46 protein-coding genes, 1 tRNA gene and 1 pseudogene (1 of these 48 running past the window's edge) are annotated in these 57,671 nt (G+C 70.6%); 17 read left to right on the top strand and 31 right to left on the bottom strand.

Annotated elements, in window-relative coordinates:
- The 4 genes and pseudogenes from IF188_RS05345 to IF188_RS05360 all read right to left on the bottom strand — a co-directional run.
- Window positions 1–216, bottom strand: a pseudogene (locus IF188_RS05345) (FHA domain-containing protein FhaB/FipA); the annotation flags it as partial.
- Window positions 213–977, bottom strand: coding sequence for an FhaA domain-containing protein (locus tag IF188_RS05350; protein ID WP_191170768.1), 765 nt, complete (start codon window positions 975–977; stop codon window positions 213–215). The pseudogene IF188_RS05345 and the gene IF188_RS05350, both read right to left, overlap by 4 nt.
- A gap of 148 nt (window positions 978–1,125) precedes the next feature.
- Entirely contained in the window at window positions 1,126–3,279 is a 2,154-nt protein-coding gene (locus IF188_RS05355) for an alpha/beta hydrolase-fold protein (RefSeq protein ID WP_191170769.1), read from the bottom strand.
- Window positions 3,276–4,607 (bottom strand): alpha/beta fold hydrolase, encoded by a 1,332-nt coding sequence (locus IF188_RS05360; RefSeq protein ID WP_191170770.1) that lies wholly within the window; start codon window positions 4,605–4,607, stop codon window positions 3,276–3,278. The genes IF188_RS05355 and IF188_RS05360 overlap by 4 nt, the downstream gene beginning before the upstream one ends.
- Window positions 4,608–4,853: 246 nt before the next feature.
- Between IF188_RS05360 and IF188_RS05365 the strand changes: the two genes are divergently transcribed.
- Window positions 4,854–4,937 (top strand) — tRNA-Leu (locus IF188_RS05365).
- 352 nt (window positions 4,938–5,289) lie between these two features.
- Window positions 5,290–5,673 (top strand): pyridoxamine 5'-phosphate oxidase family protein, encoded by a 384-nt coding sequence (locus IF188_RS05370; protein ID WP_191170771.1) that lies wholly within the window; start codon window positions 5,290–5,292, stop codon window positions 5,671–5,673.
- Window positions 5,674–5,771: 98 nt separating this feature from the next.
- Here the strand turns inward: IF188_RS05370 and IF188_RS05375 are convergent, their stop codons facing one another.
- Both IF188_RS05375 and IF188_RS05380 read right to left on the bottom strand, forming a co-directional pair.
- On the bottom strand, window positions 5,772–6,263 hold the full coding sequence (locus tag IF188_RS05375) for a GNAT family N-acetyltransferase (protein ID WP_191170772.1): 492 nt from the start codon (window positions 6,261–6,263) through the stop codon (window positions 5,772–5,774).
- A gap of 58 nt (window positions 6,264–6,321) precedes the next feature.
- Window positions 6,322–6,954: a GntR family transcriptional regulator gene (locus IF188_RS05380; RefSeq protein ID WP_191170773.1), complete on the bottom strand. Its 633-nt coding sequence runs from the start codon at window positions 6,952–6,954 to the stop codon at window positions 6,322–6,324.
- 327 nt (window positions 6,955–7,281) lie between these two features.
- Here IF188_RS05380 and IF188_RS05385 point away from each other — a divergent pair, with 327 nt between their 5' ends.
- Window positions 7,282–7,488: a cold-shock protein gene (locus tag IF188_RS05385; RefSeq protein WP_191170774.1), complete on the top strand. Its 207-nt coding sequence runs from the start codon at window positions 7,282–7,284 to the stop codon at window positions 7,486–7,488.
- Between the two features lie 97 nt (window positions 7,489–7,585).
- Here the strand turns inward: IF188_RS05385 and IF188_RS05390 are convergent, their stop codons facing one another.
- Entirely contained in the window at window positions 7,586–9,664 is a 2,079-nt protein-coding gene (locus tag IF188_RS05390; RefSeq protein ID WP_191170775.1) for a DUF2156 domain-containing protein, read from the bottom strand.
- Between the two features lie 82 nt (window positions 9,665–9,746).
- Between IF188_RS05390 and IF188_RS05395 the strand changes: the two genes are divergently transcribed.
- Both IF188_RS05395 and IF188_RS05400 read left to right on the top strand, forming a co-directional pair.
- Window positions 9,747–11,570: an SLC13 family permease gene (locus tag IF188_RS05395; protein WP_318152793.1), complete on the top strand. Its 1,824-nt coding sequence runs from the start codon at window positions 9,747–9,749 to the stop codon at window positions 11,568–11,570.
- Window positions 11,571–11,662: 92 nt separating this feature from the next.
- Entirely contained in the window at window positions 11,663–12,811 is a 1,149-nt protein-coding gene (locus IF188_RS05400) for a S1C family serine protease (RefSeq protein ID WP_191170776.1), read from the top strand.
- A gap of 16 nt (window positions 12,812–12,827) precedes the next feature.
- On the opposite strand, the gene IF188_RS05405 is transcribed toward IF188_RS05400, so the two are convergent.
- The 7 genes from IF188_RS05405 to IF188_RS05435 form a co-directional block, all read right to left on the bottom strand.
- Window positions 12,828–14,099, bottom strand: a complete 1,272-nt coding sequence (locus IF188_RS05405) for a hypothetical protein (RefSeq protein ID WP_191170777.1) — start codon at window positions 14,097–14,099, stop codon at window positions 12,828–12,830.
- The gene (locus tag IF188_RS05410; RefSeq protein WP_191170778.1) at window positions 14,092–14,796 is read right to left on the bottom strand and encodes an HAD hydrolase-like protein; all 705 of its coding nucleotides are present in this window, start codon (window positions 14,794–14,796) and stop codon (window positions 14,092–14,094) included. The genes IF188_RS05405 and IF188_RS05410 overlap by 8 nt, the downstream gene beginning before the upstream one ends.
- Before the next feature lie 192 nt (window positions 14,797–14,988).
- Window positions 14,989–15,684, bottom strand: a complete 696-nt coding sequence (nucS, locus tag IF188_RS05415; RefSeq protein ID WP_191170779.1) for an endonuclease NucS — start codon at window positions 15,682–15,684, stop codon at window positions 14,989–14,991.
- 46 nt (window positions 15,685–15,730) lie between these two features.
- The gene (locus IF188_RS05420; protein ID WP_191170780.1) at window positions 15,731–16,867 is read right to left on the bottom strand and encodes a hypothetical protein; all 1,137 of its coding nucleotides are present in this window, start codon (window positions 16,865–16,867) and stop codon (window positions 15,731–15,733) included.
- Window positions 16,868–16,943: 76 nt separating this feature from the next.
- Window positions 16,944–17,600, bottom strand: a complete 657-nt coding sequence (locus IF188_RS05425; RefSeq protein ID WP_191170781.1) for a response regulator — start codon at window positions 17,598–17,600, stop codon at window positions 16,944–16,946.
- Window positions 17,597–18,805, bottom strand: a complete 1,209-nt coding sequence (locus IF188_RS05430) for a sensor histidine kinase (RefSeq protein ID WP_191170782.1) — start codon at window positions 18,803–18,805, stop codon at window positions 17,597–17,599. The genes IF188_RS05425 and IF188_RS05430 overlap by 4 nt, the downstream gene beginning before the upstream one ends.
- Window positions 18,806–19,004: 199 nt before the next feature.
- On the bottom strand, window positions 19,005–20,228 hold the full coding sequence (locus tag IF188_RS05435; RefSeq protein WP_191170783.1) for an MFS transporter: 1,224 nt from the start codon (window positions 20,226–20,228) through the stop codon (window positions 19,005–19,007).
- A gap of 60 nt (window positions 20,229–20,288) precedes the next feature.
- Here IF188_RS05435 and IF188_RS05440 point away from each other — a divergent pair, with 60 nt between their 5' ends.
- Window positions 20,289–21,368 (top strand): LacI family DNA-binding transcriptional regulator, encoded by a 1,080-nt coding sequence (locus IF188_RS05440; RefSeq protein WP_224751519.1) that lies wholly within the window; start codon window positions 20,289–20,291, stop codon window positions 21,366–21,368.
- 160 nt (window positions 21,369–21,528) lie between these two features.
- Here the strand turns inward: IF188_RS05440 and IF188_RS05445 are convergent, their stop codons facing one another.
- Window positions 21,529–23,085, bottom strand: a complete 1,557-nt coding sequence (locus IF188_RS05445) for a hypothetical protein (RefSeq protein WP_318152794.1) — start codon at window positions 23,083–23,085, stop codon at window positions 21,529–21,531.
- Between the two features lie 296 nt (window positions 23,086–23,381).
- Here IF188_RS05445 and IF188_RS05450 point away from each other — a divergent pair, with 296 nt between their 5' ends.
- Genes IF188_RS05450 through mnhG form a run of 6 tightly spaced genes read left to right on the top strand, consistent with a single transcriptional unit; the run spans window position 23,382 to window position 29,786 of the window.
- Entirely contained in the window at window positions 23,382–26,333 is a 2,952-nt protein-coding gene (locus IF188_RS05450; protein ID WP_191170785.1) for a Na+/H+ antiporter subunit A, read from the top strand.
- Window positions 26,330–26,962, top strand: coding sequence for a Na(+)/H(+) antiporter subunit C (locus tag IF188_RS05455; RefSeq protein ID WP_318152795.1), 633 nt, complete (start codon window positions 26,330–26,332; stop codon window positions 26,960–26,962). Before IF188_RS05450 ends, IF188_RS05455 begins: the two co-directional genes overlap by 4 nt.
- Window positions 26,959–28,548 carry a Na+/H+ antiporter subunit D gene (locus tag IF188_RS05460; RefSeq protein ID WP_191170786.1) on the top strand — a complete coding sequence of 530 codons (1,590 nt, stop codon included), beginning with the start codon at window positions 26,959–26,961 and terminating at the stop codon, window positions 28,546–28,548. The genes IF188_RS05455 and IF188_RS05460 overlap by 4 nt, the downstream gene beginning before the upstream one ends.
- 16 nt (window positions 28,549–28,564) lie before the next feature.
- Window positions 28,565–29,167, top strand: a complete 603-nt coding sequence (locus IF188_RS05465; protein WP_191170787.1) for a Na+/H+ antiporter subunit E — start codon at window positions 28,565–28,567, stop codon at window positions 29,165–29,167.
- Complete coding sequence (locus IF188_RS05470) at window positions 29,164–29,430, top strand: monovalent cation/H+ antiporter complex subunit F (RefSeq protein ID WP_191170788.1); 267 nt, start codon at window positions 29,164–29,166, stop codon at window positions 29,428–29,430. The genes IF188_RS05465 and IF188_RS05470 overlap by 4 nt, the downstream gene beginning before the upstream one ends.
- Window positions 29,430–29,786: a monovalent cation/H(+) antiporter subunit G gene (gene mnhG / locus IF188_RS05475; RefSeq protein ID WP_191170789.1), complete on the top strand. Its 357-nt coding sequence runs from the start codon at window positions 29,430–29,432 to the stop codon at window positions 29,784–29,786. The genes IF188_RS05470 and mnhG overlap by 1 nt, the downstream gene beginning before the upstream one ends.
- A gap of 12 nt (window positions 29,787–29,798) precedes the next feature.
- Here mnhG and IF188_RS05480 read toward each other — a convergent pair whose 3' ends face one another.
- Both IF188_RS05480 and IF188_RS05485 read right to left on the bottom strand, forming a co-directional pair.
- On the bottom strand, window positions 29,799–31,016 hold the full coding sequence (locus tag IF188_RS05480) for an RNA polymerase sigma factor (protein ID WP_191170790.1): 1,218 nt from the start codon (window positions 31,014–31,016) through the stop codon (window positions 29,799–29,801).
- A complete protein-coding gene (locus IF188_RS05485) occupies window positions 31,013–31,342 on the bottom strand; it encodes a YciI family protein (RefSeq protein WP_191170791.1) in 330 nt (109 codons plus the stop codon). Before IF188_RS05485 ends, IF188_RS05480 begins: the two co-directional genes overlap by 4 nt.
- Window positions 31,343–31,553: 211 nt before the next feature.
- Between IF188_RS05485 and arr the strand changes: the two genes are divergently transcribed.
- Window positions 31,554–31,964, top strand: coding sequence for an NAD(+)--rifampin ADP-ribosyltransferase (gene arr / locus IF188_RS05490; protein WP_191170792.1), 411 nt, complete (start codon window positions 31,554–31,556; stop codon window positions 31,962–31,964).
- Between the two features lie 53 nt (window positions 31,965–32,017).
- Here the strand turns inward: arr and IF188_RS05495 are convergent, their stop codons facing one another.
- From IF188_RS05495 to IF188_RS05510, 4 genes are all read right to left on the bottom strand, one after another.
- A complete protein-coding gene (locus IF188_RS05495) occupies window positions 32,018–32,347 on the bottom strand; it encodes a YciI family protein (RefSeq protein WP_191170793.1) in 330 nt (109 codons plus the stop codon).
- A 39-nt stretch (window positions 32,348–32,386) separates the two neighbouring features.
- Complete coding sequence (locus IF188_RS05500; RefSeq protein WP_191170794.1) at window positions 32,387–32,986, bottom strand: dihydrofolate reductase family protein; 600 nt, start codon at window positions 32,984–32,986, stop codon at window positions 32,387–32,389.
- Window positions 32,987–33,140: 154 nt separating this feature from the next.
- Window positions 33,141–33,428, bottom strand: a complete 288-nt coding sequence (locus IF188_RS05505; protein ID WP_191170795.1) for a DUF1905 domain-containing protein — start codon at window positions 33,426–33,428, stop codon at window positions 33,141–33,143.
- Between the two features lie 49 nt (window positions 33,429–33,477).
- Window positions 33,478–34,437, bottom strand: a complete 960-nt coding sequence (locus IF188_RS05510) for a LysR family transcriptional regulator (RefSeq protein WP_191170796.1) — start codon at window positions 34,435–34,437, stop codon at window positions 33,478–33,480.
- A gap of 76 nt (window positions 34,438–34,513) precedes the next feature.
- Between IF188_RS05510 and IF188_RS05515 the strand changes: the two genes are divergently transcribed.
- Both IF188_RS05515 and IF188_RS05520 read left to right on the top strand, forming a co-directional pair.
- Complete coding sequence (locus tag IF188_RS05515; protein WP_191170797.1) at window positions 34,514–36,247, top strand: L-aspartate oxidase; 1,734 nt, start codon at window positions 34,514–34,516, stop codon at window positions 36,245–36,247.
- A 75-nt stretch (window positions 36,248–36,322) separates the two neighbouring features.
- Window positions 36,323–36,763 carry a VOC family protein gene (locus IF188_RS05520; RefSeq protein WP_191170798.1) on the top strand — a complete coding sequence of 147 codons (441 nt, stop codon included), beginning with the start codon at window positions 36,323–36,325 and terminating at the stop codon, window positions 36,761–36,763.
- A gap of 180 nt (window positions 36,764–36,943) precedes the next feature.
- Here the strand turns inward: IF188_RS05520 and IF188_RS05525 are convergent, their stop codons facing one another.
- From IF188_RS05525 to IF188_RS05535, 3 genes are all read right to left on the bottom strand, one after another.
- Entirely contained in the window at window positions 36,944–37,342 is a 399-nt protein-coding gene (locus IF188_RS05525; protein WP_318152796.1) for a type II toxin-antitoxin system VapC family toxin, read from the bottom strand.
- 1 nt (window position 37,343) lies between these two features.
- Window positions 37,344–37,571 carry an AbrB/MazE/SpoVT family DNA-binding domain-containing protein gene (locus tag IF188_RS05530; RefSeq protein ID WP_191170800.1) on the bottom strand — a complete coding sequence of 76 codons (228 nt, stop codon included), beginning with the start codon at window positions 37,569–37,571 and terminating at the stop codon, window positions 37,344–37,346.
- A 227-nt stretch (window positions 37,572–37,798) separates the two neighbouring features.
- Window positions 37,799–40,462, bottom strand: a complete 2,664-nt coding sequence (locus IF188_RS05535) for a penicillin acylase family protein (protein WP_191170801.1) — start codon at window positions 40,460–40,462, stop codon at window positions 37,799–37,801.
- 235 nt (window positions 40,463–40,697) lie between these two features.
- On the opposite strand from IF188_RS05535, the gene IF188_RS05540 reads away from it, so the two are divergent.
- On the top strand, window positions 40,698–41,042 hold the full coding sequence (locus IF188_RS05540; RefSeq protein WP_191170802.1) for a hypothetical protein: 345 nt from the start codon (window positions 40,698–40,700) through the stop codon (window positions 41,040–41,042).
- 86 nt (window positions 41,043–41,128) lie between these two features.
- Here the strand turns inward: IF188_RS05540 and IF188_RS05545 are convergent, their stop codons facing one another.
- The 4 genes from IF188_RS05545 to argG form a co-directional block, all read right to left on the bottom strand.
- Window positions 41,129–42,982: a YhgE/Pip domain-containing protein gene (locus IF188_RS05545; RefSeq protein WP_191170803.1), complete on the bottom strand. Its 1,854-nt coding sequence runs from the start codon at window positions 42,980–42,982 to the stop codon at window positions 41,129–41,131.
- The gene (locus tag IF188_RS05550) at window positions 42,979–43,806 is read right to left on the bottom strand and encodes a hypothetical protein (RefSeq protein ID WP_318152797.1); all 828 of its coding nucleotides are present in this window, start codon (window positions 43,804–43,806) and stop codon (window positions 42,979–42,981) included. Before IF188_RS05550 ends, IF188_RS05545 begins: the two co-directional genes overlap by 4 nt.
- Window positions 43,803–44,441, bottom strand: a complete 639-nt coding sequence (locus IF188_RS05555) for a TetR/AcrR family transcriptional regulator (RefSeq protein WP_191170804.1) — start codon at window positions 44,439–44,441, stop codon at window positions 43,803–43,805. The genes IF188_RS05550 and IF188_RS05555 overlap by 4 nt, the downstream gene beginning before the upstream one ends.
- 164 nt (window positions 44,442–44,605) lie before the next feature.
- The gene (gene argG, locus IF188_RS05560) at window positions 44,606–46,048 is read right to left on the bottom strand and encodes an argininosuccinate synthase (protein WP_191170805.1); all 1,443 of its coding nucleotides are present in this window, start codon (window positions 46,046–46,048) and stop codon (window positions 44,606–44,608) included.
- Window positions 46,049–46,255: 207 nt separating this feature from the next.
- Between argG and IF188_RS05565 the strand changes: the two genes are divergently transcribed.
- Window positions 46,256–55,225, top strand: a complete 8,970-nt coding sequence (locus IF188_RS05565; protein WP_191170806.1) for a DUF5979 domain-containing protein — start codon at window positions 46,256–46,258, stop codon at window positions 55,223–55,225.
- An 81-nt stretch (window positions 55,226–55,306) separates the two neighbouring features.
- Here IF188_RS05565 and IF188_RS05570 read toward each other — a convergent pair whose 3' ends face one another.
- From IF188_RS05570 to IF188_RS05580, 3 genes are all read right to left on the bottom strand, one after another.
- Complete coding sequence (locus IF188_RS05570; RefSeq protein ID WP_191170807.1) at window positions 55,307–56,041, bottom strand: Pr6Pr family membrane protein; 735 nt, start codon at window positions 56,039–56,041, stop codon at window positions 55,307–55,309.
- A gap of 148 nt (window positions 56,042–56,189) precedes the next feature.
- On the bottom strand, window positions 56,190–56,921 hold the full coding sequence (locus tag IF188_RS05575; protein ID WP_224751520.1) for a Pr6Pr family membrane protein: 732 nt from the start codon (window positions 56,919–56,921) through the stop codon (window positions 56,190–56,192).
- A gap of 64 nt (window positions 56,922–56,985) precedes the next feature.
- Window positions 56,986–57,671, bottom strand: the 3' portion of a protein-coding gene (locus IF188_RS05580; RefSeq protein ID WP_191170808.1) for a hypothetical protein. Its footprint extends 133 nt past the window's final position; 686 of the gene's 819 nt are visible here — the last part of the coding sequence; its start codon lies beyond the right edge, outside the window; it ends in the stop codon at window positions 56,986–56,988.

Below are 57,671 nucleotides of genomic sequence, written 5' to 3' on the forward strand. Positions count from 1 at the left end.
CGCCGGGGTGACGGGCGCCGTCACCGCGGCGGCTGCGGCCGGGGCGGCGGCACCGGCGGGCGCGGCACCGGGCGCTGCGGCGGCCGCGGCGTCCGGCATCCTCCGCACCTTCACACCGAACAGGTCGGCCCTCAGCGAGTAGACCACCGAGAACACGAAAGCCCACATCAGCACGAGGAAGCCGATGCGCAGCAGCAGCAGCGTGAGCTCGCTCATGCCAGCGGTCCCCTCTCGCTCGGGTCGTAGGCGGCGCTGCCGAGGTCGAGTCGCCGCGTGGCGTCGTCGAGGGATGCCGGCGGCCGCGGCGGCGCGGCCTGCGCGACCACGCGGAACACGATGTCGGTGCGGCCGATGCGCACGGTCGAATCCGGCGGCAGGGCTGCCTCGGTGACCTTGCGGCCGTCGAGCATCGTGCCGTTCGTGGAACCCATGTCGCGCACCATGGCGCGTTCGCCGTCCCACAGGATCTCGACGTGCTTGCGGCTCGTGCCCGAATCGGCGACGGTGATGTCGGCGTCGCTGCCACGCCCGATGACGGTGCGCGACTTCGTGAGCGGGATGCGGCGACCCTCGACGTCGACGACGCCGCGCCAGGCGACGCGACCGCCTTGCGCCGTTGCCGACTCGACGCGCAGCGTGCCGGTGCCGAGCTGGTCGTCCCGGCGCAGCGCGATCGTGACCGGTCCGGCGAAGGAGTAACCCTGCGCCTTGGCGTGCTTGTGGACGAGCGTGTCGAGCTCGTTGGTGAGCGCGTCGCCCAGGGCGGACATGCGCTCGTCGTCGGCGGCCGACAGCCGCACCGTGAACGTGTTCGGCGCCAGGATGCGGTCGCGGCTGACCACGGCCGCCTTCTTGTCGAGTTCGCTGCGCAGGGCCGATGCGATCTCGACTGGCTGGATGCCGCTGCGGAAGGTCTTGGCGAACGCGCTGTTCACAGCGCGTTCGAGACCTTTCTCGAAGCTGTCAAGTAGTCCCACGGAGCTCCTCTTGAGGGGGGGTGCCGGTTGCTACATGCTAATTGCACACGCTGTGCCCGTCATGGATCGAAGAGACACAGTACGCGACGACGGTGGACGGACACGACGACGCCCGGCCCCGCGGCACGCGGGGCCGGGCGTCCGGACGTCAGCCGAGGACGATGTCGTGGGTGCCGGCCTGCAGCTCCACGTGCTGCATCGAACCGTCGCGATGCAGTCGCACCGTGGTCGGCCCGTCCGTGGTCACCCGCAGCTGCACCGTCGTGCCGTCGGCGAACCCGGCAGCCGTCAGATCGACGTCCGCCGACGCGACGTTGGCGAACTCGAGCGTGAGCTCGTCGTTCGCGGGGACCGCGGCCGTCTCTCGCCGCTCGAGGGTCCGGATCTCGGTCGGGTAGCCGTCGTACACGGCCTCGGCCGTGGTCGTCACCGGCTCGGTCGCGACCGTGTCGAGAGCCCCGGATCGGGCGGCCGCCCGACTCCAGCGCGCATCGGCGTCCCGGGGGACGAGGGCGTCCAGCCAGTACGCGCTGTCGGCCACGAGCCCGAGGTCGGGCCGATCCTCGCGCGGATCCCAGCGGAACGCGATCGTGCCCGGTGCCGTCTGCAGCCGCGCATCGCCGGCGTCCTGCGCGAACTCGCGCCACCCCAGCCAGCCGAAATCGCCGTGCGTGGCGCCCTCGTAGTAGTGCGCGCGGTGCGGCACGCCGGCCGCCTCCAGCGCTGCGACCCACGAGCGCGTGTTGCCCTCGGCGATGTCGGCGGTGCCGGCGTCGAGGAAGACCCTCATGTCGGCCAGGTTCTCGACGCGGGCGCTGTCGTCGGCGGCGTCACGGATGCCGGCGGCATTCCGGTACCCGGCGCCAGAGACGATGCCGACACCGGCGAAGACATCGGGATGATTCGTCGCCAGGCGCGTCGCGCCGACCCCGCCCATCGAGTGCCCCGCGATCGTCGTGCGCGTGCCGTCGATGGCGTACGCGTCCGCCACCCGGTTCCAGGCCTCCCACACATCCAGTTCCGCCTCGTTCACGTACCACGTGCCGTCACCACGGCCCAGCGGCGAGAGGCAGATCGATCCGCGGTCCTCGCAGACCGGACCGAACAGGTGATCCTCGTTCGCACCCCTGAAGCCGTTGTGGTTGTTCCCGCCGCCGTGCAACAGGATCGTCAGCGGCGCCGGTCGCTGCGGATGGTAGGTGGTCGGCACATAGACCAGGTACGGCTGAACCTGCCCGTACACCCGGGGTTCGGTCGTCGGCGGCTGCCCGGAGGGCTGCCGCGTGTCGGGATGCAGGCCGGGACCGAGGTCGACGGACGAGACGTACCAGCGCGTCGAGAAGCCTGTCGGCGACGGGTGCGGATCGACCGTTCCGCGTGCGAGCTCGCGCCAGTCCAGCTCGAGCGCGAACGGCGACATGTCGCCTGCGGCCAGCGCGGCGCTCTGGGCGCCGTTGTTCCAACCGGTGGCCCGCTGCGGGCCACCGGCTCTCATGCCCTCCTGCGTCGCGGTGCGGAACGCGGCGTTGTAGACGCGCATGTCGTCGCGTTCGGGTGCGGCGGCGAACCCGGTGCCCTCGGCGTCTGCGACGCCCGCGGCCAGCCGCACCGTGAAGACCCCGTTCACGCGCAAGGCCGAGCGGGGCACCTCGGCGACGAACGACTTCGCCTGTTCGTCGACGGTCACCAGGGCGCCGCGTGCAGACAGGTCGCTCCGGCTGCCGCGCGCGTCTTCGAGCCACACCCCGTCGGCCGAGACGATGAGGAACGCGTCGCTGCCCGGCGACTGCACCCCGGCGCCGCCCGGCCACGCCGACGTGCCGGTCCGCTCGTCTGCGTCGGTATCGAGCGCCCACACCGCGATCGGAAGGCCGGGATCGGCGAGGGTCGTCCAGTCCACCCGCCAGTACGAGCGGTCGCCGCGCACGCCGATGCCGGCGCGGAACACGTCCGCGCCGTTCGCGTGGGCGGCCTCGTCGGAATAGGTGAGCGTGCCGTCTCCGACGTCGTCGAACAGCCAGTCCGTCCACAGCAGGGCGCCGTGGTCGTACCGGCTCGTCCCCGAGGTGCGCGAGAAGGCCTCCGAGAAGGGCCAGGCTCCGGGCGCGGCGAGGGCGGGTTCGTCGAAGAACGCGGCGGGCGGTGCGGCGGCCGGGATCTCCGGCGGTGCGGCGGCGTTTGCGGATGCGGCGGCGTTCGCGGGTGCGGCGGTCAGTGCCGTGACCAGCAGACCCAGGCCGGCGACGGCCGCCGCAGTACGGAGCGATCCTCGACGCGCCGTCTGCCCCTCGCGCGCGATCATCGGTTGAACCGATCCGGGTGGAAGCCCAGGAACCGGGTGTCGCCGAGGTCGAGCGCCGCCGCCGCGCGGTTCATCTGCACGGCGTTCGCGCTGCCCCAGCGACCCGAGTCCAGACGGTCCAGCAGCAGCTGCGCCGCGGCGACCGTCTCGGCGGCGGTGAAGTTGCAGTGCCCTGCGGATGCGACGTACGTCTGCCGCAGCAGTGAGGCGTTGCCCGCCTGCGTCACACGCTCCTCGTACTCCTGCTGCTGCGCGACCGTCGAGATCTGGTCTCCGACGTTGTTGAGCGTCACGGTGGGAACGCTGATGCGGCCGGTGAACTGGTACGACGCGGCGAAGCGCTCGACGGCGTCGGCGTCGGCCTCGATCCGCTCGCCGGCGTTCACCGCGGCGAGGTCGTCGTCGAGCGAGAGCCCCGCGGCGTCATAGAGCGCCGACACGACACGACGCGACTCGGGTGAGGCCTTGTGCAGCTGTTCGGCGTAGTCGATCCCGGTGTTCCACGAGGGCATGCCGCCGAAGACGATCGTGCTCGTGCGGCGGCTGCTCATCGCCTGGCCGATGTAGGGCAGCGGGTCGCCGGCAAGCGCGCCGTACCACGCCGCCTGGTAGCCGTCGGCATCGTGCGGATCCGGGTCGGCGATCGCCTGAGACCAGGCGGGCAGCTGCCCGATCGCCGCGGCCAGTGCGATGCGGGCGTGACCTTCCGGCGTCTGCTGCGCCGCGGCGAGCCGGGTGAGCCACGCGCTGCGCGCGCCTTCGATGTCAGCGGGCACGTCCTCGACCGGCAGCACGCCCTCGGGGTCGAGCAGGCGCGAGAGCACGAAGACGGTGTCGAGCTTCTGATTCCACTGCGACACGGTCCCCGAGAGTCCGCCGCACGCGGCGAGCACGCCGTCGATGCGGTCGGGACGCAGCTCGCCCGTCGCGGCGGCGATCATCCCGCCCATCGAGCTGCCCATGGCGATCGCGCGGTCCGGCTCGCGCACGGCGGCGGTGAACGCGTCGAGCGCCTCGATCTGGTTGTCGACGGCCGCGTCGAGCTGCCATCCCGTGACGTTCCTCGTGGTGCCGCCGTACGCGTAGCCGCGATCTATCAGCGCCCGCTGCGCGGCGGAGGCCGAGCCGCCCGCGAAGTCCAGGTCGACGAAGACGGTGCCGTTCCAGTCGGCGGGCACCACGAACCGGTAGTTCGTCGAGTCCGACAGCCGGCCCTCGATGATCGTGTCGGCATGCTCGGCGGCGACGGCGGGACCGGCCGTCGCCACGAGTGCCACCGCTGCCGCGGCGGCGATGGCGGCACGGGTCTTGCGGTGCGAATCAGGCATCTGCAGTTCTCCCTCTTCCAACGTCGTTGTTGTGCGAGCCCGCGACCGGGCTCGGGAGGAAGCCTGCCGTTCCTGAAGCTGATTATCAACCAGATTGATAATTGCTTCTCACTCAACGGGAATACAAGGGTCACGAGACGCGGGATGGCCGCCCCTGCGGCCGAGAGAGGCGCTCGGTTCGGAGTACGCGTTCGTGCGTGATATCCTCGGGAAGTTGAGTTTCGCGGTTCCTCGGATCCGCGGCTCGCGCGAGTGGCGGAATAGGCAGACGCGCTGGCTTCAGGTGCCAGTGCCCGAAAGGGCGTGGGGGTTCAACTCCCCCCTCGCGCACAGAACGAAGGCCCCCGGATCACCGGGGGCCTTCGGCGTTCCCGGGCAGGGGCACCGCGGCTCGGGCCGTCGAGGCAGCGCGGGATGCGGCATCCCTCCCGCGCGACCGGGTGCGCCGCCTCGATGTACGGGGGTGGGCGGTCGACCTCCCGCCCCGCGGCTCGCGCTGTCGAATCCGGCATCCGCTGCCGGTCTTGTCGTGTGCACATCCCTCGCGCTGCAGATAACGGCATCCGCTGCTGAAAGTTCTGGGCGCGAATGCCGATTCCGACAGCGCGTGGATGATGGATGGATGCCGCAGGCCAGGCATGCACCGTGCCGACCGCCGGTACGCAGCGGGTAGCGTGAGAACGTGCGGGAGTTGACGGCGGCCGGTGGCGAGTTCGTCCGGGAGCGGCACCTCGGCACCCTCTCCACGATCGCCGGGCGGGGCGGCATCCATGCGGTGCCCGTCGGCTTCACGTTCCACGACGGGGTCGTCCGTGTCATCACGTCCCGTTCGTCGCAGAAGGTCCGCAACGTCATCGGCTCGCCGACCGCGACGATCAGCGCGGTGGACGGCGCGAGGTGGATCGCGTTCCAGGGGATGGCGTCCATTCACGACGATCCCGACGAGGTCGCGCGGGCCGTCGAGCTCTACACCGCGAGGTATCGCCGGCCCCGCGAGAACCCGCAGCGCGTGGCGATCCACCTCGTCCCGCGCCGGTTGATGGGAAGCGCGGGCCTCCTGACGTAGCCCCAGGGGACAGAGCCTCGATCCGCGGTCACGGCCGGCGCATCAGAGCGGACCCTCGACGCCGAGCCCCGGGCGCGTGGCCCGGGTGGATTCCGGAATCAGGCGCCGTCGAGCGACGGCGGCAGGGTGAAGACGATCTCTTCCACCTCGCGACCGAGGCCGGGGGCGAAGTCGACGTTGCGCGAGACCTCGGTGAAGCCGACCTTGCGCAGCACTGCGATCGACGCGGTGTTGTGGGCGGCCGCACGCGCGAACAGCGGGCGCACCGGCTCGTGCGCGATCAGCAGTCGCAGCGCGGCGGTGGCGACGCCGCGCCCCCACGCGTGCCGCGCGATCCAGTAGCTGACCTCACGGTCGCCGTCGACCGTGAACGCCGCAGCCGTGCCGGCGAAGCCGCCGTTCTCGGTCACGACCAGGCACAGCACGTCGTCGGCGGCGCGCTGGCGGGCGATCCAGGCGTCGAACGCCGCGCGGTCGTCGGGGTCCGATGCCGTGAACGCGGCCATCTCGACCGCCTCGCGATCGCGCATCATCTCGAAGACGGCGTCGAGGTCGTCGTCGTCGAACGGTCGCAGGTCGATGTGGTTCACGCGGAACACGCTAGCCGCGGCATCCGACGTCGCATAGGGCGGTCGAACGCCCCGCAGATCAGGGGAGCCCGTGGATGCTGCGCAGCAGCGCTTCGCCGCGATCGCCGTCGCGCGCGACGAAGGCCTCGCGGAACTGCTCGTAGGCGGCGGTGCGGCCGATCGGGCAGTCGAGGAACGGCTGCCAGCCCACCATGTCGCGGCGGATCGCGAACTCGTACTCGCGGACGAACTGCAGCAGCGCGAAGTTGCCGGCCGCGCGCGTGATCACGGCGAAGAAGGCGTGGCTGGCGTCGGCGAGGGCGACGGCGTCATCGGCGCGCGACGCGGCGATGACCTCGTCGAGTCGCTCCACGGCTTCGGCGATCTCTTCGTCGTCGGCACGCGCGGCCGCCATGCGCACCGCGAAGCCCATGTTGAAGGCGACGAGCTCGGCCGTGTCGCTCTGCCGGTTCGGGTGCGACACCCGCGTGTAGCGGTGCGGCGACACCTCGACGAGCCCGACGCGCTCCAGCCGCTGCAGCGCTTCGCGCACCGGCGTCCGCGAGACGCCGAGCCATTCGGCCAGCTCTTGATCGCGGACGCGCTCGCCGGGCGCGAGACGGCCGTCGAGGATCGCCTCGCCCAGGCGCGTGTACACCTCGCCTGATAGGACGGCACCGCGCGGGTCGAGCGGAACGAAGGGAGCAGTCATGGGTGGCACCAGTGTACGCCGGAGGATTCATCTGCATAGACCCTGATCCGCCGCGTGATTCCGCGGAAACGAACCCTCGCCTCGGCGTTGATATATCGGTACGATTGCCATGTCCACGCTACGGCGTGGCCTATCCGGGGGGATCCGTCGACGCCCGGGCTTCGAGCACCGCTCAGCCCGGGCGTACGATGGGCATACCCCAAACCCTCATCGTCGCGTGCAACGTTTGTGTCACCATCCGACGAGGGTCTCGCCGTGCGCCCGCGAGTTCACTACGTTGGATGCAATCGCCGCAATCGCGACGAGATCAACGAAGAACGGCAAGTAATGGCAACGCAGGGCACCGTCAAGTGGTTCAACTCCGAGAAGGGATTCGGCTTCATCGCTCCCGATGAAGGCGGCGCAGACGTCTTCGCGCACTACAGCGCCATCGAGGCGAGCGGCTACCGCTCGCTCGAAGAGAACCAGCGCGTCGAGTTCGAGATCGCCCAGGGCCCCAAGGGCCTGCAGGCTGAGAACATCCGCCCGCTCTGAGTCGAGCGGACAGACCGTAACCGAGGTCACTGAGCCGCGGCATCCCGAATCGAAAGACGGTGGATGCCGCGGTTCAGTCATGCCCGCGCACAGACGTTCACTCCCCGCGCTCGCCGCGCACGAGATCGAGGCCGGCGCCGGCGAACTGACGCAGCGTCGCGTCGGGCAGGAACGCGCGGGTGAGCGCGCCGCCGATGCGGGTGAGGTCGGTCTCGTCGCGGTACAGCAGGTACATGGTCTCGTAGCGCGGGTGGAACTTCTCTTTGAACCGGTGCAGCGACCGGAACCCGTAGACGGGCTCCAGCGCGTCGGCTAGGCGTTCGCTCAGCGCCGCGATCACTCCGGCGTCCGGCGGGTAGTCGTGCGCGAGCGGTGCGCCCGACAGCGACATGATCTCGGCGCCCTCCTCGGAGAAGAGCTTCGCCGACGAGCCGATCAGGTACTCCATCACCGGCGCGAACCCGCCGTCGCGACGCCGCATCAGGTCGAGGGTCCAGCCGCGCACCCTGCCGGCCTCGCCGTACACCGGCAGCCACGACAGGAAGCCGTCCACGTCGCCGTTCGGCGCGATCGCGAGCGCCAGGCGCACCTCGGGATCCTCCGCCTCCACGAGAGTGCCGAGAGTGAAGCCCATCTCGGGCAGGTCCTTGTCGCCGACCCACAGCTCCGAGATCGCGCGGAGCTGCTGCTGCACGCCCCACGGCTCGTCCTTCAGCCGCGTCATGCGGAAGGTCATGTCCTCGCGGCCCGCGCGATTGAGCGAGGTGCGCACCGAATTCCACCGCTTGCCGGTGAACTCCAGGCCTGCGAGGTCGACGATCGTGTCGTCGGCGACGACGAGGCTGTGCCACGACGACGGCAGGGCCGCCCGCGTCTCCTCGCTCGCGCTGAAGAAGCACGGGATGAGCCCGGCACGCTCGGCATCGCGGATGAACTCGTCGACGGATGCCGCACGCGAGCTCGCCGGGCCGAGAGGGTCGGCCAGAGCGAGGGCCACGCCGGCGCGACGCTGAAAGGCGACGATGCCGTCCGCGGTGCGCGCGTAGGTGTTCCCCTCCCAGGTGGTCATCCACGACAGCGTGCCGCCGCCGTGCGCACGGAGCATCTGCGTGACGTCGGCCACGGTGGGCGCCGGCTGGCGGCCGATGCGCGAGAGTCGGCGGGCGCGGAACGCGCGCCGCACCCAGATCAGGTAGACGAGCATCAGCAGCCACATCACGCCGCTGGCCAGCGACAGCTCGGTCTCGCCGTCGATCGACGCCTCGAGCCGGCGCTCGCTGGTGAGGACGATGAGCACGACGACCAGAGCGGCCGTCAGGATGTTCAGGGCGGCCAGGACGATGGCGACGACCCATGACCACCGGCGTCCGCGGCGCAGGCCGTTGGCCACCACGAGGATGACCACCGCGTCGATCGCGACATCGACGAACCCGCCCGAGGCGGGTTCGGTCGGGCCGAAGGGGCCGTCGGTCGGCACGATGAGCGTGATGATCTCGACCGCACCGAGCACCAGCACCGCGATGAACGCGATCAGGCGCTGCTCGCGGATCGTGGTGCGGCGGATGCGCAGCGAACGGTCGACGAAGAGGATGAGCAGCACGGCCATCAGGTGCTCGAGGTCGGCCAGCGCGCCCCAGAAGAGCATCGCGACGAAGACGGTGCCCAGCAGCACCAGCCAGGCGCGCACGCGCCACGGCGCCCGGAACAGTCCGATGGCCGCCGCGATGCACGCCATCGTGCCGCCCGAGGCGCCGACGTCGAGGGCTGCCGCCTCGGTGTTCGCCCACGCCCATGGCAGCATCGCGAGCAGCCACAGCAGCAGTGCCGTCGCGCAGACGGCGAACAGCTGACCTACCCAGTAGTAGGCGAGCGCCACGCGCGAGCCGCGCCGGAACTCCAGGTAGGCCATGCCGATGAAGCCGGTGACCGTGAAGGCGTACACCCACGGCTGGTTCACGAAGAAGGTGCCGGTGATCGGCGTCCACCAGCGGCCCGCCTCGAACGCCGGCAGCCCGTACGCGACCACCGGGAACGCCGGCGAGTTCTCGAACGGGCGCCACAGCCCCTGCCAGATGACGCCGATGACGAGGATCACCCCGATCATGACCATGGTCGCGGGGATCCTCGCCACGACCGCGATGACCCGGTTCGGCGCATGCGGCGCGGCGTCGCTCATGCGTTCAGGGTAGCGAGCGGGTCCTTACCGCTCCCGCTCATCTCGGTAAGGTGCAGGTGATCCGCGTCCTGGCGAACGAGGGGTGACTGGCGAGATGTCGATGGACCTCGTGATCGTGATCGTGCTGCTGGTGGCAGCGGTGGCGATGTTCGCGATCGGCCGGCCGCGCATGGACGTGGTCGCGGTGCTGATGATCGTCGCGCTGCCGCTTACCGGCATCCTCACCGTTCCCGAGACCCTGGCGGGGTTCGCCGATCCGAACGTGGTGCTCATCGCGGCGCTGTTCGTCGTCGGCGAGGGGCTCGCCCGCACCGGGGTCACGTACCGGCTGGGGGACTGGCTCGCCCGCACGGCGGGCGCGAGCCTGACGCGCCTGATCGTGATGCTCATGCTGTCGGTCGCGCTGCTCGGCGCGGTGATGAGCTCCACGGGCGTCGTGGCGATCTTCATCCCGGTGGCGGTGAGCATCGCGGCCCGCACCGGCGTATCGACGCGCATGCTCATGATGCCGCTCAGCTTCGCCGGCCTGATCAGCGGCATGCTGACCCTCATCGCGACCACCCCGAACCTGGTGATCGATGCCGAGCTGCAGCGCGCCGGCCTCGAGGGCTTCGGCTTCTTCTCGATCACCCCGTTCGGTCTGGTGATCCTCGCACTGGGCATCGGCTACATGCTCCTCGCGCGCAGGTTCCTGGGCGGTGAGGCCGCAGGTCCGGACGCCGCGCGGCGGACGTTCGGCAGCCTGATGGCCGACTATCACGTCGATGCGCGTACGCATCGCTACCGGGTGGCGGCCGGATCGCCCCTGATCGGGATGCCGCTGGCCGACGTCGAGCTGGGCGACGGGCTGCGCGCCACGGTGCTGATGATCGAGCGGTCGCGGCTGTTCCGGCGCACCGTGCATCTGACGGCCGACGACGTCGTGGTCGCCAAGGGGGACGTCCTGTTCGTGGACGTGGGGGTGTCGTCCGACGCCGCCCGGCGACTGCGGCTGGAGCGCCTCAAGATGACCGAGGGGTTCTTCGACGAGTACTCGCGCCAGGTCGGGCTCGCTGAGGTGCTGATCGCCCCGGACTCGGCGGCCATCGGCCGCAGCGTGCGCACGCTGCGGCTCGCGAGCGACCACGGCGTCGAGGCTGTCGGCGTCCGCCATCGCGGACGCACCGTCGAGGGCGACTACGCCGACGTGCGCCTCGCGGCCGGAGACACCGTGCTGGTCACGGGCTCGTGGCCGGCGATCCAGCGGCTGGGCGGCACGGCGCGCGACTACATCCTGCTCGATCTGCCGGCGGAGTCGGCCGAGGTCGCGCCGGCCGCCAACCAGGCCGTGTTCGCGATCGGCAGCGTGCTGGTCATGGTCGTGCTGATGGTGACCGGCATCGTGCCGAACGTGATCGCCGCCCTGATCGCCTGTCTGCTGATGGGCGTCTTCCGCTGCGTCGACATGGGCAGCGCGTACCGTGCGATCCACTGGCCGACGCTGCTGCTGATCGTGGGCATGCTGCCGTTCGCGCTCGCACTCGAGCGCACCGGCGGCGTCGACCTGGTCGTGGACGGGCTGCTGGCATTGCTGGGCGGCGCCGGTCCGACCGTGCTGCTGGGCGGGATCTTCGTGCTGACCGCCGTCATCGGGCTCTTCGTCTCGAACACGGCGACCGCGGTGCTGATGGCGCCGATCGCGATCTCGACCGCCGCCCACCTCGGCGTCTCGCCGCTGCCGTTCGCGATGATGGTGGCGCTCGCCGCCTCGTCGGCGTTCATGACGCCGGTCTCGTCGCCGGTGAACACGCTCGTCGTCGAGCCCGGGCGCTACCGGTTCGCGGACTTCGTCAGGATCGGAACGCCGTTCACCCTCCTCACGCTCGTCGTCAGCGTGCTGCTGGTCCCGCTGCTGCTTCCGCTCTGACGGCGGACGGCGCGGGATCCCCGCGCGACGGGGTGCACGGGTCCCTACGCTGAGGTGGGCATCGAGCCCGGCTCATGAAGGAGCGTGGACGCATGGCCGATCCGGGAACACCCACCGTGTCGGACGACGAGGCGGACGACGGCGAGCCGGCCGCTGAGGATCGGAGTGTCGCGCCGACGGCATCCACTTCGTGGTGGCGGCGTCCGGCCGTCGTGATCGCGGGCGTCGCCGTCGGCGCGGCGATCATCGGAGGACTCGCCGGCTTCGGGGTCTCGTCGGTGGTCGCGGCCCCCGGCGGATCCTGCGATGCCGTACGGGTCGCGTCCGCGGGCCTCCCGTCGATCGTGACCATCCACGCGTCCAGTGCGCGAGGCAGCGGCAGCGGCAGCGGCGCCGTGCTCACCGCGGACGGCCTCATCGTCACCAACGACCACGTGCTGACGCCGGCGCTGCCCAGCGGAGCGGTCCGGGTGACGCTGATGGACGGCGAGATTCTTCGCGCAGAGATCGTCGGGCGCGACCCGCAGACCGACCTCGCCGTCCTGCGCGTCGAGCGGGACGGCGCCCTTCAGCCGCTCGCGTTCGCACCGTCCGACGAGCTCGACATCGGCCAGCCGGTCGTCGCCCTCGGCGCTCCGCTGGGCCTCAGCAACACCGTCACCGCGGGGATCGTCAGCGCTCTCGGCCGATCGGTCACCCTTCCGACCAGCGAGGGGACGACGGTGATCACGGGGATGGTGCAGACGGACGCGGCCATCAACCCGGGCAACTCCGGCGGAGCGCTCGTGGACTGCGACGGCCGCCTCGTCGGCATCAACACCGCGATCTCGACCGTCCCGAACTCCGAGGGCGTCGGCGGCGTCGGAAGCGTGGGCATCGGGTTCGCCGTGCCCGCCGACACCGTGCGCGCCATCACGGACGAGCTCATCGACAACGGGCGCGTCGACCATCCCTCGTTCGGCATGACGACCGCGACGCTGTCTGCGGCCGCCGCGGCGCAGTTCGGTGTCCCACCCGGCGTGGTGGTCACAGGCACCGTTCCCGGCGGCTCCGCCGACGTCGCGGGGCTGCAGGCCGGCGATCTCATCACCCGACTCGACGGCCACGCGTCGCCGACCGAGGTGACCGTCGCGAGGGTGGCGGTCACCGCCGCTGCCGGCGACGAGGTGGAGGTCGAGTTCGTCCGCGACGGGCGGCAGCAGCGGACGACCGTGACCCTGCAGCCCAACCCGGCGCCCTGATCCGCGCCCTGACCCCTCAGCTGCCGGAGCCCGCGAGCCGCGCGTAGTCGGACAGCGCCTTGGCGTCCTCGGCGTCGCGCAGGGCGCGGCGCGCGGCATCGATCGCGGCCACCGGGTCGGTCGTCTGGCGGGCCTGGGCGAGCTCGTGCTGCGCCGACTGCAGCCTCGACCGAGCGTCGGCGCCGGCCCGCGAATGGGTGAGGGATGCCTCGGCCTGCGCGATCGCGCCGCGTGCGGCCGCGATGGTGCCCGGCAGCGCGGTCCGGGCTCCGCGCAGGCGCTGCTGCGCCGTCCGGGCGTCGCCGAGCGCGAGATCCAGCCGGCCGCGCAGGCGTGCGATGGCGTCGACGGTCCGCGTGGGCCGGCGTGCGGCATCCCCTTCGATCCGGTTCAGCTCCGCATCCACGGCGCGCAGCTCGGCACCGAGCCGCTCCGCATCGGCGGGGTCGAGGTGGTCGCGCGTGTGCGAGGCCGAGGCGAGCGCCGCACGCGCCGCCGCGATCTCGGCAGGCACTGCCTGCGCGGCCTGCAGCACGAGCCGGTGGGTCTCTTCGAGGTGACGGGCGTCGGCCTCGGCCTTGCGCAGCGACCGCTCGGCGGCGGCGAGATCGGGCAGCGCGCTCAGCGACGGGTCGCCGGCGCGCGCGGCAGCCTCGTCGAGCAGCCGGGTCGCCTCGGCCACCTCGGCGAGGGCGGCGCGTGCGGACTGAGAGGCATCGCGCCACTCGTCCTCCGCGAACCGCGACGACAGCTCGGCGACGAGCGCGGCCGGGTCTCCCATGGACGCCCGCAGATCGCTGAGGCGTCGGCGGGCAGCCTCGATCTGGCCGGCCGCCGACACATTGGCGCGCACCCACGCGCCGTGCTCGGCGCGTGCGGCCGCGACGACGCCGAGCGCCTCGCCGGTGCGGCGCTCGATGCGGGCGGCGACGTGCCGGATCTCGGCGGGCGCGACACCGGGCGCGCTGATCGCGCGGTACTCGTCGAAGGCGTCGTCGCGCACGTGCTGCGCGGTCATCCGCGCCCTCCGCAGCGACGCCGGGGCGTCGCCGCCGTACAGCGCCCCCGACAGACCGACCTCGAGTTCGAGCTCGCCGACCTCGTCGTCGAGCCTCACGAGAGCACTGCCTGCGCGGGTGCGCGCCCGCTCGGCCGCCGCCCGGGCCCGGGGCGACCGTCGTGCGCGGCGCACCGCCCACACGAGCACGGCGATCGCGATCGCCGTGACGCCGAACACGACCCCGGCCGGCGCCAGCCAGCCGAAGAGCGTGGCGGCGGGATCAGTCATCGGCACCGTCGGGCGTCACCGCGGGTTCGCCGAACAGCAGCAGGGCGCGCAGCTGATCCACGTCGTCGACGACGGCCTGCGCGCCCTCGGCCTCATGCGGCCAGCTGAAGCCCCACCGTACGAAGATCACCGGCACGCCGTGCTCGACCGCGCCCTCGACATCGTGATGGCGGTCGCCGACGAGCACCGGGCGGCTCGTGTCGACGCCGGCGGCCTGCAGGCGGCGCAGCGCCTCGGCGATCACATCCGACTTGCTGCTCAGGGTCTTCTCGTCGGGCGAGGCGCCGACGATCGCGGTGAACGAGGTCGTCAGGTCGAAGTGCTCCATGAGCGCGACCACCTGCACTTCGGGCTTGGAGCTGGCGGTCGCCTGCGGGATGCCGGCGGCCGCGGCATCCCGGATCAGGTCCCCGACGCCGGGGAAGAGCTTCGCGCCGGTCGCGTAGCCGTCGATCTTGTTGAGCCCGCGGTAGAAGCGGACCGCCTCGGCGGCCTCTTCCGGGGTCATGCCGACGTTGACCTGGAACGACTCGAACATCGGCGGCCCGATCCAGTGCACGAGCTCGGCGCGCGTCGGAGGGCGCTTGCCGAAGTGATCCAGCGCGATGGTGAGGCGGCGCAGGATCCCGTCGGACGCGTCCACGATCGTCCCGTCGACGTCCCACAGGATGCATGTCCACGGAGATCGGCTCGGCATGCCCTCCAGCCTAAGCCGAGCCCGACCGTCGCTCCGAGACGGACCGGTGCACCCGCGGCCCGAGGTCGTCTCGCGCCCGGCGCCTCGGGCGCACGCTCGCGCGAACGGCTGCAGATTCCTGTTGAGGCGCACCAGATCGGTGGCGCCGCAACACGAAAGTGGCGCCGCAACACGAAAGTGGCGCCGGTCGTGTCAGAACAGGCGCGGAGCGCCGGACTCGATGCCCTTCATGCCCTCGTAGTCCAGCGTGACGCAGCGGATGCCGCGATCGGCGGCGAGCACCTTGGCCTGCGGCTTGATCTCCTGCGCGGCGAACACTCCCGTCACGGGTGCGAGGTGCGGATCGCGGCCGAGCAGCTCGAGGTAGCGGGTGAGCTGCTCGACGCCGTCGATGTCGCCGCGGCGCTTGACCTCGACGGCGATCGTGCCGCCGGCGGGATCGCGCAGCAGCAGATCGACCGGGCCGATCGCGGTCGGGAACTCACGCCGCACGAGCGTCAGATTCTCGCCGATCACATCGACCTGCTCGGCGAGCAGCCGCTGCAGGTCCGCCTCGACGCCGTCCTTCTGCAGGCCCGGGTCGATGCCGAGCTCGTGCGACGAGTCGTGCAGCACCTCGTAGATGCGCACCAGCAGGGCGTCGCCGGTCTTGGCGTGGGTGACGCGCCAGTGCTCGAGCACCCCGGCCGAGGCGGACTCCTCGTCGGGCACCTCGACATCCAGCCGGCAGGGCGGGCTCATCCAGTTGAGCGGCTTGTACGACCCGCCGTCGGAATGCACCAGCAGCGAGCCGTCGCCCTTGTGCACCAGCAGGCGTGTCGCCAGCGGCAGGTGGGCGTTGAGCCGCCCGGTGTAATCGACGGAGCAGCGGGCGATGACGAGACGCACCCGAAGAGCCTAGCCCGGGCCGTGGCCGGCCCGGGCGGGGCTCGTGTCACACCGCATCGGGGATCGTGGATGCCGCGGCTCGCGGCCGATCGTCGCCCAAGGTCGCGTCGCGCCGCGGTGCGGCGAACGGCGCCGCGCGATGCAGCGCGTATCCGCGGATCGCGGCGACCAGGAGCGGACCCCACAGCCAGAACGGGAAGATCAGCGCTGCTTCGAGGGCGCCGAACGCGCCCGCCATCGAGACGATGAGTTCGACGCCTCCGGCGGTGAACAGGACGGCGACGACGCTCGCGGGGATCACGGCGAGGGCGACGGGCACCGGGCGGCCGCCGATGAGGCCCAGCCACCTCGGGAAGCGGTCGGCCCAGGGAAGCACCAGGCTGAGCGTCAGGAATCCGCCCGTGAGCATCGCGCTGCCGAGCAGCAGCCCCGTCATGAGCATGTCGGGGTGATCGGCGATGTCGGCCGGGGCGAAGAGGGGCCACGGGGTCAGCCACGTCGCGCGCAGCGCCACATAGGGGAGCGCGCACAGGGCGGCGAGCACCGTGATCAGCCGGCGCCGGCGCCGCAGCCACGCGTCGCACCGGCCACCGGCGGTCGGCGCGCCGACCGTCCACGCGACGAGCGCCGCCGCGGTGACGAGGTGCGCGGCGGCGACGATCATGAAGGTCACGCTCGTCGCCAGCCGGCCGAGCACCATGGGCGCGAACGTGCCGAGCGGCAGGCGCAGCGAGACGAGCACGACGGCCGCGGCCACCACCACGATGACGACGAGCCCGATGACGGGCCGCCGGATCAGCAGCAGCACGAGCGAGGCGACGATCCCCGCAGCGACGACCAGCACGAACGTGTAGCCGGCGACCGGGATGGTGCCGCCGGGAGTGAGGGCGGCGACCGCGAGCGCGACGACGAGCGAGGCGACCGTCGACAGGGTGCGGGAACGCCGCGACGCCGCCCGGCTCCGCGATCGCAGCGCGGGCAAGGCGACGGTCAGAGCCGCGAGACCCGCGGCGATCGCGATCGCACCGGCCGCCGGCATCCCGAGCCAGACGGCGACGAGGCTGGGCGGCAGGCCGTCCGCGACGACCTCGGGTGCGAACAGCTGCAGCGCGCCGAGGAGTGCGACGAGCAGGCCGCCGATCGCGGCGAGCACCAACAAGACGGAGCGTGTTCGAGGGTTCATGCCCGAAACGGTATGCGTCGCTGCGGCCCTTGCGCGCCCCTCGCGCGAGGGGCTGCGGGTCACCCGTGCGGGTGATTCACCGACCCGGCCGCAGCACGCCGTTCTCGTACGCCCAGATCACGACATGCACCCGGTCAGGCAGCCCCAGCTTCGCGAGGATCGCCTTGACGTGCGACTTGACCGTGTTCTCGGACAGGAACAGCTCGTGCGCGATGGCACCGTTCGAGGCGCCGGCGGCGAGGGCGCGGGCGACCTCCTGCTCGCGGGCGCTGAGACCTGACAGCGCGGCCGCCGGATCGGCGGGCGCCGCGCCCTCGCGCACGAAGCCGAGAAGCGCCGACGTCGCTCCCGGCGACATCGCGGCGTCGCCCGAGGCGACCGCGACGACCGCATCGCCCAGCGCGGCAGGGCTCGCGTCCTTGGTGAGGAATCCGCTGGCGCCCGCGCGGATCGCCTGGACCACGTACGCGTCGAGGTCGAACGTCGTGAGCATGAGCACGCGCGTCGACGGGCGCAGCCGCAGGATCTCGCGGGTCGCCTCGATGCCGTCCATGCCGGGCAGGCGGATGTCCATGAGCACCACGTCGACCGCGTGCGCCCGCACGTGCTCGATGCCCTCGCGGGCCGAGGCCGCCGTCGCCACGTCGGCGATCCGCGGGTCGTATGCGAGCGTGACCGCGACGGCTTCGCGGAACAGCTCCTGGTCGTCCACCAGCAGCACGTGCAGGGTCATGAGCCGCCTCCTTCGTCGATGGATGCCGCGGGCAGCTCGGCACGGACGACCCAGCCGTGCGGCATCCCGGGTCCTGCCGCGAACGACCCGCCCGCGAGCCGCACCCGTTCCGCGAGACCGATGAGGCCGGTTCCGGCGCCGAGGTCGAACGCCGCGCCGCCGGCGCCGCCGTCGTCGGCGATCCGCACGACCAGGGTTTCGCCCCAATCGAGGGTCACGTCGATCCGCACCGGCGGGATGGTGTGGCGCACGGCGTTCGTGAGCGCCTCTCGCACGGTGTGATGCAGCGCGAGGGCGACGGCCGGCGTGAGCTCGCGCCGGGACCCGCTCTCGGTGAGCGTCGCCTCGCACGCGGGTCCCCGCACCGACGACACGAGCTCGTCGAGCGCAGCGGGGGTGGGCTGCGGGGCGAGCGGAGCACCGCCGTCGGCGGCGACGATCGCACGCATGCCGCGCAGGGCATCCCGCCCGGTGCGGGCGACGACCTCGAGAGCGCGGTCGCTGTCATCGGGGCGTGTGGGCATCATCGCGCGCGCCGCCTCGGACTGCGCCATCATCACCGTCATGGCGTGTGCGACGACGTCGTGCAGCTCTCCGCTGATGCGCAGACGCTCATCGGCGATCGCCTGTTCGACGCGGCGCCGGGTCTGCTCCTCCACGCGCGCGGCGCGCACGCGCAGCAGCAGACCGACGGCCCATGCCGCCACCACGGCCGCCGAGAGCCCCAGGAACGCGCCGAGCCGCAGCAGCGCGACGTCGGCGTCCGAACCCCGGCCGAACGCGGGCTCGAGCAGTGCGACGAGGCCGGCGCCGATCACGCCGGTCACGAGCCCGGGGATCGACAGGCGCGGCGGCGTGCGCACGGCGAGCTGCGTCAGGCAGAGCAGGTACGCGATCGACGACGGATACATGGCGCCCGCCGCGCCCCGAGCGCTCGGCACCACGACGAGTGCGAGCATGACGAGGCTCGCCGCCGCGAACGCTGCGACGGGGAACCGCAACGCGACGAGCGACGCCGCGTGCAGTGCGATGAAGCACCCGGCCAGCATCACCGTGGTCCCGGCGTCGAGCGGGGGGTCCGCCGCAGCGAGGGCGGCGAGGCTCACCGGCAGCAGCACCACGAGCACGACGAGTGCGGTGACCAGCCCCGCGTCGAGCGTGCGGTGCGCGGGCCGTGAGGCGACGTGATCCGTGGCCGGCGGCATCCCTCCATGCTGGCATGCGGGCACGACGGCGGGCATCACCCGCGGGGGTGAGCGCCGGGGGCCCCGCCAGGTCGCGTCGAGGCAGGGGATTCCGGCCGAGACCGGGGGATGTGTCACCTGGCTCGGCGCAGATCCCCTGGTTCGGCGAGCAGCTCAGGGGGTGAGGATGCCGGCGGCCGAGGCCGCGCGGACGCCCGGGTCAGTGGTGGCCGACGCCGACCTTCGAGCCGGCGATCGGCTTGGCCGCGCCCGAGGCGAGGCCCGACATGGCGATCAGGCCGACGATGATCCAGAGGGTGCCGAGGATGCCGATCTGATGGCTGATCCAGCCGAGCACCGGCGGTCCGCACAGGAACGCCAGGTAGCCGATCGTCGCCGCGGCCGACACCGACGCGGCCGCCTTCTTCGGGTCGTCGGCGGCGGCAGACATGCCGAGCGGGAAGCCGAGCGACGCGCCTGCGCCCCACAGTGCGATGCCGATGAAGGCGATGGGCAGCGACGGCGCCAGGATGAACATGATCAGGCCGACGCCGGCGGCGACGGAGAGCAGACGAAGGGTCCAGACGCGGCCGAGTCGGTCCACGAGCGGACCGCCCAGGATGCGGAACACCGTCATCGCGACGGAGAACACCGTCAGGGCGATCGCGCCCGTCGTCTGACTCTCGCCATGGCCGTCGACCATCGCGATCGTGAGCCAGTCGTTCGCGCTGCCCTCGGCGAAGGCCATGCCGAGCATGATGGCGCCGATCGCGTAGGTGCGCGGGTCGCGCCAGACCGACAGCAGTTCGGCGAAGCGCTCGCGGCGGCTCGTCGTGGTCGTGGGGTCGTCGTGCACGATCTCGCGCGTCGGAACCGCGGTCAGCGAGAACAGCCCGGCGATCAGCACGAGGGCGGCGGCCCCCCACAGGTGCCAGGCGACGCCGACGTCCAAGGCGGCCATCGCGATGCCGATGCCGGCGCCGGCGACGGTGCCGAGGCTGAAGAAGGCGTGGAAGAGCGGCATGAGCGTCTTCTCGAAGGACTGCTCGACCGCGGCCGCCTCGACGTTCATCATGACGTCGGTGGCGCTCATGCCGATGCCCATCAGCACCATCGCGATGCACACCACGGCATAGGAGTGCAGGAACTGCACACCGAGGCCGGCGACCAGACCGCCCGCACCGAACGTGATGATCGTCACGAGCATGCCGCGACGCGCGCCCCAGCGGGCGACGATCACGTTGGCGAGCGACAGGCCGACGATCGACGCGGCGCCGCTGACGAACAGCAGGACACCGAGCTGCAGGTCGTTGATGCCGAGGTCGTCCTTGACGGCAGGAAGACGTGACGCCCACGAAGCGAAGCCGAGACCGGTGACGAAGAAGATCGTGAAGATCGCGGCACGCCAGCGCACGAGCTGGGTACGGGTGAGCGCGGTGTCCATCCGGACACTGTACCGAATCGATTCGACCGGATGCCGGGCACGGGCTACGATCAGGACGACATGAGCCGTCACGACACCGGCACTCGCCGTGCCACGATCTCGGACGTCGCCCGCGAGGCCGGCGTCTCGCCGTCGACCGCCTCGGTGGTGTTCAGCGGCAAGACCCCGGTGTCGGATGCCACGCGCCGCCGCGTGCTCGACGCGGCTGCCACGCTCGGTTACACCGGCCCGGATCCGCGCGCCGCGTCGCTGCGCCGTGGCCGGTCGGGGATCGTCGGCGTCGTGTTCGAGGAGCACCTCGGTCAGGCGTTCCTCGATCCGGTGAAGACGCTGATGATGGACGGCCTCGCCGACGCCGTCACACCGCTCGGCGCGGGACTGCTGCTGCTGCGCGACCACGAGCCCGCCGGGAGCGATGCCGCACAGGCCGCCGGCCCCTCGCTCACCACCGCGCCGCTCGACGCCGCCGTGCTCATCGGGTGCAGCGGCATGCTGCGCGAATCGCTCGAGACGGTGAAGGCCCGCGGCATACCGGTGGTGGTCATCGAGGGCGACGCGGGCGGCGACGTGCCGCGCATCGACCTCGACAACCGCGAGGCGCAGCGTCAGCTGGCCAGCCACCTGCGCGCACTCGGCCATCGGCGGGTCGCCGTGGTCACACTGCCGGTGCGCGTGGACTGGGAGCGCGGCTGGATCGGCGACGACACCGCGATCACCGTCGACGTCACACGGGAACGGCTGGCCGGAGCGCTCGACGTGTTCTCCGACGCCCCCGCGTACGCCGCCGCCGGCAGTTTCATCGACGAGGGCCTCGCGGCCGGCCGCGAGATCTTCGCCGACCCCGAACGCCGACCCACCGCTGTGCTCGCGCAGAGCGACCTGCTCGCGGCCGGCGTCATCCGCGCCGCCGAAGAGGCGGGCCTGCGCGTGCCCGAGGACGTCAGCGTCACCGGCTTCGACGGGATCGTCGTGGACGGACTGGCGCCGTATGAGCTCACCACCGCCGTGCAGCCCGCCACCGACAAGGGCCGTGCCGCGGGTGCCGCGGTCGCGGCCATGCTGGAAGGCCGGCCGGCGGCATCCATCCGCTTCACCTGCACGTTCCGCGAGGGCAACACGTCCGGTCCCGCCCCCGAGTGACCCGCGGTCGTCCCCGCGCCTCGCGCATCTCCGTTGCGGCGTTTCGTCTCGCGGAGACCTGCACTGAGCGAGCGAAGCGAGCCGAAGTGTCGCTCAACGACCGGGTGGGTAGAACCCGATACGCGAATGTCGTGTGCGTGGCCCGGTCCGACCACGAGCATCACGACCGCAACGGGCCGATCGGCAGGGTGCGGTCGCCGAAGTCCGCGATCGTGTAGCGGCCGCAGGCGGTCATCTCGGCGTCGGACAGCGACACCCCGGCGGGCAGCTCGAACGCGGGGGACTGGTCATCCATCACGAGGAACGACACCTCGCCGACCGCGAAGTCGTCGCGGTTCATCAGCCACGCGTAGCCGCGCAGCTGATGATCGAGCTGCACCAGTCCGCGCGGGTCGGCGAGATGCGTCTTGGGCAGCCGGACCGTCCAGAACTGCCCGCCTCCGGTGCGCCCCGAGTCCTCGGTCCACCGCACGACGCAGTCCAGGTCGGCGTCGGGTGCCGTCGCGGCGGCGACGAGGGAGGGGATGCCGAGGCCCGCGGCCGCGACGAGAGCCACGGCCGCGGTGCCCACGGCCGGGACGAGCCTGGTCACCGTGAGCCGGTCGGGCAGCAGTGCGGGCAGCACCGTGAGGGTCAGCAGCGGCGCGAAGACCGCCGGCTGCAGGTAGCGCGCCGCGTGCGTGCCGAGGACGACGGCGCCGACGATCACGAGCAGCGGCATGACCCAGCCGCACGCGGCCACGATCGCCGCGCCGACTCGGCGCCGCGCCGCGAGCTGCCGGGTGACGGCGATGCTGCCCGCCCACAGCGCTCCGATGAGAAGGAGTGATGCCGCGCCCCACGGTGCGCTCCACCGGTCCGCGAGCAGCACGCCGTAGTAGTCGAGCGACGCGCGCCACTGCGAGGGGTCGATGTATCCGGCGCCGGTGTTGGCGATGAGGTGGGCGAGAGGCATCCTCGCGAGATAGCCGATGATCGATCCGGTGACGAGCGCGCCCGCCATCCACCACACGTCCGCGCGCCGCCAGGCGACGACGACCAGCACCGCGCCGAGCGGCACCGTCGCCCAGGCCGCGAACAGCGGATTGGTGAGGACGGATGCTGCCGCCACGAGCGCTAGCGTGACCACGAGCCCCCACGCCACGGGCGTTCCACGTGAAACATCGTTTCGGTCGATCGCGCGTCGTGCGAGCCCCACCCCCAGCACGGCTGCGACGACTGTCGCGCTGTAATAGGTCGTGGTCGTGAGCAGCGACGCCAGTTCGAGCGCGTCTCGCGATGCCGAGCCCTCGGTGGCTGCGAGCAGCGCGAACCCGGTCAGCCCGAGCAGCGCGCCGGCGATGGGAGCCCGAGCGCGCAGCGCCGATCCCGCGGCGACCCGCAGTGCGCCGTAGAGGGCGAGCACGTTGACCACGCCGGCGAGGGCGAGAGTCGCGTTGATGCCGAGACCGAGCAGCGACAGCATCCACAGCACGGCGATCTCGGGAAGGAACAGCACCGACGACATCGCCCAGTCCTGGGGCTGGCCGATCGCGAGCGAGTGCACGACGAGAGTCGTGACGAGAGAGTCGCCATCGCGAAACAGCAGCTCCGACCTCGGGGATGCCGCGACCACCGCCACGGCGGCGATCGCGATGGCGGCGGCGACGGTCCAGCCGAGCAGCTCCCTGCCCCATCTCGGCACCTCGCCGCGTCGCCGGGTCTCACTGCCGCTCACCCTGACACTCTGTCACGGCCGGGGCCGCCGGCATCCCGCATCATCTCGCCGCCGATCGCTCAGCGCCCGGGCGTTGCGTCGGTTGCCCGCGCCCGACAACCCCCAGTTCATCCGTCACAGATGTACGCGCAATCGCCAAAACGGCGTACATCTGTGACGGATGAACGGTGGGGGTGGGCGAGAAGATCGGGGGAGGGGGGACGGTAGGAGCCGTAGGATGGGGGAGACACCCCGATCGCCATGGTCCGCCGTCCTGCCCGGACGCCCGCCGGCCGACGACCCCGAGGAGGCCATGGATGCTCCTCGTGCTCGGCGCGTTCGCGGTCCTTCCGATCCTGCTCCCGTGGTTCGTGTCGCGCATCGGCGCGAGGGCTTTCTACCTCGCCGCGATCCTGCCGATCGCCGGCTTCGTCCACGCGGCCGTGCTGACTCCCGTCGTCATGGCGGGGGATATTCCGTTCGAGACATACGCCTGGATCCCGTCGCTGGGCATCGACCTGTCGATGCGCATGGACACGCTGTCGTGGCTGATGACGCTGGTGGTCACGGGCGTCGGTGCGCTCGTGATGATCTACTGCCGCTGGTACTTCCGCGGCAAGCGCGAGAACCTGGGCCAGTTCGCGGCCGTGCTGCTGGCGTTCGCCGGCGCGATGTACGGGCTCGTGCTCACCGACGACCTGGTCGTGCTGGTGATGTTCTGGGAGATCACGAGCGTTCTGTCGTACCTGCTCATCGGGTATTACAACGGACGCGCCGCCAGTCGTCGTGCGGCGCTGCAGGCGCTGCTGGTCACGACCCTCGGCGGGCTCGTGATGCTGATCGGCGTCGTGCTGCTGGTGGTGGATGCCGGAACCTCGAGCATCTCGCAGATCCTCGCTGATGCCCCGACCGGCGCCGTCGTGGACGCCGCCCTCGTGATGATCCTCGTCGGCGCGCTCAGCAAGTCCGCGATCTTCCCGTTCCACTTCTGGCTTCCCGGTGCGATGGCCGCACCGACGCCGGTCAGCGCGTACCTCCACGCCGCCGCGATGGTGAAGGCGGGCATCTACTTGATCGCGCGTTTCGCGCCGGTGTTCGCGATCTCCGCACCGTGGCGGCCGATCGTGGTCGCGCTCGGCGTCTTCACGATGCTGCTGGGCGGGTTCCAGGCGCTGCGCGAGACCGACCTCAAGCGCGTGCTGGCCTTCGGCACCGTGAGCCAGCTCGGCATGCTCACGGTGGTGCTCGGGTACGGGACGAGGGATGCCGCCCTCGCGGGTCTCGCCCTGCTGCTGAGCCATGCGCTCTTCAAGTCGGCGCTGTTCCTCGTCGTGGGTGTCATCGACCGTCAGCTGTCGACGCGAGACCTGACCGAGCTCTCGGGGGTCGGACGACAGGCGCCCGTCATGGCGACCTTCTCGATCATCGCCGTGGCGTCGATGGTCGGCGTGATCCCCACGATCGGGTTCGTGGCCAAAGAGGGGGCGCTAGCCGCCCTCCTGCACGAGGCGCTGGGCGGGGCGGTGTGGGGCATCGTCGCGCTCGTGGGCATCGCGCTCGGCTCGGTGCTCACCGCGGGCTACGGCATCCGCTTCATCTGGGGCGCGTTCTGGACGAAGCGCGACAAGGCCGGCGATCGGCTGCCCGACACCGAGTGGCCCGACCCGCCGATCGGGTTCCTCGTCGCGCCGATCGTGCTGTCGGGGCTCACCCTGGTCGCAGGGTTCGCGGCACCGTGGCTCGACAAGGCGTTCTCGCCGTACGCCGACACCGCGCCGGGGTCGACCCCCGGCGTCCCGGCACCCGAGCACACCGCACATCTCGCCCTGTGGCACGGGCTGGAGCCGGCACTGTGGATCTCGCTCGCCTCGATCGCCCTCGGTGCCGTCGTCTTCTGGCTGACGCGCGGCTGGCGGCCTGCCAAGCGCCTGCTGCCCTTCACCGCGTCCGACGCCTACAACGGTGCCCTGCGCGTCATCGCCCGCCTCTCGGTCGTGACGACGAGTCTCACGCAGCGCGGCTCGCTGCCCGTGTACGTCGGCACGATCTTCGTCGTCTTCGTCGCCGCCGAGGCGACCGCCCTGCTGGCGAGCGACCAGTGGCGCGCGCAGCTGGACGCGTTCCAGTCTCCGATGCAGCTGTTCGTCGCGCCGCTGATGATCGCCGCGGGGCTGATCGCGATCCGCGCCCGCAAGCGTTACACGGGCGTGGTGCTCGTGTCGGTGACGGGCCTGGGCATGGTGCTGCTCTTCGCGACGAGCGGGGCGCCCGACCTCGCCCTCACGCAGATCCTCGTCGAGACGGTGACCCTCGTGGCGTTCGCGCTGGTGCTGCGCCGCATCCCGTCGCGCATGGGCGAGCACAACGCGTCGGTGTGGCCCGTCGCGCGCGCGGTGCTGGGCGCCGCCGTCGGCCTCACCATGGCCGTGGTCGCCGTCGTGGCCACGAGCGCCCGTGTCGAGAAGCCGATCTCGGAGCGCTTCCCCCAGCTCGCCTACGAGCTCGGCCACGGCAAGAACGTCGTGAACGTGGCGCTCGTCGACCTGCGCGGCTGGGACACCATGGGCGAGCTGTCGGTCCTGATCCTCGCGGCGACGGGCGTGGCATCCCTCGTCTTCGTCACGCACCGTGCCGATACGCTCTCGCGCGCCATCTCATCGCTGCCGACCGGCGCCATCCGCACGCGACGGCCGCTCGTCGAGACCGATGAGGGCGTCAAGCCGCGCGGCACGGGCGGGGGCCCCATGGCGTGGCTCGTCGGAGGCCAGCGTGTGCGGCCCGAGAACCGCTCGATCATGCTCGAGGTGATCGTGCGGATCCTCTTCCACACGATCATCATCGTGTCGCTGTACCTGCTGTTCGCCGGGCACAACCTGCCCGGTGGCGGTTTCGCCGGCGGTCTCGTCGCAGGAATGGCCCTGGTCATGCGGTATATCGCAGGGGGCCGCTACGAGCTCGGCGCCGCGGCGCCCACCGACGCCGGGCGCCTGCTCGGCACCGGCATGACGATCGCGGTCGCGTGCGCGGTGGTGCCGGTGTTCTTCGGTGACCAGCCCCTCACGAGCTACTTCTGGGAGGGCACCGTGCCGGTGCTCGGCCACATCGAGTTCGTCACGTCGACGCTGTTCGACATCGGCGTGTATCTCGTGGTCATCGGCCTCGTGCTCGATGTGCTGCGCAGCCTCGGCGCCGAGGTCGACCGTCAGGCGCAAGCCCTTCGACAGGCTCAGGGACCGGGATCGCAGCAGGAGGAGGTGAGCGTGCCGTGAACGTGTCGCTCATCCTCATCATCGTGATGGCCGTGCTGTTCGCGTGCGGCGTGTACGCGATGCTCGAGCGCAGCCTGACGCGCGTGCTCATCGGGTTCCTGCTGCTGGGCAACGCGACCAACCTCCTGCTGCTGATCGTGATGGGCGCGCCCGGCGTGGCGCCGTTCTTCGGCGCGGCCGAGGACGTCGAAGACATGTCCGACCCGCTGCCCCAGGCGCTCACCCTCACCGCCATCGTCATCACGTTCGCCGTCTCGGCGTTCCTGCTCGCCCTCATCTACCGCTCGTGGCAGCTCGGCCAGGCCGACACCGTGACCGACGACGAGGCCGATCTCGAGGTGCGCGAGCGCGGTGCGCTCGCCGAGGACGCCATCGACGAAGAGATCGAGATCGAGGACGCCGACGACGAGACCACCACGGACTTCGTCGGCACGGCCACCGCGCCCATCACGATCCTCGGCGCCCGCGACTTCGCCGGACTGCGCGACGATGCCCCCGTCGATCGCCCCGAACAGGGCGGGGGCGTGGATGCTTCCACCCGGGGCGACCGCGATGCCCGGAGGACCGGCATCCAGACCGACGACGAGCGCGGTTCGACAGACGACCACAGGAACGGGGGCGACGCATGAGTCTGACGACCATCGCCCCCGCGCTCGTCCCGCTGCTGGTCACGCTGCCGCTGCTGGGCGCGGCGATCGCGCTCATCGCCGGCCGCCACCGCCGCACCCAGGTCGTGGTGTCGGTCGTGACGCTCACCGCCGTGCTCGTGATCGCGGCGATCCTGCTGTACGTCGTCGACACCGGTGACAAGCCGATCGCCGTGTCGGTGGGCGGGTGGCCGATCCCGTTCGGCATCGTGCTGTACGTCGACCGCCTGTCGGCGCTGCTCGTCGTCGTGTCGAGCATCGTGCTGCTCGCGGTCCTGCTGTTCTCGATCGGCCAGGGCGCCGCCGACGGCGACGACGACACGCCCGTCTCGATCTTCCACCCCTCGTACCTCATCCTCGGCGCGGGCATCTTCAACGCCTTCATCGCGGGCGACCTGTTCAACCTCTATGTCGGCTTCGAGATCCTGCTCGTCGCGTCGTACGTGCTCATCACCCTCGGCTCGACCGAGTCGCGCATCCGCACCGGCGTCGTCTACATCGTGGTGTCGCTGGTGTCGTCGATCCTGTTCCTCGCGGCGATCGCGATGATCTACGGCGCGCTCGGCACCGTCAACATGGTGCAGATCTCGGAGCGCATGGGCGAGCTGCCGCAGCAGACGCAGCTCGTGCTGCACCTCATGCTGCTGCTCGCCTTCAGCATCAAGGCGGCCGTCTTCCCGCTGTCGTTCTGGCTGCCGGACTCGTACCCGACCGCGCCGGCGCCGGTCACGGCGGTGTTCGCGGGCCTGCTGACCAAGGTCGGCGTGTACGCGATCATCCGCACCGAGACCGAGATGTTCCTCGACAACGACGTGAACATGCTGCTGATGTTCGTCGCGCTCGCCACGATGATCGTGGGCGTGCTGGGCGCGGTGGCACAGGCCGAGCTGAAACGCATCCTGTCGTTCACGCTCGTGAGCCACATCGGCTACATGATCTTCGGGCTCGCGATCGCGACGCCCGCGGCCATCGGCGCGACGATCTACTACATGGTCCACCACATCGTGGTGCAGACGACCCTTTTCCTCGCGGTCGGCCTCGTCGAGCGAAGAGCCGGATCGACCTCGATCCTGCGCGTCAAGGGGCTCATGAAGGCCGCGCCGGTGATCGCCGTGCTCTACTTCATCCCCGCGATCAACCTCGGCGGCCTGCCGCCCTTCTCGGGCTTCATCGGCAAGTACGCCCTGTTCGACGCGGCGGCGCAGGTGGGCACGCCGATCATGATCGTGCTCATGGTGGGCGGCATCGTCACCTCGCTGCTAACCCTGTACGCGCTGATGCGCGCGTGGAACCTGTCGTTCTGGCGCGAGGACGAGGACTCGGCCGAGACCGAGGCGCGCATCTCGTACCTCGGCACCGCGCCCGCCGCCGGGGTGTCGACCGAGCGCCGGGTGATCCCGAAGATCATGACCGCTGCGACGACCGGCATGGTGGCGATCACCGTGGCGCTGACGGTGTTCGCAGGGCCCCTCTACGACGTGTGCAACCGCATCGGCGAGGCGCTGCTGCAGCCGGTGTCGCTCACGCAGCTGCAGGACGACTCGACCGGGACGGAGAAGGCCCCGTGAGCCAGGAGACAGCACCGTGAGCCCCGATCTGCCTCAGAGCCGCTTCCGCCGGGCGGCGGCGACCGCGTGGCGACAGCTGCCGTTCTTCGTGTGGCTCATCGCGCTGTGGATGCTGCTGTGGGGGCAGTTCACGTGGCTCGCGTTCTTCAGCGGGCTTCTCGCGGCCGTCATCGTGACGCGCGTGTTCCGCCTGCCGCCGGTCGAGCTGTCGGGTCGCGTGAACCTCTGGTGGGGATTCGTGTTCGTGGTCGAGTTCCTCATCGCCGTCGTCCACGGCTCGCTCACGGTCGCGTGGCAGGTCCTCGACTTCCGCCGTCGGCCGGGGACGGCGATCATCGCCGTGCACCTCGTGACCGACGACGATCTGATCATGACCCACGTCGGCGTGACGGCATCCCTCATTCCGGGGTCTCTCATCGTCGAGACCGATCGCGACCGTCGCATCCTGTACCTGCACGTCATCGGCGTCCGCGACGACGCCGACGTCGAGAAGCAGCGGGCGAGCGTGCACCATTGGGAGGAGCGGATCGTCCGCGCCGTCGGCTCGCGCGCGCAACTGCAGGCGATGAAGGATGCCGCCACCTCCCGTTCCGCGGCCGTCAGAGGAGGCTCGCGATGAACGTGATGCTGATCGCGATCTACGTGATCTTCGCCGTCGCCGCGCTGCTGACGCTGTGGCGCATCGTCATCGGGCCGTCGATCCTCGACCGGGCCGTGGCATCCGACGTCCTGCTCACTGAGGTCATGTGCGTACTGGGCGCCGAGATGGCGATCAACCATCACACGCGCACGCTGCCGGTGCTGCTCATCATCGCCGCGGTGGGCGTGTTCGGGTCGATCTCGATCGCGCGCTTCGTCGCGAGAAGGGACCAGGAACGATGATGGATGCCGCACTCGACGTCATTGCGCTGGTCCTGATCCTCATCGGCGCCCTGCTGTGCCTGACCGCCGCGATCGGCGTGCTGCGTTTCCGTGACGTGCCCACGCGCCTGCATGCGGCGACGAAGCCCCAGGTGCTGGGACTGATCCTGATCTGCCTCGCGATCGCGCTGTCGCTGCGGTCGTGGCCGGTCGTCGCGTTCCTCGTGCCGGTGGTGCTCATCCAGCTGGCGACCGCGCCGCTCTCGGCGCACATGGTGGGTCGCCAGGCGTACCGCAACGGCACGATCGACGAGTCGTCGCTGCACGTCGACGAGCTCGCCGATTCCAAGCGCACGCCGCCGGCCGCGGGCGGGTGAGCCTGCCTCGGCTCAGCGCGGCAGCTCGTCGCGTCGCCGCGTGAGGAACGCGATCTCGGCCGAGTTCCCGGCGAGGGCGATCGCGGAGTCGTACGCCTCGCGGGCGTCGGCCGGCCGGCCCGCCTGACGCAGCAGGTCGGCGCGTGCCGCGTGGAAGGCGTGGTAGCCGCGCAGTTCCGGCGCGAGCGCGTCGACGAGGCTGAGCCCGAGTTCGGCGCCGTCGCACTGGCCGACGGCGACCGCGAGGTCGAGGCGCACGAGCGGCGAGGGGTCGAGTCGCGCCAGCTGGTCGTAGAGCGCGACGATCTGCGTCCAGTCCGGCGCGTCGCCGTCGGTGTGAACGGCGTTGATCGCCGCCATCAGCTGGAACCGGCCGGGCGCGACGCCTGACTCCAGTCGCGCGCGCACCAGGGCATGGCCTTCGGCGATGCGTGCGGCATCCCAGCTGCGGCGGTCCTGCTCCGGAAGCGGGATCAGCGCGCCCTCCGACGACACCCGGGCCGCACGGCGCGCATCGATCAGCAGCATGAGCGCGAGCAGTCCGGCGGTCTCGCCGTCCTCGGGCAGCAGGTCGTGCACGAGGCGGGTGAGCCGAATGGCCTCGCCGGTGAGCTCATCGCGGACGGGCGCCGAGTCCGCACCGGATGCGAGGTACCCCTCGTTGAAGATCAGGTACAGCACGGTCAGCACGCCCGCGACGCGGCCCGGCAGATCCGCGGCGTCCGGGAAGCGGAACGGGATGCCGGCGGCCGAGATCTTGGCCTTCGCCCGGGTGATGCGCGCGCCCATCGTGGTGTCCTGCACGAGAAAGGCGCGTGCGATCTCGGGCACGGTCAGGCCGCCGACCATGCGCAGCGTCAGCGCGACGCGCGCCTCCATCGAGAGTGCGGGGTGGCAGCACACGAAGAAGAGGCGCAGCCGGTCGTCGTCGATGACGCCGAGAGGCTCGGTGTCGGTGTCGTACACGAGCAGCGCCTCTCTGTGCCGTGCGTCCCGGCTGCTCTCGCGCCGGAGGTGGTCGATCGCCTTGCGCGTCGCCGTCGTGGTCAGCCACGCGCCCGGGCCGGGAGGGATGCCGTCCTCCGGCCACCGCTCGGCGGCCGTCGCAAAAGCTTCGGCCGCGGCATCCTCCGCGACGTCGAGGCTCCCGAACCGTTTGGCGAGCGTCGCCACGACCCGCGCCCAGTCGTCGCGGAGGGCGCGGGCGAGGGCGTCGTGAGCGTCCGTCACTCGGACAGGATAGGCCGCACCTCGAGCCGGCGATTGCACGCCTTCGAGCCTTCGCTCATCAGTGCGAGTGCCACGTCGAGGTCGGCGGCGTCGATGATCCAGAATCCCCCTGTCCACTCCTTCGCCTCGAGGAACGGCCCGTCGGTGAAGACCGGCTCGTCGCCGCGGCCGTCGATGACCGTCGAGTCGGCCGGATCCGCGAGGCCGGCGGCGAAGACCCAGTGCCCATCGGCCTGAAGTCGATCGTTGAACGCGTCGACTGCGTCTCGCTCTTCGAGGGTGCTCCTGGTGGTGGGGTCGTCGATCACGTTGATCAGGTACTGCATGCTCGTATCCTCTCGTTCCCGCGCTCCGCCCGACAGTGGCGGTCGATCCGCGGTCTCACCCTTGTCACGAACGTCGGCGCGCCGTTTCGACAGATCCGCGCGGAAACCTTCGCGACGGGAGGACATCGCCGACGCGGTTTCCGGTGCACGGGGATGTGATCGCCGACGAGGCTCTGCCGCGGGACCCGGACGTCGACCGTAGGCTGTCGGCGTGACGCAACCGCTGGACGAGGGGCCGTTCTTCCACGGCACGAAGGCCGATCTGAACGAGGGCGAGCTGCTGACCGCCGGGTTCCGCTCGAACTACCGGCCCGAGGTCGTGATGAACCACATCTACTTCACCGCGCTCCGCGACGGGGCGGGGCTGGCCGCCGAGCTCGCGGCCGGCGACGGCGAGCCGCGGGTCTACCTCGTGGAGCCGACCGGTCCGTTCGAGGACGACCCGAACGTGACCGACAAGAAGTTCCCCGGCAATCCGACGCGCTCATACCGCAGCAGTGAGCCGCTGCGGATCGTCGGCGAGGTGCTCGACTGGACGCGGCTGACACCCGAGGCGCTGCAGCAGTGGCGCGACCGTCTGGCCGAGCTCGCCGCCGACGAGCGCGGCGAGATCATCAACTGACTCGCGGACGCAGACGGCGTCAGTCATGCAGGGCGACGCGTCGTCGGCGCGGATCACTCCCGCAGCAGCGGACGCACCTCGAGTCGGCGGTTGCAGGCCTTCGATCCCTCACTCATGAGGGCGAGAGCCGTGTCGTGGTCCGGGGCGTCGATGATCCAGAACCCCGCCGCCCACTCCTTGGCCTCCAGGAACGGTCCGTCGGTGAAGACCGGCTCGTCACCGCGGCCGTCCACGACGGTCGAGGCGGCCGGGTCGGCGAGCCCGGCGGCGAACACCCAGTTGCCGCCGGCCCGGAGCTTGTCGTTGAAGGCATCGATCGCGATCATCTCTTCGGCGGTGCCGGAGTTGCTGCGGCCGTCGATCACGTTGACGAGGTACTGCATGCTCGTATCATTTCTCTCCCGCGCTCTGCCCGACAGCCCTCAGTCCGCGTTCCGTCGCTTCGGTCCGACGCCCGCGGGGATCGCGCCGTGCAGCCTCGGCGTGTAGACGAGCTTCTGCGTGCGGCCGTCGAGCACGGTGGACTCCACCAGGTCGAGGTCGAGCTCCGCGCCCTCGTGGAACAGCCCTGCCCCTCCGGCGCTGCCTGTGACCGCGGGGAAGAGCATGACCTCGAGCCGGTCGACGAGACCGGCGGCGAGCAGCGCGCGGTTGAGCGAGATGCTGCCGTGCGAGCGCATCGGCACATCGGTGGTGCGCTTGAGCCGCTCGACGGCGGTCACCGCGTCTTCGTGCAGCACGGTCGAGTTCTGCCAGCCCAGGGGCTGTTCGAGCGTCTGCGAGAAGACGATCTTCGGCAGCGCGTTCAGGCGCTCGTAGTACGGCTCGTCGTACTCGCGGACGAAGTGGCGGAACTCGCGGAACGTCGTCGCCCCGAACACGAGCACCTGATCCTGCGCGAAGGTGCGCACGCGGTCCTCGATGAGCTCGGGGCCCTCCTTTCCCCAGTAGCCCGGCCAGCCCTCGGCCATCCCGTAGCCGTCCAGCGTGCAGAAGAAGTCGACGGTGAAGGCGGTGCTCATGATCCTGCTCCCTCGCGTGCGCGTTCGCATCGGTCGAGACCCGTCAGGTCTCGCTCTCACCCTCGTTACGAACGGGTGGCCCCCGTATCGACAGCACCGCGAGAACTCTTGCGATCTTCGGAGAGGATGCCGTCGCGCGAGGACGACCGCCTCGTCAGGACCGGCGCTCGGTGAGGTGGACCTCGACCTCGTCGCCGTCGGTCTTGCCGATCGCCCGGCGGATGCCCGAGGCGATCGGGAGCTTGTGGGTGCCGTCGCCGAGGGCCATGAAAGCGCCCTCGAACGGCTCTCCGTCCACGGTGCCGGCGACCTTGACGAGCCCGCGAGTGCCGAAGATCTCGGCGGAGTCGGGCAGCTGCACGCACGTCCAGGTGTCGCCTGGGCGCACTCTGCCGAGCGTGGCGGTGAAGCGGATGTCGAGCGGTCCGGTCGTGCGAGCCATGGCGTCCTCCGTCCATGCGTCCGTCACGAGTATGTCCCGTGACGGTCCCTCACGGGGATGACGATCGAGCGGCGCCCTGATCGACACCCGCCAGGCGCATCGTCTCGGCCGAAGCGGCCGCGAGCTCGCCGGCGGTCCGTGCGATGGTGCGCTGCAACACCCGGACGGCCGCGGTGGGCGCGATGTCGGCCGGTCGCGCGACGCTGATCGTCCTCGTGAGCGTGGGGTGACGCAGCCGCACCGCGCTCAGACCCGGACGCTCGACGAGCACCATCGCCGGAACGATCGCCACCCCGAGCCCGCGCTCGACGAATCGCAGGACGGCATCCATCTCCGCACCTTCGACCACGGCCGTTGGGACGACGCCGGCGGCCGCGAACGCCGCGTCGGTGGTGGCGCGCAGATCGTACGTCGAGCTGAAGACGATCTGCGGCAGGGCGGCGACCTCGGCGAGACCGATGCTGTCGCCGTCCCCCACCGGCGGGGCGCTGCTCGACGAGATCACCACGAGCTCTTCCACGAGCAGCGGCTCGACCGTGAAGCGCTCCGGCGCGGCGGAGTCCGACGTCGTGATGAGCGCGAGGTCGAGCTCGCCGGCGCTGAGGCGCTCGAGAAGGCTCCGCGAGCCATGCTCCGAGAGGTGCAGCTCGATGCCGGGGTGGGCGGCGTGAAAGGCGGTGAACACCTCGGCGACCAGGCTCACGCACAGTGTGGGTGTCGCCCCGAGGCGCACGCGACCGCGCTGCAGTCCCGCCAGTTCGGCCAGCTCGCGACGAACCGAGTCCGCATCGGCGAGCATGCGACGCGCCAGTGGCAGCAGCGACTCACCGGCGACGGTGAGGGTGCTGCCGCGTCGGGCCCGATGGAAGAGCTCGGCGCCGAGGTCCTGCTCGAGCGTCGTGATCTGCCTGCTGAGGGACGGCTGCGCGAGGTGGAGTCGTTCGGCGGCGCGGGTGAAGTTGCCCACCTGCGCGACCTCGACGAAGGCCTTCAGCTGCTCCAGATTCACGTGGATAGCGTATCCGCATCGATCTGACTCGGATTATGCATTGGAGTAATCGAAGCGACCGACCTACCGTCGTCGTGTGACCCCCACTGAACGTCAGCTCTCCACCACCGTCCTCGTCATCGGCACCGGCGGCTCGGGGCTGCGCGCGGCCATCGAGCTCGCCGAAGCGGGCGTGGATGTGCTCGCCCTCGGCAAGCGGCCGAAGTCCGACGCCCACACCTCGCTCGCCGCCGGCGGCATCAACGCGTCGCTTGCCACGATGGACCCCGAAGACACCTGGCAGCAGCACGCCGCCGACACCCTCAAAGAGAGCTATCTGCTCGCCAACCCCGAGACCGTCGAGGTCGTCACGAAGGGCGCCGCCCAGGGCATCGACGACCTCGAGCGCTACGGAATGCCCTTCGCCCGCGAGGACGACGGCCGCATCTCGCAGCGCTTCTTCGGCGCGCACACCTACCGCCGCACCGCGTTCGCCGGCGACTACACCGGGTTGGAGATCCAGCGCACCCTCATCAACCGCGCCGCGCAGCTGCAGGTGCCGATCCTCGACACCGTGTACGTCACGCGCATCCTCGTGAACGATGGCGGCGCCGTGTTCGGCGCGTACGGGTTCGATCTCGAAGACGGCACGCGCTACCTGATCCACGCGGATGCCGTCATCCTGGCCGCCGGCGGACACAACCGCATCTGGCGCCGCACCTCGTCGCGCCGCGACGAGAACACCGGCGACTCGTTCCGCCTGGCCGTCGAGGCCGGAGGGCGGCTGCGCGATCCCGAGCTCGTGCAGTTCCACCCGAGCGGCATCATCGAGCCCGAGAACGCCGCCGGCACGCTCATCTCGGAGGCGGCGCGCGGAGAGGGCGGGATCCTGCGCAACGGGCTCGGCGAGCGGTTCATGCACAAGTACGACCCCGAGCGCCTGGAGCTGTCGACGCGCGACTGCGTCGCGCTCGCCTGCTACACCGAGATCAAAGAGGGGCGAGGCACCCCGAACGGCGGTGTGTGGCTCGACGTCTCGCATCTGCCGCGCGAGGTCATCATGACCCGCCTTCCGCGCGTGTACCAGACGATGCTCGAGCTGCAGATGCTCGACATCACGGAGGAGCCGATCGAGATCGCGCCGACGGCGCACTACTCGATGGGCGGCGTGTGGGTCCACTCGTCAGATCACTCGACCGACGTGCCCGGCCTGTACGCGATCGGCGAGGCCTCATCCGGTCTCCACGGCGCGAACCGCCTCGGCGGCAACTCGCTCATCGAGCTGCTCGTCTTCGGCCGCATCGTCGGCCAGGCGGCCGCCGCGTACTCGGCAGCCCTGCCCGCGCAGAAGCGCTCCGCGGCGTCGGTCGAGACGGCCCGGGCCGAGATCGCCGACCTGCTGGCGGCATCCGGAACCGAGAACGTCCGCGCCCTGCAGCGCGCGATCCGTGACGTCATGACGGAGTACGCCGGCGTCGTGCGCGACGAGCAGGGCCTGCGCCAGGGCCTCGCCGAACTCGACGCCATCGAGGCGCGCATGGCCGACATCGGGGTGCACCCGGACATCGCCGGGTACCACGACCTCGCGCACGCGTTCGACCTGAAGTCCGCGGCGCTCGCCGCCCGCGCGACGCTCGAGGCCGCCCTCGAGCGGCGCGAGACCCGAGGATGCCACAACCGCAGCGACTACCCGGACCTGGATCCCGACCTCCAGGTCAACCTCGTGTGGTCGCCCGAGTCCGGGGTGGTGCGCGAGGCGATCCCCCCGATCCCGGACGAGATCGCCGCGCTCATGCGCGAGGTCTCGGTGGTCGGCAAGCTCGTCGAGTAGGGGTCGACGGCGCCGCGGCGCGGCCATAGGCTCCGACGTGCACCGCACGCGACGACGAGCACAGGAGGCCGCGCCATGGCGCCGATCACCACATTCGACCACGTGGGCGTGACGGTCCGCGACCTCGATGCGGCGGCGGCGTTCTTCGTCGCCCTGGGCCTCGAGGTCGAGGGCCGCACGTTCGTCGAGGGCGAGTTCATCGACACGGTGTGCGGCATCCCGGACTCGCGCACCGAGATCGTCATGCTCCACCCGCCGGGCGGGGGCACGAGCGTCGAGCTGTCGAGCTTCGTGCGGCCCGAGCCGGTCGAGGGCTCACCCGACGCGATGGCGAACGAGCTCGGGCTGCGCAGCATCGCGTTCCAGGTCGACGACCTGCGCGCCGAGGTCGCGCGCCTCGCCGGCGAGGGCTACGGCCTGATCGGCGGCATCGGCGAGTACGAGGGCGTGTGGCTCATGGCGTACGCCCGGGGCCCCGAGGGGATCACGGTCGCGCTCGCCGAGCGCCTGCGCTGACGGCACCGCACTCGGGTCGAGGGATGCCGCCACCCGGGCCGTCGATCGCGTCCGCGGCCGCCGGCATCCCGAACCAAGGGACTCTGCCCGCCGAACCAGGAGATTCCCGCCGAAACCCAGGGCGATGCCCCCGGTCTCACGTAGAATCCCCGGCCTCGACGAGACCGGGGATCCGAGAACTCACGGCGTGATCAGCTCGACAGTCGGAAAGTACGTCGAATACCTGCCGCGATCGCGCGTCAGCAGCCGGTAGTCAGATACCGCGGCATGCGCGCCGATGTAGAAGTCAGGGAGCGGAGCCGTCCGTGACCCGCCCCTGCGGCGGTACGACACGAAGGCCTTGGCTGCCAGAAAACCCGCCGTCCACGGCAGCGGTTCGCGGGTGAAGTGCGATGCAGGCAAGGCGTCGTCGAGATCCTCGATGCGATCGAACCCCACCGACACCTCGGCATACACGATCGGGTTGATCACGACCGTTCCCGTGTCCAGGGCATCCGCCAGTCGAGCTGCCGACCAATCGGCCCAGGTCGAATCATCGGTGAGCACGTCGAGCAGCACGTTCGCATCGACGAGGGTCACTTCACTCACCGCGAAGAAGCTTCATCAGTTCGTCAGTGGTCTGCGTCGTCGTCGCGCGCCCCTGCATGCGGGCGACCACGCGCTCGCCGCGTGTGGCTTCACGCCGGGTGTGCACGATCCGCAGCGTCGCGCCATCCGCGACGACCTCGACGTCGTCCCCCTCGACGAATCCGTGGCTGCGGCGCAGTTCCGCGGGGATCGTCACCTGGCCCTTGCTGTTGAGCTTCATGGTGAGCAGTGTAATACGTATCGCATGTATTACGTAGCACGCGGATGCCGCCACCCGGGCCATCGACCGCGTCCGCGGCCGCCGGCGCCGGCCGCCGGCATTCCGAACCAAGGGAACTGGCCCGCCGAACCAGGGGATTCCCGCCGAAACCCAGGGCGATGCCCCCGGTCTCGCGCAGAATCCCCGGCCTCGACGAGACCGGGGATTCCACGACACCAGTGAGAGCGTCAGGGCTTCAGCACCAGCGTGTCGGTCGTCGCGGCCTTCACGGCCTTGTCAGAGTAGGCCCACGGCGTCAGCTCGGCCTTCTGCCACGACTCGACCTGGTCGGTGTAGTTCGTGTGGAAGGCGTGGCCGCTCTCGCCGGTCAGCTGGTTCCAGCGCGACGCATCGAAGTCGTCGAGGTCGACGATCATGCGCATCGACGGCACCGTGATCGTCGAGAAGTCGCCCGAGCCGAGGTCCCAGCCGGTGGCGTTGACGACCGACGAGCCGCCGCCCACCGGGAACGGGCCACGGTTGAAGAACCACTCGATCGGCGCGATGCCGGACTCGCCGAACGTGCCGCTGTTCAGCGGCAGCGCGTGCAGCGAGCCCCAGTTCCATCGCGACTGGTTGTCGCCCTGGGCGTCGGCGAGGCGCTCGTACGCGTCGATGGCCGAGCGCTTGAGCATCTCGCGCATGCCCGACACGTCGAGCTCGTCGTTGGTCCACCACGGCGACGCGTCGTCGGCCAGCAGCGAGTCCATCACGAGGAACAGGCGGCCCTGGCCGCTCAGCGGGGCGGGGTGCTCGCGGCCCTTCACGAACACGTTCTGCGCGAGGGTGTCCCACAGGACGCTCGCGTACGCCGCTGCGGGCGAGTCGGCGCCCGCCTGGGCGTCCCACTCCTGGAGCAGGTCGAGCGCGGCGTCGGTGCGGCTGTCGCCTGTCTCGATGTCGGTGTACGCGGCGGTCAGCCGCATGCCGATGTACGAGTAGTTGTCGGCCTGGATCGCGTTCAGGTCGTCGGCGGTGACCGGCCCCTTCGCGATCGCCCGCTCGATCAGCTCGGTGATGCGCGCCGCGCGCCAGCCGTAGTCCCAGTCGCTCGTGAGGAAGTAGGTGTAGTCCTGGCCGACGATCGCGTTGTTCGCCGTGACGATGTAGCCCTCATCGGGGTTGTACGACACCGGCAGCTCTTCGAACGGGATGTAGCCCTGCCACGCGTACGCCGAGCTCCAGCCCGGCTGCGGCATCGAGCCGTCGGCCGCGCCGCGGATCGGCAGCTTGCCCGGCGTCTGGTACCCGATGTTGCCGTCGACGTCGGCGTAGATGAGGTTCTGCGCCGGCACGTCGAACAGCGCCGCTGCGCCGCGGAAGTCGTCGAAGTCCTTGGCCGTGTTGAGGGCGAAGATCGCGGATGCTGTCGTCCCGGGCTGCAGCGCGGTCCAGCGCAGGCTCACGGCGTACTCGCCCTCGGGAGCGTCGGCCGGCGGCGCGGTCACCGTGCCGCCGGTGCCCACGTACGGGTTCTCGGCGATCTCGGTGAAGTCGTCGGTCAGTCCCGAGACGATCGGGCCGTTCGCCGTGGCGCGCACCTCGAGCTCGACGTCATCGCCGCCCGCCACCTTGAAGGTCTCGGTGTGTGTCTCCAGCGGCACGAGCGCGCCGTCGTACCAGTACGAGTCGCCCTGGATCTTCTCCAGGTACAGGTCGGTGACGTCGGTCGTGAGGTTGGTGAAGCCCCACGCGACGCGCTCGTTGTGGCCGATCACGACCCCGGGCAGGCCCGAGAACGAGAAGCCGGCGACGTCGAACGGGCACTCCTCGGTGACGTCGGAGCACTTCAGCTGGATCTGGTGCCACACGCTCGGCAGCGAGGCGCCCAGGTGCGGGTCGTTGGCCAGCAGCGGCTTGCCGGTGTCGGTGTTCGCTCCCGAGACGACCCACGAGTTCGAGCCGATGCCCTCGCCGGCGTCGCCGACGAGCTCGCCGACCGCCTCGATCACGCTGTCGACCTGCGTCCACTCGATCGACGCCGTTGCGCCATCGGTCGCGCCGGCCGCGTCGCCGCCGTCGGTCGAGCCGGCGGCATCGCCCGCCCCGTCGCCCTCGGCGGCCGCGTCGGGTGCCGTGCCGAGCGCGGGCACCGTCGAGATCTTCGGCACGATGACGGGGTTCTGGTCGAAGGGGTAGCCCGGGTACAGCTCGTCGATCTGGTCCTGGGTGAAGTCCGACGCGAGCACGGCGCGCTCGGTCTCGGACTCGATGTTGCTGCGGAGGTCCCAGGCCATCGCCTTCAGCCACGCAACCGAGTCCGCGGGGGTCCACGGCTCGATCTCGTAGTCGGGGTTCTGCAGACCCAGCACGGCGTACTCGAAAGAGGCGTCGGCGCCCTGATGCTCGGCGAGGTAGGCGTTCACGCCGTCGGCGTACGCCTCGTAGTAGGCGCGTTCGGTGTCGCTGAGGGCCTCGACCTCTTGCTCGGCGATCGTGTGCCACCCGAGGGTGCGCAGGAACTTGTCGGTGCCCAGCTGCGACTCCCCGAACAGCTCCGACAGGCGTCCGCTCGTGACGTGACGGCGGAAGTCCATCTCCCAGAAGCGGTCCTGCGCCTGCACGTACCCCTGCGCGAAGAACAGGTCGTGCGACGAGTCGGCCGTGATCGTGGGAACGCCCAGCGCGTCGCGCTGCACGGTGACCTGGTCGTCGAGCCCGGTGACGGTGACCTCGCCGCTCAGCTGCGGGAACGAGCGCTGCACGGTGTACGCGACGAAGCCGACGGCGACGAGGGCGATGACGACCACGCCGGCGAGGATCGAGAACAGCGTGATGCCGACGGTGCGGCCCACCGAGCGGCGCTGCACGGTGTCGTCGGTGGCAAAGGGCGAGGCGGGGGGCTTCGACATTGAGAGCTTTCCGGGCGAGGGCGGGGGACACGCGGTGCCGGGCACCGCGAGACGGGGTGCCACATGCGTTCGGGTCGCATGCGGCCTGTTTCGCATCGTAACCCCGACGTGCGCCCCGAGCCGAATCGTGCTCGCTTTTCGGCACGCGACCGGCCTCTTGTCGTCGTGCGGGAGCAGTGCCAGACTCGGACGCGTTCACTGGCCGATCTCAACTGGGGAGAGATCAACTATGTCCATGCACACGCGCGTCTCGCGCCGGTCCGTCGCCCTGGCGGCGGCCGTTTCACTCACCGCGGTCGTCGCACTCGGGAGCGCCGCACCCGCCTTCGCCTCGCAGCCCGTCGACGGGTCGCACCGGGTGGCGTACTGTCACGCGACGCACAGCGAGAAGAACCCGTACGTCTACATCGAGACCGACAAGACGGCGGTGGTCCGCGCCCACGAGAGGCACCAGGACGACGAGGACATCATCCCCGCCTTCTGGTACGAGGACCGCAACGGCGACCTGGCCTGGTTCCCGGGGCAGGGCGACTCGACGCAGGTCGGCGACCGCACCTGCGAAGGCGGCGGCCCGCTCTAAGCGTCCTCTGCCCCGCGTGAGATGGCGGTGCGGGGACAGAAGCGGAAGAGGGATGCCGGGCGCCCGGCATCCCGTCTTCCGAGGTGTCAGCCGATCACGCTCGGCTGCAGGTCGCGCAGGGTGCGGAAGTGGGTCATACGGGTCACCCCGATGGCGGCGAGGACCCCTGCGCCGACCAGCCATGCCACGAGCACGGTGAGGTCGAGCCACACCCGGTCGGCGCTGCCGCCGTACATGACCTGCCGCATCGCGTCGACGACGTAGCCCATCGGCAGCACGTGGTGCAGGGCCGCGAGGGGTGCCGGCAGCGTCTGCCACGGGAACGTGCCGCCGGCGGTCACGAGCTGCAGCACCATGAGCACGAGACCGAGGAACTGGCCGACAGAGCCGAGCCACACGTTGAGCGCGAGAACGATCGCCGCGTACGTGGCCGAGGCGAGCAGCAGGATGCCGAGCGTCGCGAGCGGGTGCGCGAACGAGAAGCCGAGCGCGAGCGAGAGCACGCCGAACAGCCCGAGCATCTGCACGGCGCCGAGGAGCGCGGGCGTGGCCCAGCCCGCGAGCGTGATGCGGATGGGGGAGTGCAGCGCCGTCACGGCACGCTTCGAGACCGGCTTGACGATCAGGAACAGCGCGTAGATGCCGATCCAGCCGGCGAGGGCGGCGAAGAACGGCGCGAGTCCGGCACCGTAGTTCTGGGCCTCGGTCAGCGACGAGCGCTCGACGTCGACGGGCGCGGCCAGGGTGTCGGCCTGCTTCTGGCGCGTGTCGGCGTCGTACGACGGCAGCTGCGCGGCGCCGGAGCTGAGTCCGTCGCGCAGCTGCGTCGCGCCGTCTTCGAGCTGGGTGATCCCGCTGCCGAGTGCGGTCGCGCCGTCGCGCAGCTGGGCCGCGCCGTCGGCGGCGGTCGACGTGCCCGTCGCGAGCGTCGCTGCGCCGTCGGCGACCGTCGATGCGCCCGCAGACACCTGCTGGGCGCCGGAGTTGAGCTGATCGATCTGCGCGACCGCGCCCTGCACGCGGCTGTCGACCGCGGTGAGCCGATCGCCGACAGGATCGAGCGCGGCCAGCACGTCGTCGATCTGCGCCTGGTCGAGTCCGCGCTCGGTGAGCTTCGCGGAGATGTCGGCACGCACCTGCGGCAGCGCAGCGGTCGCATCGGAGGATGCCTTGCCGATCCGGTCGGCGATGGCGTCGAGCTGCGCCGTACCCGCGGCGACCTGCGCCGCGCCGTCGGCGACCTGTGCCGAGCCGGCCGAGAGCTGCGCCGCGCCGTCGCGCAGCTGCGCGGTGCCGTCGGCGAGCTGGGTGGCGCCGGTGGTGAGCTGCCCCGCGCCGTCGCCGGCCTGCGCCAGCCCGTCGACGAGCTGCCCCGCCCCCGCGGCGGCATCGGTCAGCTGCACCCGGATCGTGTCGAGGGCGTCGAGCATCGTGAGGCCGGCCTCGGCCACCACCTTCTCGGTGACGGTCGTGCGGATCTTCTCGACGGCCTGCGTGCCGATCGTCGAGGCCAGGTAGTTGTTCGCATCGCTGGTGTGCAGCACGATGTCGGCAGGGTGCGGGTCGCCCGAGGTGATGGAGGCGATGGATGCCGTGAAGTCGGCCGGCAGCTCCACCCCGAAGTCGTAGGTGCCGTCGTCGAGGCCGGCCGTCATCTCGTCGGCCGTCGTGAGTTGCCAGTCGAACGAGCCGTCCTCGATGAGCTGCTGCGCCACCTCGTCGCCGAGGTTGCGCTCGGCGCCGTTCAGCTCGGCGCCGGTGTCGGCGACGACGAGCGCCACCGGCACCTGGTCGAGCTGGCCGTAGGGGTCGCGGTTGGCCCACAGGTACAGACCGCCGTACAGGATCGGCACGGCCATCAGCGCGATCAGCGCGATGAGCGACATGCGCGTCGAGGTCAGTCGCCGCAGCTCGGCGAGGATCATCTGCGGGACCTTCATGCCCGGCCCCCTCTCGTGCGCGCGGTGAGCCTGCGGATGCGGGGGCGGCCGGACCGACGCCGGCCCCCGCTCGTTGAGCGAGCGAGGAACGAGCGAGACGAAACGCCTCGGCCGACGGTCGGCTCGTTCTCAAGAGCGGCTTGCGACGTTTCGTCTCGCTTCGCTCGCTCAACGAGCGGGAGGGTGGCGACGCGCGCCGAGGCCTGCCCGGCGATCACGAGCACCGCGAACCCGCGGGCGGCGAACTCCTGGACGATCTGCCACCACGCCTCGGGCTGGCCGCCGTGACGGTCGGGCGAGACCAGCACGAACCCCTCGACGCCCTTGCGCAGCACCGCGAGCTCGCAGAGCGCGCGCACGCGGTCGGCGGGGTCGACGTTCGAGACGGGAAGGGATGCCGCCGCCGCGAGCCCGTTGTCGGCCAGCCAGTTCTGCACCGCGATGGGGTGCGAGGCGCGCCCGGCGAACATGAGCTCTTCGGCCACGACTCCCGCGAGCGTGACGTTCGGCTCGGGCTCGGACACCTCGGGGGCGTCGACCAGGGCGACCCGGCGGCGGATGCGACCGGCGTCCCCCGCCCAGACGCTCTGCGCAGCGCGCCGGCGCTGCCGGGAAGCGGAAGGCGCAGCATCCACTTCTCCGTCGAGCTCGACGCGACCCGTGTCGGGACGCATGCGGCCCGAGGCGATGAGGCCGAGCACGGTCGGGCGCTGCTCGGTCTCGGCCACGACCAGGGTCGCCGTGCCGGACTCGTACGCGGTCGAGGTCACCGGCAGCGCGTGTTCGCGGCGGCCCTTGCCGACCGCGTTCAGCACGACCCTCACGCGCTGACCGCCTCGGCGTCGGCGAGGATCTCGGGATGCGTGTCGAGCAGTGCCGCCGCCTGCCGCCACGACAGGCCCGCGATGCTCAGCACCGCGCGGACGGCGAGGGCGCGCGCCTCGGGCGAGGACGCGTCGATCCGCGTGATCACCGTGCGCGCAGTCTCTTCGACCAGGCGCGCGAGCGTGGGGGCGGCGACGTCGGTGCGCAGCACGTCGGCCTCCTGACCCTCGCGGACGATCCGCACGACGGTGCGGCGCAGCGGCGCCAGGGCGGTCGCCGTCTCTTCGAGGTGTGCTTCGTCGAGAGCGATCGCGGCGAGCACCTGCACGTGCGCGGCCTCGTTCCAGAGGGCCGCGGCCAGGCGGGCGAGCGCCACGCGGGCGTCGGTGTCGTCGATGGTGGCGGCGACGGCGTTGAAGCGCTCGGCGCCCTGCGCGACGAGCTCGCTGACGAGCGCGTCGCGGTCGTCGAAATGGCCGTAGAGGGCACGGCGCGAGAGGCCGGCCTGGCGTGCGATCGCGTCGACCGAGGCGCGGGGGTCCTGCGCGAGGGCGACATGGGCCGCGGCCAGGATGCCGGCGCGGTTCTCGCGGGCATCGCGGCGCGGCGGGCGCGTGACATCGGTGGAGGTCATGCCTCCAGGATACGCAACTTGCACATCAGTGTGCAAGTTATGGGCGGGGCGACGAATGGTGGGAGGCGAACGCGTCCCCTGGTCGTTGAGCGGAGCGACGAAGGAGCGCAGACGAAACGCGCCTGACCTTGCGCAAGGTCAGGCGCGTTTCGTCTGCAGCTCTGTCAGTCGGTGCCGAGGTCGAAGGCGGATGCTTCGTTTGCGGCATCCGTCGCCTCCGCGAGTTCTTCGCCCGCGGCCGTGAGCGGGTTCGCGCTCTCGGTGATCTCGCCCGCCTCGCCCTGCGACAGGTGGCCGACGAGCTCGCCGGTCGCACCGCCGATGATGCCGGCTGCCGCGTAGTGCTCCAGGCGAACGCGCGAGTCGGCGATGTCGAGGTTGCGCATCGTGAGCTGGCCGATGCGGTCGGTGGGGCCGAATGCGGCGTCGCCGACACGCTCCATCGACAGCTTCTCGGGGTGGTACGACAGGCGCGGGCCGTCGGTGTCGAGGATCGTGTAGTCCTCGCCGCGGCGCAGACGCAGCGTCACCGAGCCGGTGATCGTCGAGCCCACCCACTTCTGGATCGACTCGCGCAGCATGAGCGACTGCGGCTCGAGCCAGCGGCCCTCGTACATCAGGCGGCCCAGGCGCCGACCCTGCTCGTGGTAGGTGGCGAGGGTGTCTTCGTTCAAGATGCCGTTCACCAGGCGCTCGTACGCCGTGAACAGCAGTGCCATGCCCGGAGCCTCGTAGATGCCGCGCGACTTCGCCTCGATGATGCGGTTCTCGATCTGGTCGCTCATGCCCAGGCCGTGGCGGCCGCCGATGCGGTTGGCCTCGAACACCAGTGCGACCGGGTCGGTGAACTCGACGCCGTTGAGCGCGACCGGGCGGCCGGCCTCGAACGTCACCGTGACGTCTTCGGTCTCGATCTCGACCGACGGGTCCCAGAAGCGCACGCCCATGATGGGCTCGACCGTCTCGAGCGAGACGTCCAGGTGCTCCAGGGTCTTGGCCTCGTGCGTGGCGCCCCAGATGTTGGCGTCGGTGGAGTATGCCTTCTCGGCGGAGTCACGGTACGGGAAGCCGTGCTCAACGAGCCACTCGCTCATCTCCTGCCGGCCGCCGAGCTGCGTGACGAAGTCAGCGTCGAGCCACGGCTTGTAGATGCGCAGCGCCGGGTTGGCGAGCAGGCCGTAGCGGTAGAACCGCTCGATGTCGTTGCCCTTGTAGGTGGAGCCGTCGCCCCAGATGTCGACGCCGTCCTCTTTCATGGCGCGCACCAGCAGCGTGCCGGTGACGGCGCGGCCGATGGGAGTCGTGTTGAAGTAGGTGCGCCCGCCCGAGCGGATGTGGAACGCGCCGCACGCCAGCGCCCCGAAGCCCTCTTCGACGAGCGCCGGCTTGCAGTCGACCAGACGAGAGAGCTCGGCGCCGTACTCGAGCGCGCGGGCCGGGATCGCCTCGATGTCGTCCTCGTCGGGCTGCCCGAGGTCGCCGGTGTAGGTGCACGGGATCGCACCCTTGTCGCGCATCCACGCGACGGCGACGGAGGTGTCAAGGCCCCCCGAGAAGGCGATGCCGACGCGCTCGCCGACGGGCAGGGACTGGAGGACCTTCGACATGGCCTCCAGTCTAGTTAAGGGCTGAATGGATGCCGCGGCCCGTGGGCCCACGCGCGCCGAGGCTCCGTGCAGCGCGAAGCGATGCGTGGAGAGTGCGTGGGGAGCATCCGTCCGTCACATCAATCACACCCGCAACATCGACGGGGCTGGAAAACCCCTGTGAACAGGTCCTAGGCTGGGGCCGTTACGCGTGACGGGGGTCAGGGTATGGAACGTCGTAGGGGTCTTCTCGCCGGGCTGACGGCTGTGGTGCTGGCAGCGGCGAGCGTCTTCGTCGGAGCGGCGCCCGCGGCGCTGGCCGAGGACACCGCGGTGCTGCAGGTCGTGAAGGACGTCGTCGACCCCGGTCCGTATGGTCCCGGCGACCCCGTCGTCTACACGATCACCGTCAACTGCTCGTCGACGAACGACGCGGGCTGCTACAACACCCTCGTCAGCGACGCGCTGCCCGATCCGCTCGTCTTCCGCCCCGCACCCCCCGACCCGGTGACGGTGCAGCTCACGGCGCCCGCGGGCCAGCCCGATGCCGAGGTCGACCTCTCGATCGACTCGGCCGGGAACAGCTTCACGGTCGTTCCCGGGCTCGACACCGACGCCGATCCGGTGCTGTGGCCGGGCGGCTACGCGATGACCATCACGGTGAACGCGATGGTGGACCCGACCACCGACGGCACCTGGGATGGCGCGACGGTCACCAACACAGCGTCGGCCGACGCCGACAACGCGCCGCCGGCGTCCGACACCGCCGACATCACGCTCGACGTCCAGACCACCCTCGTGCCGGGGCTCACGAAGTCCGTGACGCCGACGACCACGATGCCGGCTGTTCCCGGGCAGGCTGTGAACTGGACGCTGACCCCGAGCAACCAGTCGAACCAGAACGTCGACGAGATCGTCGTGCAGGATCCGGTCGACCCGCCGGCCGACTTCGGCGGGTACCTCGACGTCACGGGCTTCGATGTCACTGCTCCTCCCGGCACGACGGCCACGACCACGGAGTACTGGGTCGATCCCGACGGGTGGACCACGACCGAACCCGACCCGATCAGCGATGCCGGCGGCATCCGCGTCACCTTCACCGGCACCTTCGCGCCCGGGGCGAGCGGATCCGTCGTCGTGCACACGGTGACCAACGACACCGTCACAGAGATCCCCGACCAGACGCAGGTCACGGTCGACAACGACGCGAAGGCGACCGTCACCAAGGGCGAAGACACGTCCGATCCCGTCACCGACGACGCCTCGATCACGATCGCACAGCGTCAGCCCGACGTGACAGTCACCAAGACCTTCGCCGACAACACCCTGGTGAGCGGTCAGACCACGACGGCCACGATCACCTCGACGGTCGGCGAGCAGAACGTCCAGACGCTGACGATCACCGAGCCGACCGACGGCACGTCCACATTCACCGAGCAGGGCCTGACGTTCGACGGCTTCACCGACGGCGTGGCCTGGCCGGTCGCGGCGACCTCGGCGACGATCACCTACACGTACAGCGACTGCGACGACAGCACAGCGACGACCACCACGGTCGACACGCTTCCCGATCCCACAGCCGACTGCACGGTCGAGGGCTTCACCGTCGTCTACTCCGCCGAGGGCGACGACATCGTGTCGGGCGCCTACGCCACGATCCCGATGGATGTCACGGCCATCGCGACCACGACCGCGGTCTCGAGCACCAACGCCGTCGACACCGAGGTCGAGAACACCAACGGCCAGACCGGCGTCGACGACGCGGAGGCGCCGTTCACGATCGACCCGCTCACCCTCGACACCACGGTCACCAAGTCGATCACCCCCGACACGATCTGGGGGGTCCCGGGCACGACCTCGAACGTCACGCTGACCGGCAACGTCACACCCGAGTCGAACACCGGCTCCGACAAGCTCGTCATCTCGGACCCGCAGTTCCCCGGCGTCCAGACGGAGTTCTGGGACAACTTCGCTCCGACCCAGATCAACAACACCGACGTGCCGCAGTGCACGACGCTGACGGTGCGCTACTGGTCGAAGACCGAGGGCGACTGGGTCGACCTCACCACCGTGGACGGCCCGCAGACCCTGTGGTCGTACGACATCCCGGCCGACGTGCAGCCGGATGTCGGCGGCATCCAGCTCGAATACGACCCGCTGGACGCGGAGGGATGCCCCGACCAGCTGGAACCCGGCTTCACCGTCGCGACGAACATCGCGGTCGAACTGACGACCGAGCAGGATGAGCCGGTCACGTTCACGAACTTCGCCGAGTCGCTCGTCGACAACCCGGATGCCGGCGGCGAGTTCACCGACGACACCTCGGCCGACATCGATGTGAACCCGCTCGACGGCGGGGGTCCGGGCGCCGACTTCCTCGACAAGCAGTGGCTGGACGACACCGTCCCCGCGCAGACGCAGGACGTGCGCACGCTCCGGCTGCTGTGGTCGACCGACGGCCTCAACATCTCGCAGATGACGCTCAGCGACATCTCCGAGACCGAGGACCCGACCGACACCGCCGCGTCGGTGTACGACGCGTGGGACCTCGTGAAGATCGATCCCATCACCACTGACACCGACCCGCTCATCTCGAACGCGGTGATCACCGAGGTCTCGCTGTTCTCGGAGTCCGCGGGCGACTGGGTCGACATCACGGACGAGGCGTGCGCGGCCGCGGCCGACTGCGACGGGCAGTTCGCCGGATACACGCTGACCGATGCAGAGGCCGCCGACACCCTGTCGGTCCGCGTCGTGCTCACCGAGAAGGTCGCCGGCGCCGGCATCGGCTCGTCGTACGAGCGCCGTCCGTTCGACCTGGACTTCCGCCTGCGCGACACGCTGCGCAGCGACCCGTCGCAGTGGGTGCTGGGCAACTTCCACCCGTACACCTACAACACCGACCAGGCGGGGCTCGTGAACAACACCGCGAGTGCTCACGGTGTGAACGAGGCGACCGGTGTCGACAGCGTCGATGTCGCCGAAGACACGATCCTCATCGTCGATGAGCCGATCAACGCCGAACTGACCAAGGAGTTCGACCAGGACCAGCTCGGCCTGCCTGACGCCTCGCAGAACGTCGACCCCGACGACTATCCGCTCATCAGCGGCACGATCATCGCGACCAACAAATCCGCCGCACGCGTGGCGGGAATGGTGATCGATGACCCCACCGACGGTGAGGCGCTGCCCGACACGGTCTTCGACACACTGAACCTGTACGACATCGACGGGTTCCAGCTTCCGGCCGACACCTCGGCCGACGACGTCACCGTCACGCTCGCCCGCAGCGGCGGGACGACGACGTACGACTATGACGAGGCGCTCGCCCTCACCCCGGCCGAGTTGAGCGACGTCATCGGATTCGAGGTCGCCTTCCGCTCGCCCGACGGCAGCTCGATCATCCAGTCCGGCGCCACCGGAGGCGTCACCCTGACCTGGCAGCTGCGCGAGAACCTGCGGTCCGACCCGGGCACGCCCGTGACGGTGACTCCTTCGGGCGAGGCCATCGTGAACGACGCGCACACCCAGCTCGAGAGCCCCGTGCTCCGGAACTGCGCGAACAACCAGTGCGGCACGGGCGCCGCTGACGCGAGCGACGAGTTCGTGATCGTCGCGGCGAACTACGACATCACGACGACGAAAGAGATCACGCCGGACCAGATCTACGAGGACCAGTCCAAGACGTACATCACGCACCTCGGCGGTCGCCCCAACGGGACGGCGCGCGCCGTGTCGTTCACGCTGACCGACACCACCGACACGTTCTGGAACACGATGGACTTCACGGGCGCGCAGATCAACGTGCCCGCCCCGGTCAACAACGTCGCGATGGACGTGCTCGTCGGCACGACGTTCACGAGCGTCGGCGGCACGCTCGTCGAGACCTGCGACGGCGCGCCGATCGATGAGGACTCGACGTGCTGGGTGAACGGCGAGTGGGTGGATGCCACACCCGGCCAGATCACCACGTTCGATCTTCCGGCGGGCGTGGCCGATGCCGGCGACGTGGTCGGTGTGCGGTTCCGCGCGCAGCAGGTCGACGGTGACGGCAACGTGCTGCAGTGGGAGCGCCCCTACAACCCGCAGCTCACCTACGACCTGACCACGACGAGGCGTGACACGCTGCGCAGCGACCCCGCAGTCGAGGTCTCGACCACGCGACCCGGACTTGAGCCGAACCCGGGTGAGGCTGATCCCGGCGTGATCAGCGACGAGGTCCAGGCGACGAGCACCGGCCAGTTCGGCGAACAGTCGTTCACCGTCAGCAAGACCGCCCCCGACTCGACGATCGTGCTGCACCGGCCGAACTCCGTGCAGATCACCAAGACGCGCGGCTCGTCGCAGTTCGTGAGCGCACCCGGACCGATCCAGTACGTCATCAAGGTGACGAACACGGGCTCATGGAATATGACCGGGTTCACACTGGTCGACCAGATCGAGACCGACGCACAGGGGTCCCTGCTCGTGGAACCGACCCCGCCGTCGTACACCTTTGCGCTGAGCGGCGACGGGGCGCCCAGTACAGACCCCGGCTTCTCGGCATCCCTCGATCCCGACTCAGGACTGCTCACGATCACTCCGCCCGACGGCTTCGTGTTCAACGCGGGCTGGACGCTGACGGTCAACGCCGCGCTGAACTTCCGGTCCGACGTGGGTCCCGACACCACCGTCGCCAATACGGCGACGGTGACCTCCGATCGCGCCTTCGAGACGTGCCAGGGCACGACGCTGGCCGAGGACGGCCGCGCCGACCTGGTGAACAAGGACCCTGAGGCCAATGCGGCCGCCTGCTCGGCCGACACCGCGATCACCCCGCTCGCGTCCGCCACCATCGCCGCGAAGAAGTACGTGAAGGGCGACGACGCCGGTGACCCGACGATCCCCGGCGACGATGACCTCGGCGTGCTCAACGCCGCACCGGGCGGCGTGGGGACGTCGTGCGACCCGAGCCTTCCCGGCGTGGTGAACGACGGGTTCTACTCGTACCCCTGCGTGCCGATCACGCGGCCCGGCGGCAACGAGACCTGGCGTGTCGACTTCACGAACACGGGCAACACGAGCGCCCGCGTCGTGGCCGCGGTCGACACGATCCCGACCGTCGGCGACACCGGCGTCATCGTGCCTGGCGCCCGCGGTTCGCAGTTCCCGGTCACGCTCACCGGCTCGATCAGCGCGAACTTCGCCGAACTGACGGCCGGCGAGATCGCCACGTACAGCATCTACCTCTCACCGGTGCAGTTGAGCCAGGCCTGCAACACCAACGCCATCAAGGTGTGGACCGAGGATGAGGCGCCCGACCCGTCGTGCGCCTTCGGGTGGGTGCTCGCCGATGCCTCGACCCCGCTCGCCACGATCCAGGCGGCTCGCAGCGTCATGATGGTGCTCGAATACGCGACGACCGGTCAGACGCCGACGCCCGGCCTTGAGCCCGGCGAGACACTGCGCGTCACGTACGGCACCCAGACGCCTTACGTGCTGCCCGCGAACTCCGCCGTCGCCGACGGCCTTCCGATCGCGTGGAACTCGTTCGCGACGGCATCCCGTTCCAACCAGACCGCGCTGCAGCCCGAGCGCGCGTCGCTCGTGACCGAGCCGCAGAAGGTCGGCGTGGCCGCCGCGACCGGTCAGCTGCGGCTGGCCAAGACGGTCGATGCACCGGACTACGCCGTCGACATCGACCTGCCCGAGAGCTACCCGATGCTCGTCACGTGCACGTCCGGCGGCGAGAACGCCGTGCTGCTGCACGCCGACGGCAGCGATGCGAGCCGGCCGTCGGTGCCCGCCGACGGCACGGTGCTGATCTACGACAGCACGACCGGGCCGGTGAACCTGCCGCTGTTCTCGACCTGCACAGTGGTCGAAGACCCGGTTCCGCCGGGGGTCGAGGTGTCCGTCGACCCCGAGGACGGCGTCGTCGCCGAACGCGACTTCACCGACAACACGAGCGTGTGGGACCCGTACGCCGGAGACATCGAGTCCGCCTCGTTCGAGATCACGAACGAGTACTTCGCCGGCGGTTTCACCGTCGAGAAGTCGGTCGACAACGGCGGCGCCGAGAACCAGGACGGCGAGCCGATCGCCTACGACCGGACGTACTCGTTCACGGCGAGCTGCATCTACCTCGACCAGGAGACGATCCCCGAGGCCGATCTGAGCTTCACTCTGAAGGTCGGCGAGTCGAAGACGTTCTCCGACATCCCTGCCGGCGCGACCTGCACGGTCGAAGAGACGGGCGACGGCGGCGCGGCGAGCACGAACATCACGATCACCGAAGGCGATGGCGACCCGCAGACGGTGGATGCGGCATCATTCACGATCCTCCCCTACGAAGAGGGCGAGACGACCGCGCTGACCGCCGTCGGATACGAGAACGTGTACACGGTCGGTTCGGTGCAGGTCGTGAAGACCGTGGCCGGCTCCGGTGGCGACGCGTGGGGCGACGGCCCGTTCACCGCCGACATGACGTGCACGCTCGACGGCGCGACGCCGGACCCCGTGTATGAAGGCTCCTCGACGTTCGGCGTCGACGACCCGTGGGTGGTCGACAACCTGCCCACCGGCGCGGAGTGCGTCGTGACCGAATCCGGCACCGGTGGCGCCAACGACTCCACCGACAGCGTGACGGTCACGGTGGGCGACGACACGACCGGCGTCGTGACGGCCGACATCACCAACACGTTCACCATCGGCTCGCTGCAGGTCGTGAAGGAGCTCGACGGAGCACCCGCCGACACGCTCGACCCGGCGACGACGTACGAGTATCAGGTGAGCCTCGCGTGCACGCGCGTCGTCGACGGCGAGAGCGTCGTCGTGGCGATCCCGGGCGGTGCGACGCGCACCATCACGGGTGCAGGCACGGCGCTGTACGAGGGACTGCCGACGGGTGCCGAGTGCACCGTGACCGAGCCGGACGCCGGCCACGCGACGGGGCACATGATCAGCCCCGACCAGCCCGTCACGATCGGCGAGGGCGACGAGCCCGTGGTCGTCACCGTGACGAATGAGTTCGCGAACGGCGAGCTCGCGATCCAGAAGTCGCTCGACGCGCCCGAGGGCTTCCCGGTGCCGGACTCGTTCACCGCGACGGTGTCGTGCACCTGGCAGGGCGCCGACGTGCCTCTCGCCGACGACGGAGCCGTGACGATCGTTCCGGGCGCCGACCCGGTCGTGATCCCCGACGTGCCCGTCGGGTCGGTCTGCACGGTGGACGAAGAGGATGCGGGCCAGACCGGCACCACCGTCACCCCCGACCCCATCACGGTCACCGAGGCCGACCAGACGGTGGCCGTGGACGTCGAGAACACGTACGAGTGGGCCTCGCTCGAGGTCGGCAAGCTCGTCGAGTCGGCGAGCCCGTACATCCCGACGGGGTACGAGTTCCGCGTGGTCTGCCGCTACCAGGGCGAGACCGTGGTCGACGAGACGTTCACGCTCGACGCGAACGAGACCGAGACGATCACGCAGATCCCGGCCCGCTCGACCTGCATCGTGACCGAGACCGACGCCCGCAACGCCTACGCCACGGTCACCGAGGCCGACATCCCGGGTGTCGACGGCGATCTCGCGCCGGTCATCGACCAGCGCACGCGCCGCGTCATCATCCCCGAGGTGCAGCCCGACAGCACCGCCACCGTGAACACCGTGACCTACACGAACCTGTTCGACGCGACGGCGATGGTGATCGTGAAGGACTTCGAGGGTGCCGGTGCCGATCAGTTCGGCCTGGACGAGACCTTCAGCTTCACCGTGACCTGCACGTTCGCGGGCGAGACCGTCCTCGACACCCAGGTGGAGCTGAACGCCGAGAACGGCTGGAGCACGGCGATCCACCAGGTGATCCCGGGCTCGGAGTGCCGCGTCGTCGAGGACGACCTGAACGGCGCCGATGCCGTGGTGATCACGCCGAACGACGGCGAGGACACCACGGTCGGCGTCGGCATCGTGCCGGTCACGGGCGGCCTGGTCACTGTGACCGCGACGAACTGGTACCTCACCGGCTCGGTGGAGGCGACCAAGACCTTCGCGGGCGACGGCGCCGAGAAGTACGGCACGGCCGACTTCGAGCTGAGGCTCAGCTGCACGCGCGACGGCGAGGACGTCGTCATTCCCGACGGCGATTCCCGCACGGTGAGCGCGGACTCGCCGACGGCCCTGTGGCAGAACCTGCCCACCGGTTCCGAGTGCGAGCTGACCGAAGTGGATGCGGGCGGTGCCAACTCGAGCGAGATCCTCGACGCCGACGGCAACGTGGTGGCGGGGGGCGCCCAGGGCTACTCCTTCACCGTCGTGACCGACCCGACGATCCTGAGCGTCGACGACCAGCCGCAGCCGAGCCTGCAGGTGCGCAACACGTTCAACCTCGCTCAGGTGTCGGTGACCAAGGCGGTCGACGACGGCGGCGCCGTCGGCCAGGACGGCGAACCGGTCACCTACGGACCGTTCGAGGTGGCGCTCGCGTGCACCTGGAACGGCGGCGACGTCACCGCGGCCGAGCCGATGACGCAGCAGATCGCCGAGGGGGCGACGGTCACCTGGACCGGCCTGCCCGAGGGCGCCGACTGCACCGTCACCGAGACCGACGCGGCAGGAGCCGAGTCGACGACCTTCGTCGTGACCGAGGGCGGGCAGACCTCCGACCCGCAGACCGTGACGACGACCGAACTGGCGCCGCTGCCGAACACGGCCGCAGCCGACCAGACCTCGGTCGTGATCACGAACACGTACGGGGTCGCCGGGCTCAGCATCTCGAAGATCGTGGACGGCACGGCCGCATCGACCGTGACGCGCACGTTCCCCGTCGAGGTCATGTGCGTCCTCGTCGACGCGTCCCACCCTGACCCCGGGCTCGTGGTTCTCGATGCGAGCTACGACATCGGTGGTCCGAACCGGCTCACGGCCGAGATCGACGACCTGCCCGCCGGCAGCGAGTGCACGGTCACCGAGACCGACACGGGCGACGCCGACCAGACCACGATGACCGTCGAGGGCGAGCAGCAGCCGGGCGCCACCGGCAGCGTGACCCTGACGTCGGGCCACGTGAGCATCGTGTTCACGAACACGTTCATCGCGCCGCTGCCGCCCACGGGCCTGGACGCCCGCGCGATCGCGCTCGCCGTGTCGGCAGGCTTCGCGATCCTGGCAGGCGGTGTCGCCCTGGTGCTCGTGGCCATGCGCCGCCGGCGCCGGTTGGGCTGACGAGGTCGGCTGAACGAGCAGTGAGGGGAGGGATGCCGGGCGTCCGGCATCCCTCCCCTCACGGTGTCGGTGCCACGCCGGTCAGACGGGCAGCGGGCCGCGCGCGGCAGGTGCGCGGTGGTGGCTCGCACGGCGCTCGCGGAACCTGCCGATCTCGACGATGCCCACGCCGAGCAGCAGGAACATCGCGAGGATCGCGCCGATGTACAGCAGCGCCGAGCCGTAGCCGCCCGCGCCGTGCGGGTCGAGGAACGGGTACGGGTACCACCACGGCGCCGACCCGTCGGGGTTCGCGACGACCTCGCCGCGCACCATCGTGTACCCCGTCCAGACCAGCGGGTATCCGACGATGACCGCGAGCGACCACCACGGCAGTCCGCGCCGGCGCGGCGCCAGCAGCAGGTCGAGCACGAAGTAGATCGGCAGCGCGACGTGCAGCATCTCGATCGCGTACTGGTCGAGCAGGTGGATGCCGACGGTGTCGCCCAGCGCGACCGGCGACGGCAGCCCGCGCAGCAGCGCGTTGTACACGATGCCCAGCAGCAGCACCGGACCGGTGACGGCCGCGAGGGCGAGGGCGATGCCGAGGGGCTCGCGTGACGAGCCGGGGTGCCGCAGGTCCCACGCTGCGGCGATCAGCAGCACGGTCGCGCCGAGCAGCGTCGAGACGATCGTGAAGAGACTGAAGTAGTTCGCGAGCACGGCGCCGAGCGATTCGCCCAGCCGCGCAGCGCGGTCCACATTGACGATGAAGCCGGCGACGACCCCCGACAAGCCGGCGATCGCGGCTGCGATCCGAAACCATGCCCAGCGCATGTCCCACCCCCCAGATTCTGCGGCGACCCGCGGAGTGCGCGTCGCTGTTCCCGAGGTCGAGAGTGCTCTCGGCAATACGCGTCGGCGCGAAAAGTTGGCGCGGGAAAGCGCGGAAAACGCGCGCCCGACCGCGCCAGTTGTGGCAGTCCTACAACGTGTCAGCCGTTTGGGGGACAGGGTCCACAACCGCTCGTTCTGCGGTCCGTCGGCCCCACCAGAGGACGAACGAGGCGACCGCGAGGATGGCGATCGCGATGCCGATGACGTAGAGGATCACCGAGGTCCAGCCGCCGTCGTTGTTGGGGTTGAGGAACGGGTAGGGGTACCAGAACGGGTCGCCTGTCCCGGGGTTCGTGATCAGGGGGCCACGCACCATCGTGTAGGCGACCCACACGAGGGGGAACGCCACGATCCACCACAGGGATCGCCACGGCAGTGCGCGCCGTCGCGGGCCGACGAACAGGTCCGCGAGCAGGAAGAGCGGGCCGACGAGGTGCAGCACCTCGTTCGACCATCCGACGACCGCGCCGGGCTCGAGCGCGACGCCGCGCAGCAGCAGGTTGTAGACGATGCCGGTGATGACCATGTAGGTGGTGACGGCGGCCAGGGCCGTCGCGAGGCCGCGGGGCTCGGCATCCGCTTCTCGTCCCCTGGTCCAGAACCACAGCGCCGTCCACAGCAGCACGACGGCCGCGGCGGTGTTGGAGAGGATCGTGAAGAAGCTGAAGAAGTTCGAGACGATCGTGGCGACGTCTCGTCCGGCGTCGATCGCGCTGGAGACCGATCTCACCAGCTGGGCGACGATCGCCGCCACGGTCAGGGCCGCCATGGCGGCCCGCGCGATCGTCCAGCTCTGAGCCCACCCTGGTGTACGCGTCATGGGCACACGATAGCGAGCGCTGAGCGCCAGAGCGGTCAGGGGGTGCCGTGCCGCCGGTCTCGCGTCACCGGCGTCGTCCGGCCCGCCGCTGCGCCGTGGCGACGTACCACAGCAGCCAGACCCCGACGGGGATCAGCAGCATGCCGATGAGCCAGGCGATCTCGCCGACCGACTCCCCGGGGTAGGCGATCACCTCGGGGATCCTGGCGAACAGCTCGCCCGGGCTGTCGGCGTGCGCGCCTTGGGCGCCGAAGATGATGAGGCTCGGGATCAGGAAGACGAGCACGAGAAGGAACGCCATGGCGATGCCCGCTCGCCGCGCGGACTCGAAGTCTTCGTCGTCGACCGTCGCGCCGCTCGCTTCCGCGAATTCGCGCGGCCGGCGGATCGCCGACACCGGAAGCACCACGAACACCCATGCCACCAGGCCGGCCAGCAGGCCGAGGCCGAGGCCGGCGAAGAGCGACAGCAGCCAGGGGTTGCCCTCCTCGGCGTCGAACCAGTAGTGCCAGCCGCCGGGGTCGCGGGTGTCCGCGAGCGCCTGCTGCACCGGGGGGAGGACATAGGCGATGGCGATCGTCGCGGCCGATACGACCGACGACACCGCCGGGACGAGGAACATGCGCACCAAGGGGCTGGCGAGCACATCGCGTCCGGCCCAGAGGGACTCGATGACGGCATACGCCGTGATCAGCCCGGGCACGGCGAACATGATCAGGCCCCACCACGTCTCGCCCTCGGGGTCCAGCG

This window comes from Microbacterium helvum (assembly GCF_014779795.1).
Taxonomy (GTDB): domain Bacteria; phylum Actinomycetota; class Actinomycetes; order Actinomycetales; family Microbacteriaceae; genus Microbacterium; species Microbacterium helvum.

Excerpts from the sequence above, each read along its gene's own strand:
- IF188_RS05430 (WP_191170782.1), bottom strand. The coding sequence starts at position 18,805 with ATGCCGCCGGCCACGGATCACGTCGCCTCACGGCCCGCGCACCGCACG.
- IF188_RS05410 (WP_191170778.1), bottom strand. The coding sequence starts at position 14,796 with ATGCCGAGCCGATCTCCGTGGACATGCATCCTGTGGGACGTCGACGGG.
- IF188_RS05405 (WP_191170777.1), bottom strand. The coding sequence starts at position 14,099 with ATGACTGATCCCGCCGCCACGCTCTTCGGCTGGCTGGCGCCGGCCGGG.
- IF188_RS05495 (WP_191170793.1), bottom strand. The coding sequence starts at position 32,347 with ATGCAGTACCTCGTCAACGTGATCGACGGCCGCAGCAACTCCGGCACC.
- IF188_RS05450 (WP_191170785.1), top strand. The coding sequence starts at position 23,382 with ATGCTCCTCGTGCTCGGCGCGTTCGCGGTCCTTCCGATCCTGCTCCCG.
- IF188_RS05460 (WP_191170786.1), top strand. The coding sequence starts at position 26,959 with ATGAGTCTGACGACCATCGCCCCCGCGCTCGTCCCGCTGCTGGTCACG.
- mnhG (WP_191170789.1), top strand. The coding sequence starts at position 29,430 with ATGGATGCCGCACTCGACGTCATTGCGCTGGTCCTGATCCTCATCGGC.
- IF188_RS05535 (WP_191170801.1), bottom strand. The coding sequence starts at position 40,462 with ATGTCGAAGCCCCCCGCCTCGCCCTTTGCCACCGACGACACCGTGCAG.
- IF188_RS05520 (WP_191170798.1), top strand. The coding sequence starts at position 36,323 with ATGGCGCCGATCACCACATTCGACCACGTGGGCGTGACGGTCCGCGAC.
- IF188_RS05390 (WP_191170775.1), bottom strand. The coding sequence starts at position 9,664 with ATGAGCGACGCCGCGCCGCATGCGCCGAACCGGGTCATCGCGGTCGTG.
- IF188_RS05400 (WP_191170776.1), top strand. The coding sequence starts at position 11,663 with ATGGCCGATCCGGGAACACCCACCGTGTCGGACGACGAGGCGGACGAC.
- IF188_RS05500 (WP_191170794.1), bottom strand. The coding sequence starts at position 32,986 with ATGAGCACCGCCTTCACCGTCGACTTCTTCTGCACGCTGGACGGCTAC.
- IF188_RS05355 (WP_191170769.1), bottom strand. The coding sequence starts at position 3,279 with ATGATCGCGCGCGAGGGGCAGACGGCGCGTCGAGGATCGCTCCGTACT.
- IF188_RS05385 (WP_191170774.1), top strand. The coding sequence starts at position 7,282 with ATGGCAACGCAGGGCACCGTCAAGTGGTTCAACTCCGAGAAGGGATTC.
- argG (WP_191170805.1), bottom strand. The coding sequence starts at position 46,048 with ATGTCGAAGGTCCTCCAGTCCCTGCCCGTCGGCGAGCGCGTCGGCATC.
- IF188_RS05420 (WP_191170780.1), bottom strand. The coding sequence starts at position 16,867 with ATGAACCCTCGAACACGCTCCGTCTTGTTGGTGCTCGCCGCGATCGGC.
- IF188_RS05485 (WP_191170791.1), bottom strand. The coding sequence starts at position 31,342 with ATGCAGTACCTGATCAACGTGATCGACGACCCCACCACCAGGAGCACC.
- IF188_RS05565 (WP_191170806.1), top strand. The coding sequence starts at position 46,256 with ATGGAACGTCGTAGGGGTCTTCTCGCCGGGCTGACGGCTGTGGTGCTG.
- IF188_RS05570 (WP_191170807.1), bottom strand. The coding sequence starts at position 56,041 with ATGCGCTGGGCATGGTTTCGGATCGCAGCCGCGATCGCCGGCTTGTCG.
- IF188_RS05380 (WP_191170773.1), bottom strand. The coding sequence starts at position 6,954 with ATGACTGCTCCCTTCGTTCCGCTCGACCCGCGCGGTGCCGTCCTATCA.
- IF188_RS05470 (WP_191170788.1), top strand. The coding sequence starts at position 29,164 with ATGAACGTGATGCTGATCGCGATCTACGTGATCTTCGCCGTCGCCGCG.
- IF188_RS05575 (WP_224751520.1), bottom strand. The coding sequence starts at position 56,921 with ATGACGCGTACACCAGGGTGGGCTCAGAGCTGGACGATCGCGCGGGCC.
- IF188_RS05545 (WP_191170803.1), bottom strand. The coding sequence starts at position 42,982 with ATGAAGGTCCCGCAGATGATCCTCGCCGAGCTGCGGCGACTGACCTCG.
- IF188_RS05440 (WP_224751519.1), top strand. The coding sequence starts at position 20,289 with ATGAGCCGTCACGACACCGGCACTCGCCGTGCCACGATCTCGGACGTC.
- IF188_RS05425 (WP_191170781.1), bottom strand. The coding sequence starts at position 17,600 with ATGACCCTGCACGTGCTGCTGGTGGACGACCAGGAGCTGTTCCGCGAA.
- IF188_RS05530 (WP_191170800.1), bottom strand. The coding sequence starts at position 37,571 with ATGAAGCTCAACAGCAAGGGCCAGGTGACGATCCCCGCGGAACTGCGC.
- IF188_RS05540 (WP_191170802.1), top strand. The coding sequence starts at position 40,698 with ATGCACACGCGCGTCTCGCGCCGGTCCGTCGCCCTGGCGGCGGCCGTT.
- IF188_RS05360 (WP_191170770.1), bottom strand. The coding sequence starts at position 4,607 with ATGCCTGATTCGCACCGCAAGACCCGTGCCGCCATCGCCGCCGCGGCA.
- IF188_RS05505 (WP_191170795.1), bottom strand. The coding sequence starts at position 33,428 with ATGGCTCGCACGACCGGACCGCTCGACATCCGCTTCACCGCCACGCTC.
- IF188_RS05435 (WP_191170783.1), bottom strand. The coding sequence starts at position 20,228 with ATGGACACCGCGCTCACCCGTACCCAGCTCGTGCGCTGGCGTGCCGCG.
- IF188_RS05555 (WP_191170804.1), bottom strand. The coding sequence starts at position 44,441 with ATGACCTCCACCGATGTCACGCGCCCGCCGCGCCGCGATGCCCGCGAG.